The 56,192-nt window shown below is 64.7% G+C and carries 53 protein-coding genes and 2 pseudogenes (1 of these 55 running past the window's edge); 18 read left to right on the forward strand and 37 right to left on the reverse strand.

The window, feature by feature from the left end; genetic code table 11:
- Positions 1-287: 287 nt before the first annotated feature.
- Both QYS36_RS17295 and QYS36_RS17300 read right to left on the reverse strand, forming a co-directional pair.
- Positions 288-1,409 (reverse strand): branched-chain amino acid ABC transporter substrate-binding protein, encoded by a 1,122-nt coding sequence (locus QYS36_RS17295; protein WP_308840660.1) that lies wholly within the window; start codon positions 1,407-1,409, stop codon positions 288-290.
- A 419-nt stretch (positions 1,410-1,828) separates the two neighbouring features.
- A complete protein-coding gene (locus QYS36_RS17300; RefSeq protein ID WP_308840661.1) occupies positions 1,829-2,719 on the reverse strand; it encodes an MBL fold metallo-hydrolase in 891 nt (296 codons plus the stop codon).
- A 246-nt stretch (positions 2,720-2,965) separates the two neighbouring features.
- On the opposite strand from QYS36_RS17300, the gene QYS36_RS17305 reads away from it, so the two are divergent.
- Positions 2,966-4,336: an amidohydrolase family protein gene (locus QYS36_RS17305; RefSeq protein WP_308840662.1), complete on the forward strand. Its 1,371-nt coding sequence runs from the start codon at positions 2,966-2,968 to the stop codon at positions 4,334-4,336.
- Positions 4,337-4,830: 494 nt separating this feature from the next.
- On the opposite strand, the gene QYS36_RS17310 is transcribed toward QYS36_RS17305, so the two are convergent.
- The 3 genes from QYS36_RS17310 to QYS36_RS17320 all read right to left on the reverse strand — a co-directional run bounded on the left by QYS36_RS17310 (position 4,831) and on the right by QYS36_RS17320 (position 8,031).
- A complete protein-coding gene (locus tag QYS36_RS17310) occupies positions 4,831-6,330 on the reverse strand; it encodes a CoA-acylating methylmalonate-semialdehyde dehydrogenase (protein ID WP_308840663.1) in 1,500 nt (499 codons plus the stop codon).
- Positions 6,331-6,397: 67 nt separating this feature from the next.
- Positions 6,398-6,685, reverse strand: coding sequence for a cupin domain-containing protein (locus tag QYS36_RS17315; RefSeq protein ID WP_308840664.1), 288 nt, complete (start codon positions 6,683-6,685; stop codon positions 6,398-6,400).
- Positions 6,685-8,031, reverse strand: coding sequence for an aspartate aminotransferase family protein (locus QYS36_RS17320; RefSeq protein ID WP_308840665.1), 1,347 nt, complete (start codon positions 8,029-8,031; stop codon positions 6,685-6,687). Before QYS36_RS17320 ends, QYS36_RS17315 begins: the two co-directional genes overlap by 1 nt.
- Positions 8,032-8,219: 188 nt before the next feature.
- Here QYS36_RS17320 and QYS36_RS17325 point away from each other — a divergent pair, with 188 nt between their 5' ends.
- Entirely contained in the window at positions 8,220-9,140 is a 921-nt protein-coding gene (locus QYS36_RS17325) for a LysR family transcriptional regulator (protein WP_308840666.1), read from the forward strand.
- Between the two features lie 474 nt (positions 9,141-9,614).
- Here QYS36_RS17325 and QYS36_RS17330 read toward each other — a convergent pair whose 3' ends face one another.
- Positions 9,615-9,971: a hypothetical protein gene (locus tag QYS36_RS17330; RefSeq protein WP_308840667.1), complete on the reverse strand. Its 357-nt coding sequence runs from the start codon at positions 9,969-9,971 to the stop codon at positions 9,615-9,617.
- 221 nt (positions 9,972-10,192) lie between these two features.
- Here QYS36_RS17330 and QYS36_RS17335 point away from each other — a divergent pair, with 221 nt between their 5' ends.
- The 4 genes from QYS36_RS17335 (at position 10,193) to QYS36_RS17350 (ending at position 13,437) form a co-directional block, all read left to right on the forward strand.
- Positions 10,193-11,116: an aldo/keto reductase gene (locus QYS36_RS17335; RefSeq protein WP_308840668.1), complete on the forward strand. Its 924-nt coding sequence runs from the start codon at positions 10,193-10,195 to the stop codon at positions 11,114-11,116.
- Positions 11,117-11,227: 111 nt separating this feature from the next.
- Positions 11,228-11,887: a TetR/AcrR family transcriptional regulator gene (locus QYS36_RS17340; protein WP_308840669.1), complete on the forward strand. Its 660-nt coding sequence runs from the start codon at positions 11,228-11,230 to the stop codon at positions 11,885-11,887.
- Entirely contained in the window at positions 11,887-12,474 is a 588-nt protein-coding gene (locus QYS36_RS17345) for a YigZ family protein (RefSeq protein WP_308840670.1), read from the forward strand. The genes QYS36_RS17340 and QYS36_RS17345 overlap by 1 nt, the downstream gene beginning before the upstream one ends.
- Before the next feature lie 30 nt (positions 12,475-12,504).
- Positions 12,505-13,437 (forward strand): 2-hydroxyacid dehydrogenase, encoded by a 933-nt coding sequence (locus tag QYS36_RS17350; protein ID WP_308840671.1) that lies wholly within the window; start codon positions 12,505-12,507, stop codon positions 13,435-13,437.
- 428 nt (positions 13,438-13,865) lie between these two features.
- Here the strand turns inward: QYS36_RS17350 and QYS36_RS17355 are convergent, their stop codons facing one another.
- Genes QYS36_RS17355 through mpl form a run of 3 tightly spaced genes read right to left on the reverse strand, consistent with a single transcriptional unit; the run spans position 13,866 to position 16,139 of the window.
- On the reverse strand, positions 13,866-14,159 hold the full coding sequence (locus QYS36_RS17355; protein WP_308840672.1) for a YceK/YidQ family lipoprotein: 294 nt from the start codon (positions 14,157-14,159) through the stop codon (positions 13,866-13,868).
- Positions 14,152-14,784 carry a flavin prenyltransferase UbiX gene (gene ubiX / locus QYS36_RS17360; RefSeq protein ID WP_308840673.1) on the reverse strand — a complete coding sequence of 211 codons (633 nt, stop codon included), beginning with the start codon at positions 14,782-14,784 and terminating at the stop codon, positions 14,152-14,154. Before ubiX ends, QYS36_RS17355 begins: the two co-directional genes overlap by 8 nt.
- A 2-nt stretch (positions 14,785-14,786) precedes the next feature.
- Positions 14,787-16,139, reverse strand: a complete 1,353-nt coding sequence (mpl, locus tag QYS36_RS17365; RefSeq protein ID WP_308840674.1) for a UDP-N-acetylmuramate:L-alanyl-gamma-D-glutamyl-meso-diaminopimelate ligase — start codon at positions 16,137-16,139, stop codon at positions 14,787-14,789.
- 267 nt (positions 16,140-16,406) lie between these two features.
- On the opposite strand from mpl, the gene QYS36_RS17370 reads away from it, so the two are divergent.
- A complete protein-coding gene (locus QYS36_RS17370) occupies positions 16,407-17,276 on the forward strand; it encodes a zinc-dependent peptidase (protein WP_308840675.1) in 870 nt (289 codons plus the stop codon).
- A 38-nt stretch (positions 17,277-17,314) separates the two neighbouring features.
- Entirely contained in the window at positions 17,315-17,842 is a 528-nt protein-coding gene (gene ppa / locus QYS36_RS17375) for an inorganic diphosphatase (protein ID WP_308840676.1), read from the forward strand.
- A gap of 148 nt (positions 17,843-17,990) precedes the next feature.
- Here ppa and QYS36_RS17380 read toward each other — a convergent pair whose 3' ends face one another.
- Together QYS36_RS17380 and QYS36_RS17385 are read right to left on the reverse strand one after the other, a co-directional pair.
- Positions 17,991-18,800 carry a TlpA disulfide reductase family protein gene (locus QYS36_RS17380; protein WP_308840677.1) on the reverse strand — a complete coding sequence of 270 codons (810 nt, stop codon included), beginning with the start codon at positions 18,798-18,800 and terminating at the stop codon, positions 17,991-17,993.
- Entirely contained in the window at positions 18,800-20,098 is a 1,299-nt protein-coding gene (locus QYS36_RS17385; RefSeq protein WP_308840678.1) for a sigma 54-interacting transcriptional regulator, read from the reverse strand. Before QYS36_RS17385 ends, QYS36_RS17380 begins: the two co-directional genes overlap by 1 nt.
- 263 nt (positions 20,099-20,361) lie before the next feature.
- Between QYS36_RS17385 and QYS36_RS17390 the strand changes: the two genes are divergently transcribed.
- Genes QYS36_RS17390 through QYS36_RS17400 form a run of 3 tightly spaced genes read left to right on the forward strand, consistent with a single transcriptional unit; the run spans position 20,362 to position 23,786 of the window.
- A complete protein-coding gene (locus QYS36_RS17390; protein ID WP_308840679.1) occupies positions 20,362-21,240 on the forward strand; it encodes an MBL fold metallo-hydrolase in 879 nt (292 codons plus the stop codon).
- Between the two features lie 46 nt (positions 21,241-21,286).
- On the forward strand, positions 21,287-22,957 hold the full coding sequence (locus QYS36_RS17395; RefSeq protein WP_308840680.1) for a TIGR01244 family sulfur transferase: 1,671 nt from the start codon (positions 21,287-21,289) through the stop codon (positions 22,955-22,957).
- 28 nt (positions 22,958-22,985) lie between these two features.
- Positions 22,986-23,786, forward strand: a complete 801-nt coding sequence (locus QYS36_RS17400) for a sulfite exporter TauE/SafE family protein (RefSeq protein ID WP_308840681.1) — start codon at positions 22,986-22,988, stop codon at positions 23,784-23,786.
- A gap of 20 nt (positions 23,787-23,806) precedes the next feature.
- Here QYS36_RS17400 and QYS36_RS17405 read toward each other — a convergent pair whose 3' ends face one another.
- From QYS36_RS17405 to murJ, 10 genes are all read right to left on the reverse strand, one after another.
- A complete protein-coding gene (locus QYS36_RS17405; RefSeq protein WP_308840682.1) occupies positions 23,807-24,547 on the reverse strand; it encodes a dienelactone hydrolase family protein in 741 nt (246 codons plus the stop codon).
- Between the two features lie 163 nt (positions 24,548-24,710).
- Positions 24,711-25,589, reverse strand: a complete 879-nt coding sequence (locus tag QYS36_RS17410; protein WP_308840683.1) for a sensor domain-containing diguanylate cyclase — start codon at positions 25,587-25,589, stop codon at positions 24,711-24,713.
- Between the two features lie 182 nt (positions 25,590-25,771).
- A complete protein-coding gene (gene ispH, locus QYS36_RS17415) occupies positions 25,772-26,716 on the reverse strand; it encodes a 4-hydroxy-3-methylbut-2-enyl diphosphate reductase (RefSeq protein ID WP_308840684.1) in 945 nt (314 codons plus the stop codon).
- A gap of 36 nt (positions 26,717-26,752) precedes the next feature.
- Entirely contained in the window at positions 26,753-27,028 is a 276-nt protein-coding gene (locus QYS36_RS17420) for a type II toxin-antitoxin system RelE/ParE family toxin (RefSeq protein WP_308840685.1), read from the reverse strand.
- Positions 27,028-27,222, reverse strand: a complete 195-nt coding sequence (locus QYS36_RS17425) for a stability determinant (protein ID WP_308840686.1) — start codon at positions 27,220-27,222, stop codon at positions 27,028-27,030. The genes QYS36_RS17420 and QYS36_RS17425 overlap by 1 nt, the downstream gene beginning before the upstream one ends.
- 48 nt (positions 27,223-27,270) lie before the next feature.
- Entirely contained in the window at positions 27,271-27,708 is a 438-nt protein-coding gene (gene fkpB / locus QYS36_RS17430) for an FKBP-type peptidyl-prolyl cis-trans isomerase (protein ID WP_111463889.1), read from the reverse strand.
- Complete coding sequence (gene lspA / locus QYS36_RS17435; protein WP_308840687.1) at positions 27,701-28,207, reverse strand: signal peptidase II; 507 nt, start codon at positions 28,205-28,207, stop codon at positions 27,701-27,703. The genes fkpB and lspA overlap by 8 nt, the downstream gene beginning before the upstream one ends.
- Positions 28,208-28,237: 30 nt before the next feature.
- Entirely contained in the window at positions 28,238-31,072 is a 2,835-nt protein-coding gene (gene ileS, locus QYS36_RS17440; protein WP_308840688.1) for an isoleucine--tRNA ligase, read from the reverse strand.
- The gene (ribF, locus tag QYS36_RS17445) at positions 31,069-32,019 is read right to left on the reverse strand and encodes a bifunctional riboflavin kinase/FAD synthetase (RefSeq protein ID WP_308840689.1); all 951 of its coding nucleotides are present in this window, start codon (positions 32,017-32,019) and stop codon (positions 31,069-31,071) included. The genes ileS and ribF overlap by 4 nt, the downstream gene beginning before the upstream one ends.
- Before the next feature lie 97 nt (positions 32,020-32,116).
- Entirely contained in the window at positions 32,117-33,661 is a 1,545-nt protein-coding gene (murJ, locus tag QYS36_RS17450) for a murein biosynthesis integral membrane protein MurJ (RefSeq protein ID WP_308840690.1), read from the reverse strand.
- A 260-nt stretch (positions 33,662-33,921) separates the two neighbouring features.
- On the opposite strand from murJ, the gene rpsT reads away from it, so the two are divergent.
- The 3 genes and pseudogenes from rpsT (at position 33,922) to QYS36_RS24040 (ending at position 35,976) form a co-directional block, all read left to right on the forward strand.
- Entirely contained in the window at positions 33,922-34,197 is a 276-nt protein-coding gene (rpsT, locus tag QYS36_RS17455; RefSeq protein WP_042556309.1) for a 30S ribosomal protein S20, read from the forward strand.
- 153 nt (positions 34,198-34,350) lie between these two features.
- Positions 34,351-34,890 (forward strand): annotated as a pseudogene (locus tag QYS36_RS24035) (MCP four helix bundle domain-containing protein); the annotation flags it as partial.
- Between the two features lie 30 nt (positions 34,891-34,920).
- Positions 34,921-35,976 carry a methyl-accepting chemotaxis protein gene (locus QYS36_RS24040; RefSeq protein ID WP_374990469.1) on the forward strand — a complete coding sequence of 352 codons (1,056 nt, stop codon included), beginning with the start codon at positions 34,921-34,923 and terminating at the stop codon, positions 35,974-35,976.
- Positions 35,977-36,000: 24 nt separating this feature from the next.
- Here QYS36_RS24040 and QYS36_RS17465 read toward each other — a convergent pair whose 3' ends face one another.
- From QYS36_RS17465 to rplU, 5 genes are all read right to left on the reverse strand, one after another.
- Positions 36,001-36,465 carry a CreA family protein gene (locus QYS36_RS17465; protein WP_308840692.1) on the reverse strand — a complete coding sequence of 155 codons (465 nt, stop codon included), beginning with the start codon at positions 36,463-36,465 and terminating at the stop codon, positions 36,001-36,003.
- A gap of 13 nt (positions 36,466-36,478) precedes the next feature.
- Positions 36,479-37,597 (reverse strand): glutamate 5-kinase, encoded by a 1,119-nt coding sequence (proB, locus tag QYS36_RS17470; protein ID WP_308840693.1) that lies wholly within the window; start codon positions 37,595-37,597, stop codon positions 36,479-36,481.
- Positions 37,598-37,697: 100 nt separating this feature from the next.
- Positions 37,698-38,921, reverse strand: a complete 1,224-nt coding sequence (cgtA, locus tag QYS36_RS17475) for an Obg family GTPase CgtA (RefSeq protein WP_308840694.1) — start codon at positions 38,919-38,921, stop codon at positions 37,698-37,700.
- 221 nt (positions 38,922-39,142) lie between these two features.
- The gene (gene rpmA, locus QYS36_RS17480; protein ID WP_074889631.1) at positions 39,143-39,400 is read right to left on the reverse strand and encodes a 50S ribosomal protein L27; all 258 of its coding nucleotides are present in this window, start codon (positions 39,398-39,400) and stop codon (positions 39,143-39,145) included.
- Positions 39,401-39,438: 38 nt separating this feature from the next.
- The gene (rplU, locus tag QYS36_RS17485) at positions 39,439-39,750 is read right to left on the reverse strand and encodes a 50S ribosomal protein L21 (protein WP_013789840.1); all 312 of its coding nucleotides are present in this window, start codon (positions 39,748-39,750) and stop codon (positions 39,439-39,441) included.
- 273 nt (positions 39,751-40,023) lie between these two features.
- Here rplU and QYS36_RS17490 point away from each other — a divergent pair, with 273 nt between their 5' ends.
- Together QYS36_RS17490 and QYS36_RS17495 are read left to right on the forward strand one after the other, a co-directional pair.
- On the forward strand, positions 40,024-40,992 hold the full coding sequence (locus QYS36_RS17490; protein ID WP_308840757.1) for a polyprenyl synthetase family protein: 969 nt from the start codon (positions 40,024-40,026) through the stop codon (positions 40,990-40,992).
- 172 nt (positions 40,993-41,164) lie between these two features.
- Positions 41,165-41,392, forward strand: a complete 228-nt coding sequence (locus QYS36_RS17495; protein ID WP_027909437.1) for a hypothetical protein — start codon at positions 41,165-41,167, stop codon at positions 41,390-41,392.
- An 898-nt stretch (positions 41,393-42,290) separates the two neighbouring features.
- Here QYS36_RS17495 and QYS36_RS17500 read toward each other — a convergent pair.
- The 10 genes and pseudogenes from QYS36_RS17500 to QYS36_RS17540 all read right to left on the reverse strand — a co-directional run bounded on the left by QYS36_RS17500 (position 42,291) and on the right by QYS36_RS17540 (position 51,994).
- On the reverse strand, positions 42,291-42,908 hold the full coding sequence (locus QYS36_RS17500) for an FKBP-type peptidyl-prolyl cis-trans isomerase (RefSeq protein WP_308840695.1): 618 nt from the start codon (positions 42,906-42,908) through the stop codon (positions 42,291-42,293).
- Positions 42,909-42,973: 65 nt separating this feature from the next.
- Positions 42,974-43,279: a DUF6482 family protein gene (locus QYS36_RS17505; protein WP_308840696.1), complete on the reverse strand. Its 306-nt coding sequence runs from the start codon at positions 43,277-43,279 to the stop codon at positions 42,974-42,976.
- A gap of 108 nt (positions 43,280-43,387) precedes the next feature.
- On the reverse strand, positions 43,388-43,876 hold the full coding sequence (locus QYS36_RS17510) for a TIGR00645 family protein (protein WP_308840697.1): 489 nt from the start codon (positions 43,874-43,876) through the stop codon (positions 43,388-43,390).
- Between the two features lie 187 nt (positions 43,877-44,063).
- On the reverse strand, positions 44,064-44,405 hold the full coding sequence (locus QYS36_RS17515; protein ID WP_308840698.1) for a hypothetical protein: 342 nt from the start codon (positions 44,403-44,405) through the stop codon (positions 44,064-44,066).
- Positions 44,406-44,586: 181 nt separating this feature from the next.
- Complete coding sequence (locus tag QYS36_RS17520; protein ID WP_308840699.1) at positions 44,587-47,055, reverse strand: AAA family ATPase; 2,469 nt, start codon at positions 47,053-47,055, stop codon at positions 44,587-44,589.
- A 149-nt stretch (positions 47,056-47,204) separates the two neighbouring features.
- Positions 47,205-48,368 (reverse strand): type III PLP-dependent enzyme, encoded by a 1,164-nt coding sequence (locus QYS36_RS17525; RefSeq protein ID WP_308840700.1) that lies wholly within the window; start codon positions 48,366-48,368, stop codon positions 47,205-47,207.
- 299 nt (positions 48,369-48,667) lie between these two features.
- The gene (locus QYS36_RS17530; RefSeq protein WP_308840701.1) at positions 48,668-48,805 is read right to left on the reverse strand and encodes a hypothetical protein; all 138 of its coding nucleotides are present in this window, start codon (positions 48,803-48,805) and stop codon (positions 48,668-48,670) included.
- Between the two features lie 105 nt (positions 48,806-48,910).
- Positions 48,911-49,771 carry a methyl-accepting chemotaxis protein gene (locus tag QYS36_RS24045; protein WP_374990470.1) on the reverse strand — a complete coding sequence of 287 codons (861 nt, stop codon included), beginning with the start codon at positions 49,769-49,771 and terminating at the stop codon, positions 48,911-48,913.
- Positions 49,766-50,908, reverse strand: a pseudogene (locus QYS36_RS24050) (Cache 3/Cache 2 fusion domain-containing protein); the annotation flags it as partial. The pseudogene QYS36_RS24050 and the gene QYS36_RS24045, both read right to left, overlap by 6 nt.
- A gap of 165 nt (positions 50,909-51,073) precedes the next feature.
- Entirely contained in the window at positions 51,074-51,994 is a 921-nt protein-coding gene (locus tag QYS36_RS17540) for a LysR substrate-binding domain-containing protein (protein WP_308840703.1), read from the reverse strand.
- A 139-nt stretch (positions 51,995-52,133) separates the two neighbouring features.
- On the opposite strand from QYS36_RS17540, the gene QYS36_RS17545 reads away from it, so the two are divergent.
- On the forward strand, positions 52,134-53,537 hold the full coding sequence (locus tag QYS36_RS17545; RefSeq protein WP_308840704.1) for a NorM family multidrug efflux MATE transporter: 1,404 nt from the start codon (positions 52,134-52,136) through the stop codon (positions 53,535-53,537).
- On the opposite strand, the gene QYS36_RS17550 is transcribed toward QYS36_RS17545, so the two are convergent.
- Positions 53,534-55,204: an EAL domain-containing protein gene (locus QYS36_RS17550; RefSeq protein ID WP_308840705.1), complete on the reverse strand. Its 1,671-nt coding sequence runs from the start codon at positions 55,202-55,204 to the stop codon at positions 53,534-53,536. The two genes, QYS36_RS17545 and QYS36_RS17550, sit on opposite strands and share 4 nt — an antisense overlap.
- A gap of 256 nt (positions 55,205-55,460) precedes the next feature.
- Here QYS36_RS17550 and rep point away from each other — a divergent pair, with 256 nt between their 5' ends.
- Positions 55,461-56,192, forward strand: partial view of a DNA helicase Rep gene (rep, locus tag QYS36_RS17555; RefSeq protein ID WP_308840706.1) — the start only. The gene runs 1,278 nt beyond the window's last position; only the first 732 of its 2,010 coding nucleotides appear in the window; the start codon lies at positions 55,461-55,463; its stop codon lies off the right edge, out of view.

Raw genomic sequence — 56,192 nt, forward strand, 5'->3', positions numbered from 1 at the left:
AAAGAAGCGCGTAGTCGCCAGGCGACCGCAGCAGCCCCGGCAGGTCATGGCCCGCCGGGTTTGGAGGTGTGTTCACGAGAGGCAGGGCAAGGGAGATGGCGCGGTCATTTGTGGCAGCGGGCCATGCCCGCGATTCGCGCGCACAGCGCGCGACATCAGCTGTAGGGTGGACAATGCTCTTCTTGTCCACCATTGCGGTTAAAGCACGGTGGACGAATAAAGCGTCGTCCACCCTACAAACTGAAGCCACTCCCACGCTCACCCTGCCGCTCGAGAGAACCCTTCTCTTAAAGCTGCTTGTACTTGCCGTCAGCGCCCCACTGGTACATCACGTAGTCGGAGACTTTCAGGTCGCCCTTGTCGTCGAACTCCTTCTTGCCCATCACCGTCTGCACCGGGTTGGCCTTCAGCCAGGCAGCGGCCTCGGCGCCATCGGTGCCCTTGATGCCGGCAAAGGCCGCGGCCACCACCTGCATCGAAGCGTAGGAGTAAAGGGTATAGCCTTCCGGCTCGTAGCCATTGGCGCGGAATTTCTCGATCACCGCCTTGCCGTCGGCGATCTGCCGCGGGTCGGCGCCAAAGGTCATAAGCACGCCGTCGACGTACTGCGGGCCGCCGGCGGTGCCGACCATCTCGTCGGTGACGATGCCGTCGCCGGAGATGAACTTGGCGGTCACGCCCTGCTCGCGCATCTGCCGTACCAGCGGGCCGGCCTCGGCATGCAGGCCACCGAAGTACACCACCTCGGCGCCGCTGGCGCGGATCTTGGTGACCAGGGCGTTGAAGTCCTTCTCGCCGCGGGTCAGGCCCTCGTACATCACCTCCTTCACGCCGCGCTTGTTGAGTTGCGCACGGGTGGCGTCGGCCAGGCCCTGGCCGTAGGTGTCCTTGTCGTGCACCACGGCGATCTTCTTGGCCTTGAGTACATCGACGATGTAGTCGCCGGCAACGATGCCCTGCTGGTCGTCACGGCCGCACATGCGGAACATCGCGGTCAGGCCGCGCTCGGTCACCTGCGGGTTGGTGGACGCCGGGGTTACCGCCAGGATGCCTGCCTCGTCATACACCTCGGACGCCGGCATGGTCGACGAGGAACAGAAGTGCCCGATCACCGCCACCACCTTGTCGGCATCGACCATCCGGTTGGCCACCGACACCGCCTGCTTCGGCTCGCAGGCGTCATCGCCTTTCACCAGCTTGATCTTCTCGCCGTTGATACCGCCCGCCGCATTGATATCCGCTGCCGCCTGCTCGGCACCGCGCCACAACTGGTCACCGAACGCCGCGTTGCCGCCAGTCATCGGCGCACCGACACCAATGGTGATGTCCGCGTGGGTCAGCGAGGAAAAACCCAGTGCGCCAGTGATCGCGAGCGCCAAGAAACCTTTCTTGAAAGACGTATGAGGCATGGACGTGCTCCTGAGGAGTTTTTAGGATTGGCCCGCCTGTTGGAGCAAGCGCTATGCCATTCGCACGACCGTTTGAAACTTCTAGACGAAAGTCGCAGTTGACGCCGATGTAACCGCCAATGTCTGGAGCAATGCGTCACTTTCGATTGAAAAGGCGCCACGTTCACGACAAACCGCTGCCAGTTGCGCACCTTGGTCGCGCAATGCCTCGTCCATGCTGGTGCAACCATGGGAAACACTGCCCAACCTTGGGCAGCCCCCTTGGCCGACATCCAAAGTGACCTGTTTGCCTGCCAAGGCTTATTCCAGAGCGGTCTATTCACCTTTCGGATCGACCTAACCAGCCATTCCTGCCGTTGTAACCGGTAACAGCGTTGCCCCTGCCCTTGCCGAGCCGCGGGCGATGCCGATACGCAGCCCTATTGCGGCCACTTCACCTCGCCCTTGATCACCTGGGCACTGAGCGCCAGCGAGGACTCATCGGCCAGGCTGGGGAAGCGCTTGCGCATGGCCACGATCAGCTGCGCCGAGTCCCTGGCCTGCTTCGCCTCTTGCTCGAAGGCCAACAGATACTCGCGGGTCGCGGTAACCGTTTGCGGCGAATCCGGCAGGCTGCCATCGGCATTGGCCAGGTAATGCCCGGGTACCACGCGGCTAGGCTTCAGCGCGTCGATGGCATCCAGCGTGCCCAGCCAGTCACGGCGCGATTGCACGGTCTGGGTATCAGCCATCCACACATGGATATTCGCCGACACCGGGATGCCGCCGACCACGGTCTTCAGCGACGGAATCCACACGAAGGTACGCTTGGGCTCCGGCCCGCGAATCTCCAGCACCTGGCCATCCACGGTCAGTTTCGGCTCGCTCAGCGCCTGCGGTACCACCAGCGTCTGCGGCGCGTTGCCCGCCATGATCGGCCCCCAGTGGGCCAGCTTGCCGTCCTTGCTCGCTTCGATGGCGGCCACCGTCTCGGCAGTGGCGACGATCTTCGCGTCCGGGAAGGCGCGCTGGATCACATCCAGCCCGAAGTAATAATCCGGGTCGCTGTGGCTGATGTACACGGTGGTCAGCTTCTTGCCGGTCGCGCGCACCTTCTCGACCAGCGCCTGGGCATCGTCACGCTGGAACTGCGCATCGATCAGCACCGCCTCGGTCGGCCCGGAGACGATCTGCGCCGACACCGGGAAAATCGACTTGGCACCGGGGTTGTAAATATCCAGCTTCAACGGCTCAGCCGCCAGCACCTGGCCGGCCCCGGCCAGCACGGCACCGCCTAACAACAAAGGGCGCAACAGACGTAAAGCATTCATGGCATGGCCTCACAAGGGAAAGTGCGGGCCATCATAGAGAAGCAGATAGGTTCGAAATACGGCCTGATGCGCAATGCTTTGTTGCGTGTTTCAGCCCAATCGAGCATCCATTTAGCGGTTTGCTGGCGCCACCGGTGATGACTGCAACCTGCGCAAAGCAAACACATCCAGCAACGGTCTGCTTATGGCAGCCGCCAATCCAGCCCCTTTACTGAGGCGATTGTCGCCATCGAATGGAACCTAACCATGCGCAGCCCACTGCATTGTCTTCTTCCTGCCCTGCTGCTCTCGATCGCCCCCACTATCCATGGGCAAACCCACGATCTGCTGATCGAAAATGCTCAGGTGATGACCCTCGACCCGACGCTGGGTGACTTGCGTGAGACAGACGTGCTGCTGCGTGACGGCCGCATCGCCGAGATCGGGCAGCGGCTGACAGTCACTGACGTCGAGCGCATCGACGCGCGGGGTATGCTGCTATTGCCCGGCCTGGTCGACACCCATACTCACCTCTGGCTCAGCGCCGCGCGCGGGCAGTTTCGCAATACCCCGCAAACCGACTACTTCCTGTTGAAAAAACACCTGGCGCGCCACTACAGCCCCGAAGACATCCGCATCGGCACCTATTTTGGCGCGGTGGAAACCCTGGCTTCGGGCGTAACCACAACGGTCGACTTCTTTCATAACCTGCGTGGCCCGGAGCACTGGGAGGCAGCCAGGCAGGCACTGCTGGAAAGTGGCATTCGAGCGCGCCTGCTGTACGGCGCGCACGATGACCTGAAGGCTGAGCAATCCATTGATCTCGAACATCTGGCCGAGGTCGCCGCACAACCGGCCCAGGGCAACCTGACGCTCGGTCTCGGCTGGCGAGGCGTAGGTGAGGGTGCTCCGGCAACGCTACAAACGGGCCGTCGCGAAATCGAGGCCGCGCGATCACTCGGCCTGCCAATAGCGGTTCATTCAGGCGGTGCTCGCAACGCCGCGCTTATCGACAGCGGCCTGCTTGGCGAGGACGTGCAGATCATCCACGCCACCGCAGCCACGAACGCTCAGGTGGCGTCCTTTCGCGCGGCCGGCAGCTCGCTGTCACTGACCCCGATCACCGAACACCGGGTCGGCTACGGCCTGACCCTATTGAGCGATTACGCGGCGGTCGGGCGCCTTGGCCTTGGTATAGACGGCCCGGCGCTCGCGGGTAGTGCCGACCTCTTCGCCAACATGCGGCTGCTGGCATTGACCGAGTCCGCCGCCAACAAGGCCGAGACGGCCATCGAGCCGCGGCGCATCCTTGAACTGGCGACTCTGGAGGCCGCCCGCTCGATCGGCATGGACAAGGAAATCGGCTCGATAACCCCCGGCAAACGCGCCGACCTGATCCTGCTGGACCTCAACGCCCTCAACATGGCCTCCCCCGGCACCAACGACCCCGCTGCCCTGGTGGTCTATTCGGCCACCACCGCCAACGTCGACACGGTGATCGTCAATGGCGTACCGCTCAAACGAGGCGGCCAGCTGATCGGCGTGGACGTGCCGCAGGTACTCGAACGAGCCCAAACCTCTATCAGCGCCATCCTGAACCGTGCCGGTGGACTGCCGGAGGTCAAGCCAAAGCTCTAGCAGGTAGCACGTAGGGTGGACAACGCGAAGCTTGTCCACCATTAGGCTCGACGCAATACCTCAGGCATACGCCAATCGCCCCTTCAGGAGGCCGAACGGAATCGTTGTGTAGAGGACCGGGCGGGCAGCCTTGAGCGGCATGGATGCCGCGAGGGCCCTTGGAGCAATGATGGAGCGAGACCCGGATGCAGGGGCACAGCGGTTTTGCTTAATTTTTTGCGGGGCCGGCCATCCGGCGTTTGAAAAAAGTGAGTCGCCGTAAGGGCGAAACCGGTTTGTAAGTCGATAGAGAGGCGGCGTCGGAGTGCGATATTCGGCCGCAAAATATGCGTCGCTGCCGATAAAGATTCGCGGGCATGGCCCGCTCCCACAGGTGGTGCTCTCACAACTTCCGTTCCTAGAGCTTGACTCCAGGCCGGAGTGCAACCCCGGTTTCGGGGCACCAATAAAAAGGCCGATCATCTGATCGGCCCTTTCATTTACCTCACCCCACCTCAGCTATTGCTGGGAAACGCAAACTGCGCCGCCTCGTGGGTCTTGCGCTGGGGCCAGCGCTGGGTGATCGACTTGCGGCGGGTGTAGAAGCGCACGCCGTCGGGGCCGTAGGCGTGCAGGTCGCCGAACAGCGAGCGTTTCCAGCCGCCGAAGCTGTGATAGGCCACCGGCACGGGCAGCGGCACGTTGACGCCGACCATGCCCACTTCGATCTCGTCGCAGAACAGCCGCGCGGCTTCGCCGTCACGGGTGAAGATGCAGGTGCCGTTGCCGTATTCGTGGTCGTTGATCAACTGCATGGCGGTCTCCAGGCTGTCGACGCGGACGATGCACAGCACCGGACCGAAGATCTCGTCGGTGTAGATGCTCATGTCCGCGGTTACCCGGTCGAACAGGCTGCCGCCGAGGAAGAAGCCATTATCAAAGCCGGCCACGCTCAGGCCACGGCCGTCGACCACCAGCTGGGCGCCAGCGGCCACACCCGCTTCGATATAGCCGGTGACCTTGTCCTTCGCCGCCGCGGTGACCAGCGGGCCCATGTCGAGGCCGCACTGGGTGCCGGCACCGATCTTCAGGGCCTTGATCTGCGGGACGATGCGCTCGACCAGGGCATCGGCGATCTGGTCGCCCACGCACACGGCCACCGAGATGGCCATGCAGCGCTCGCCGCAGGAGCCGTAGGCAGCGCCCATCAGCGCGCTGACGGCGTTGTCCAGGTCAGCGTCGGGCATCAGCACCGCGTGGTTCTTGGCACCGCCGAGGGCCTGCACGCGCTTGCCGCGCTTGGTGCCTTCGGCGTAGATGTATTCGGCAATCGGCGTGGAGCCGACGAAGCTCAGGGCCTTGACCTCCGGCGCCTGGATCAGCGCATCCACGGCGGTCTTGTCGCCATGCACGACGTTGAGCACGCCTGCGGGCAGGCCGGCTTCATGGAGCAGCTGGGCGATGTACAGGGTGGAGCTGGGGTCGCGCTCGGACGGTTTGAGGATGAAGCAGTTGCCGCAGACGATGGCCAGCGGGTACATCCACAGCGGCACCATGGCCGGGAAGTTGAACGGGGTGATGCCGGCGACCACGCCCACCGGCTGGAAGTCGCTCCAGGCGTCGATGTTGGGGCCGACGTTGCGGGTGTACTCACCCTTGAGAATTTCCGGCGCGGCGCAGGCGTACTCGACGTTCTCGATACCGCGCTTGAGCTCACCGGCGGCGTCTTCGAGGGTCTTGCCGTGCTCTTCGGCGATCAGCTTGGCGATCGCCTCTTCGTGCTGTTCGAGCAGTTGCTTGAAGCGGAACATCACCTGGGCGCGCTTGGCCGGCGGGGTGTTGCGCCAGGCCGGGAAGGCCTGCTTGGCGGAGTCGATGGCCTGCTGCACGGTGGCCACATCGGCCAGGGCGACGCGGCGCACCGCCTCACCAGTGGCCGGGTTGAACACGTCGGCGCTGCGGCCGCCCTGGCCGTCGCTGAGCTGGCCGTGGATCAGGTGCTGGATGGTGGTCATTGAGTCCTCCGAATGTTGCTCGCTTGGCCGACAGCGACGCACGCGGCTGCCGCCGGGGATGGGTTTGTCACTTGAGTTCGGTTTCGACGAAGACCACTTCGTGGTCGCTGGCGTTGACCACGTTGTGCTCGACGCCCGCCTTGCGGAAGTAGCTCTGCCCGGCGACCAGCGCCGCGCGCTTGTCGCCTTCCGGGGTTTCCAGCAGCAGGGTGCCGTCGGTCATCGGCACCACCACGTAGTCATGAGCATGGCGGTGGCGCCCGGTTTCGGCGCCTGGCGCGAAGCGCCATTCGGTGACGATCACCTCGTCGTTATCCACCTGCACGGTGGCCACCGCCTGCTGCCGGCCGGCCATCAGGCGATGCCTTGCAGGGCGTCGCCGACGGCGCTGAACACGCGGTCGAGGTCTTCGATCTTGGCGTTGAACATCGGCCCGAACTGCAGGCCGTCGCCGCCGAAGCGCACGTAGAAGCCGGCCTTCCACAACGCCACACCGGCTTCGAACGGACGGATCGTCGGGTCGCCGTCACGGGGCGCCAGCTGGATCGCGCCAGCCAGGCCACAGTTGCGGATGTCGACCACGTGCTTGGCGCCCTTGAGCCCGTGGATGGCGTTCTCGAACTTGGGCGCCAGCTCGGCGGCCTGCTGGATCAGGTTCTCGCGCTTGAGCAGCTCCAGCGAGGCCAGGCCAGCGGCGCAGGCTACCGGGTGGGCCGAGTAGGTATAGCCGTGGGTGAACTCGATCATGTGCTCGGGCGTCGGCTGGCCCATGAAGGTCTGGTAGATCTCGCGGCTGGCGATCACCGCGCCCAGGGGAATGGCGCCGTTGGTGATCTGCTTGGCAACATTGAGGATGTCCGGCGTGACGCCGAAATACTCGGCGCCGGTCCACTTGCCCATGCGCCCGAACGCGGTGATCACTTCATCGAAGATCAGCAGGATGTTGTGCTGGGTGCAGATCTCGCGCAGGCGCTCCAGGTAACCGGCCGGCGGCACGATGACGCCGGCCGAGCCGGACATCGGCTCGACGATCACCGCGGCGATGTTCGAGGCGTCATGCAGCTCGATCAGCTTGAGCAGCTCGTTGGCCAGCTCGACGCCACCGGTTGCCGCTGCGCCTTTGGTGAACGCCATGCCCGGCTGCAGGGTATGCGGCAGGTGGTCGACGTCCATCAGCTGGCCGTACATCTTGCGGTTGCCGGCGATGCCGCCGAGGCTGGTGCCAGCGATGTTCACGCCGTGGTAGCCGCGAGCGCGACCGATGAACTTGGTCTTGCTGGCCTGGCCCTTGAGGCGCCAGTAGGCCTTGGCCATCTTCACCGCGGTGTCGGCGCACTCGGAGCCCGAACCGGTGAAGAACACGTGGTTGAGCTCGCCCGGCATCAGGTCGGCCATTTGCTCGGCCAGCTTGAACGACAGCGGGTGGGCATACTGGAAGCCCGGCGAGTAATCGAGGGTGCCGAGCTGCTTGGCCACCGCCTCCTGAATCTCCTTGCGGCAATGGCCGGCGCCGCAGGTCCACAGGCCGGACAGGCTGTCGTAGACCTTGCGACCGGAGTCGTCGGTCAGCCAGGCGTCTTCCCCGGCAACGATGATCCGCGGGTCGCGCTGGAAGCTGCGGTTGGCGGAAAACGGCATCCAGTGGGCGTCCAGCTTGAGCTGGCTGGCCAGGGGCGGCGTGGCGGTCTGCGGCATGTTCATGGCGATGGCCTCGGCAGTGGCGGCGTGATCGGAACTAACGTGGGAGCGGCTTTAGCCGCGAGAATCGACAGCAATCGCGGCTGAAGCCGCTCCCACAAGTAGGTGCATCAGTTGCCAGCAAAGGTGCCACGGGCATAGAGTCAGTAAAACAGCACTCTTCTTATCTTCAGTTCAAGGCTTACTAAACAATGAGCGCCCGCCGCCCCGAACCCCTCGCCCAGGTCAGTGACTTCGATATCCGCCTGCTCAAGCTGTTTCGCAGCGTGGTCGAGTGCGGCGGGTTTTCTGCCGCAGAGAGCGTGCTGGGCATTGGCCGCTCGGCGATCAGCCAGCAGATGAGCGACCTGGAACAGCGCCTCGGCCTGCGCCTGTGCCAACGCGGCCGCGCCGGCTTTGCGCTGACCGAGGAGGGCCGCGAGGTGTACCAGTCGACCCAGCAGTTATTGGCGGCACTGGAGAGCTTTCGCACCGAGGTCAATGGCCTGCACCAGCACCTGCGCGGCGAGCTGAACATCGGCCTGACCGACAACCTGGTGACGGTGCCGCACATGCGTATCACCGCCGCCCTCGCCCGCCTCAAGGAACGCGGGCCGGACGTGCGGGTGAACATCCGCATGACGCCGCCCAGCGAAGTCGAACAGGGTGTGCTCGACGGCCGCCTGCACGTGGGCGTGGTGCCGGTGGTCGGCGGGCTTTCCGGCCTGGATTACCAGCCGCTGTACGACGAGCGCTCGCGGCTGTACTGCGCGGTCGGCCACCCGCTGTTCTATGTCGATGACAAGGAGTTGCCGGATGAACGTCTCAACGCCCAGGACGCCATCGCCCCGACCTTTCGCCTGCCGCCGGAAATCCAGAGCCACTACGGGGCGCTCAACTGCACGGCCAGTGCTTCGGACCGCGAAGGCATGGCGTTTCTGATCCTCACCGGGCGCTATATCGGCTACCTGCCGGACCACTACGCCGAGGCATGGATCAAGGAAGGCCGCCTGCGCGCGCTCAAGGCCGATAAGCGCTTCTACGACATCAGCCTGGCCTCGGTGACCCGCAAGGGCCGCCGGCCACACCTGGTGCTGGAGAGCTTTCTCGAGGAACTGGCGACGAGCGCCTGAGCGGTCGTTTTTGATCAGTTAGATGTGCGTTTGAATTGGCAGCTATAAGGAAAAATCGGCCGTTCGCGTAACTCGTAGGAGGGGCTTTAGCCGCGAGCTCTTTACGTTCCACACGCTATGCGTGAGCTGTGGTTTGCCAGCGTTATCGCGTTGCTCATACGTCCGGTTCCGCTCTGACGAGCGGGTTTCTTTTGGCATCGCCCCAAAAGAAACCAAAAGGTCTAGCCCCGGCATCCGGCCCCAGCTTCGCTGGGGTTCCCTCGCTCCATCATTGTTCCGAGGGCCCGCCGCGAAGGGCCGTCCCTGGCCCATCGCGGCTCTCGCGACATCCATGTCGCTCAACCCTCTCCACAAAGATTCCGCTCGGCCTCCTGAAGGGGCGATTGGTGTCGTCTGATAATTCTGTGGCACGAGGAGCACCATAAGGGCAAAGCGACCGACCGGCCGCTTTCGCCACCCCCTGCCATGCAGCGCTTACTCGACCTTCTCGTAGCGGCCGCCACATTTGACGAAGCAGTTCTTGTAGACCTCCGCGCAGATTCGGTAGTCAGGCCCGTCGATTGCCGTGGGCTTCGGGCACAGCGTCTTGAGATTGGGGTCTTCGGTGGCATGCAGGCAGTTCTGGTAGCCCTGGTTCTGGCTGTCATAAATGACTTTGAAGCCCTGGTAGGACTCATCCTCTTGCCGCTCGCAGGCCCGCTGCGTTTGGTTGCACTGCTGGACGCAGGCCTGGCCTTCGGCCGTTTGCGGGGGCACTTCGCGGTACTGGGTACAACCGCCCAGCAGTGTCAGCAGAGCAACTACGGGTGAGCACAGAGAACGAGATAACACGGCTTGCAGGATCCTTCGGTAACGGCCCAGGCAGGCAACCTGAACATTCCAGACCTGTCCGCGACGCTGACAGGCTCTGCTGTGATGGTCAGGGGGAAGGTTGGTTCCCCCTTCGCCGGCCAACCGATAGCGACATACCCGGTAACAGGCTGTCTAGAAGCCCTGAGGCTGGGCGTCTAGTCTCAAGCCATTGTCTCTTCGATCAGCCAGCGGAGCACGCCATGCCCAATCGTCGCCATTTCCTGCAGGGCAGCGCTGCCCTGATGACCCTCGCGGCCACCAGCCAGTTGCTGCCCGGTTTCGCCTTCGCCGCCAACCCGGCCGCCGTGCTGCAGCGCAAGATCCCGTCCAGCGGCGAGAGCCTGCCGGTGATCGGCCTCGGCACCTCGCAAACCTTCAACGTGAGCCTCGACGAATCCAGCCTGGAAGATCTCGACGAAGTGATGCGCGCCTTTATCAATGGCGGCGGCACGCTGATCGACACGGCGCCCAGCTATGGCAGCGCCGAGGCGGTGACCGGCGAGTTGCTCAAGCGCACCAAAACCCAGGGCAAGGCCTTCCTTGCCTCCAAGCTGTCGAGCACCGGGCGCGAGCGTGGCCTGGCGCAGTTCGAGGCCAGCCTCAAGGCCCTGCAGGCCAACAGGATGGACCTTTTGCAGGTGCACAACCTGCAGGACACCACCACCCAGCTGGCCCTGGCCCGTGAGCTGCGCGAGCAGGGCAAGGTGCGTTACATCGGCATCACCCATTACATCGAATCGGCCCATGACGACCTGCTGGCGGTGCTCGCCAAGGAGAAGGTCGACTTCGTGCAGCTCAATTATTCGGTGGGCGAGCGCAACGCCGAGAAGCGCCTGCTGCCCTACTGCCGCGACAACGGTATCGCCACCCTGATCAACCGGCCGTTCCAGCGCGCGCAGTTGCTCAGCCGGGTCAAGGGCAAGCCGCTGCCGGAGTGGGCCAACGAGATCGACGCCACCTCCTGGGCGCAGTTGCTGCTCAAGTTCATCCTCGCCAACGAGGCGGTGACCGCGGTGATTCCGGCCACCTCCAACCCGCGTTACGTGGTCGACAACCTCAAGGCCGGCCAGGGTCGCCTGCCGAATGCCGCGCAGCGCGAGCGCATCGTCCAGGCCTTCAGCTGACCGCGCCTCGGGGCCTTGAGTGGATAATTGCAGCGCCAGCGCTTGTCACGCCCGCTACGGTGGAGTATCTGTTCTCCCGCTGAGCCCTCAGATCACCACGGAAGCTCCCTGATGCCCCTCGACGCCACCGCTAAACGCGCCACCACCGGCAAGCCGACTGGCCGCATCCGGCAGAAGAACGAAGAAGCGATCATCGCGGCGGCCGAGGAAGAGTTCGCCCGCCACGGCTTCAAGGGCACCAGCATGAACACCATCGCCCAGGCGGTGGGCCTTCCCAAGGCTAACCTGCATTACTACTTCAGCAGCAAGCAGGGCCTGTACCTGGCCGTGCTGAGCAATATCCTGGCCCTGTGGGACAGCGCCTTCGACAACCTGAGCGCCGACGACGACCCCGCCGAGGCGCTGGAGCGCTACATCCGCGCCAAGATGGAATATTCGCGGCGCTACCCCAAGGCCTCGCGCATCTTCGCCATGGAAGTGATCAGCGGCGGCGCCTTCCTGTCCCAGCACTTCGGCAAGGACCACCAGAGCTGGTTTCGCGAGCGCGCGGCGATCTTCGAACAGTGGATCGCCGCCGGCAAGATGGAGCCGGTCGACCCCACGAACCTGATCTTCCTGATCTGGAGCAGCACCCAGTACCACGCCGACTTCGCCTCGGAAATCTGCCGGGTCAGCGGCCGCTCGCGCCTGACCAAGCCCGACTACCAGGCCGCCGCGGACAACATGGTGCGCATCATCCTCAGGGGCTGCGGGCTGAAGCCGAGCGTCTGATGCCTTACCTGCTACTCGCCCCTTGCGACTACCGCGAGGAAATCCGCAAAAGCCGCTTTCTCGCCCAGGCCCGCGCCATCGCCAGCGCGGCGGATGCCCAGGCCTTCATCGAGCAGGTCAGCGACCCGGGCGCCTCGCACAACTGCTGGGCCTGGAAGCTTGGCCAGCAGTATCGCTTCAGCGACGATGGCGAACCCAGCGGCACCGCTGGCAGGCCGATTCTCGCCGCCATCGAAGCGCAGGGGTTCGATGGCGTGGCCGTGGTGGTGACGCGCTGGTATGGCGGCATCCAGCTCGGCACCGGCGGCCTGGCCCGCGCCTACGGCGGCAGCGCCAACAAATGCCTGCAGCACGCCGAGCGTCAGGAACAGGTGCCGCGCACCGCCTGCGCCTGCCATTGCGGCTTCGCCGAATTGGCCCTGCTCAAATCACGCCTGGCCGAATTCGACGCCGTGCTGGAACAGGAAAGCTTCGATGCCGAAGGCGCCGAACTGCAGCTGGCCGTACCACGATCGCAGCTCGAAGGCCTGCAACGCCTGCTGGCCGATATCAGTCGGGGGCGCAGCACCTTGCGCGTCATCGAGTAACCATCCACGCCTACTCGCCATGGAGACCCCATGAAACCCCATCTGCTGATTCTCAACCCGCTTGGCGAAGCCAGTCTGGCGCGTATCGCCGAGCGATACCAGGTGACCCATGCCGCCAACGCGGCGGCACGCGAGGCGGCGATTGCCGAGCACGGGGCCAGCATTCAGGCAGTGCTGACCATCGGCACCATCGGCCTGACCGGTGAGGAAATCGCCCGCCTGCCAAAGCTCGGCTTCATCGGTACCCTGGGGGTTGGCTACGAGAAGGTCGATATCGAAACGGCCCGCGCTCGCGGCATCGCCCTGAGCAACGGTGCTGGCAGCAACGCGGTGTGCGTCGCCGACCACGCCATGGCGTTGCTGCTGGCAGCGATTCGCGATGTGCGCCGTTTGGACAACGCCTGCCGCGCCGGCATCTGGCGCGACGCCCTGCCGATGACCGATGGCGTCAGCGGCAAACGCCTGGGCATCCTCGGCCTCGGCGCCATCGGCGAACAACTGGCCCGCCGTGCCGCGGCCTTCGCTATGCCGGTGGGCTATCACAATCGCTCAGCCAAACCAGGCAGCCCGCACCAGTACTTCGCCAGCCTGCTGGAACTGGCGCAGTGGTGCGACTGCCTGGTGATCGCCATTCCCGGCGGCGCCGCGACCCATCACCTGGTGAACGCCGAGGTGCTCGAAGCGCTGGGGCCCCAGGGTTATCTGGTCAACGTGGCGCGCGGCAGCGTGGTGGACACCGCGGCGCTGGGCAGCGCGCTGCGCGAGAAGCGCATCCGCGCCGCGGCACTGGACGTGTACGAAAGCGAGCCGCTACCGCCCAGCGAGCTGCTCGACCTCGACAACCTGACCATCACCCCACACGTCGGCGGCCACTCACCTCAGGCGCTGGAACAGTCGCTGAGCCAGTTTCTCGACAATATCGACCGGCACTTTCGCGGTGAGGCGCTGCTGACGCCGATTTGAAAGAGTTATGGCTTGGAAAGGTAAGCAAGGCGGACATCGGCCTACTGTGGGAACGGGCCATGCCCGTGACTTTTCGCGGGCATGGCCCACTCCCACAGGTAATACGCTCCAGACCGTAGGGTGGATGACGCTTCACCCATCCACCGTTCCCGTTACCGCAATGGTGGACAAAAAGAGCGTTGTCCACCCTACGGAATGAAGCCAAGCCGAAAGACCGTAGGGTGGATGACGCTTCACCCATCCACCGTTCCCGTACCGCAATGGTGGACAAAAAGAGCGTTGTCCACCCTACGGGTTGTGGAAACGGGCCATGCCCGTGACTTTTCGCGGGCATGGCCCGCTCCCACGGGTAATACGCTCCAGATGGCAGATGGGGCGGGCCGCGTAGGCGCTAGCCTCAAACATCACCCGCGCCCGGTCAAACTACCCTACCCACCGCCACTCACCTGCAAGCCGATCCCCAGCGCCTTGGCCAGCGACAGCGGCAACAACAGGGTATCGAGCAGCGCGCTGGCGGGTAGATCCACAGCGGCGTATCGCGGCGCCTCGGCACCGAAGCGCTCGCGCGAGCAGCAACCGCCCTGCAGCGCGTACCAGTCCAGCCGCGTGCCGGCGTACACCACCGGCGCGCCGGGTTTGGCGGCGTCGAGGGTGCGAGCGGTGGCGCAGCCGCCCAGTTGCAGGCAGGCCAGCACCAGCAGCCAGCTCGTGCGCCTAGTCATCGCCACTGTTGAGGTGATGCTCGCCCCAGCGCGGCAGCATGTCCTGGGGGATGTTCAGGCAGTTGAGGATGCGCGCGACCACGAAGTCGACCAGGTCATCCAGGGTCTGGGGCTGGTGATAGAAGCCCGGCGAGGCCGGCAGGATGGTCACGCCCAGGTTGGACAGCTTGAGCATGTGCTCCAGGTGAATGCTCGAATACGGAGCCTCGCGCGGCACCAGGATCAGTTGGCGGCGCTCCTTGAGGGCGACGTCGGCGGCACGCTCGATCAGATTGTTGCAGGCACCGGTGGCAATCGATGACAGCGTGCCAGTGCTGCACGGCACTACCACCATGGCCGACGGCGCGCCGGAGCCGGACGCCACCGGCGCCATCCAGTCTTCCTTGCCGTACACGCGAATCTGCCCGTCGGTGGCGCCGGTGTATTCGGTGAGAAAGGCCTGCATGGCCTGGGGCTTGGCCGGCAGGCTGACGTCGGTCTCGGTGGCCATCACCAGTTGCGCGGCCTTGGAGATCAGGAAGTGCACCTCCCGATCCTCGCGCACCAGGCAGTCGAGCAGGCGCAGGCCGTACTGGGCGCCCGAGGCGCCAGTCATGGCGAGAGTAATCCGTTCTGGCCCTGCCATGCTCATGCCTCCAGCGCCTTGGCCAGCTTGCCGTGCAAGCCGCCGAAGCCGCCATTGCTCATGATCACCACCTGGGTGCCGGGGCGCACCCGCGCCTTCACGCCGTCGATGATGGCCTCAAGCGAGTCGCATACCTGGGTCGGATTGGTCGCCCCGGCAACGGTGGCTGCCAGATCCCAGCCGAGGTTCGCCGGCGCGTACCAGAACACCGCATCGGCCTGCACGGCGGACTCGGCCAGGCCGTCGCGGTGGGCGCCAAGCTTCATGGAATTGGAGCGCGGCTCGATCACCGCGATGATCTGCTCGTCGCCCATCCGCTTGCGCAGGCCGTCGAGGGTGGTGGCGATGGCCGTCGGGTGGTGGGCGAAGTCGTCATAGACGGTCACGCCGTTCACCTCGGCGACCTTTTCCATGCGCCGCTTGGCGTTGATGAATTGGCCCAGCGCCTCGATGCCCAGCGCCGGCAGCACGCCAACGTGACGTGCCGCCGCTAGCACCGCCAGGGCGTTGGCGACGTTGTGCTGGCCGGTCAGTTGCCAGTCCACCACACCCTCGACCTTGCCGTCGAAACTCACCTCGAAGCGCGAACCGTCGGCACTGAGCAGACGTGCCTGCCATTGGCCGCCTGCGCCGGTGGTCTGCACGGGCGTCCAGCAGCCCATCTGGATCACCCGCGCCAGCGCGCTTTCGCTGGCCGGATGGATGACCAGGCCTTCGCCGGGAATGATCCGCACCAGGTGATGGAACTGCCGCTCGATGGCGGCCAGGTCGGGGAAGATGTCCGCGTGGTCGAATTCGAGATTATTGAGGATGGCGGTGCGCGGGCGGTAGTGGACGAACTTGCTGCGCTTGTCGAAGAACGCACTGTCGTACTCGTCGGCCTCGACCACGAAGAATGGCGTATCGCCCAGCCGCGCGGAAATCCCGAAGTTCTGCGGTACGCCGCCGATCAGGAAGCCCGGCGCCATGCCGGCGTGCTCCAGTACCCAGGCGAGCATGCTCGAGCTGCTGGTCTTGCCGTGGGTGCCGGCCACCGCCATCACCCAGCGGCCCTGCAGCACATGGTCGGCCAGCCACTGCGGGCCGGACACATAGGGCAGGCCCTTGTTGAGCACGTATTCCACCGCCGGGTTGCCACGGCTCATGGCGTTGCCGACCACCACCAGATCCGGCGCCGGCTGCAGGTGCGCGGGGTCGTAGCCCTGCAGCAGCTCGATGCCCTGGGCTTCGAGCTGGGTGCTCATCGGCGGGTAGACGTTGGCATCGGAGCCGGTGACGCGGTGGCCCAGTTCCTTGGCCAGCACGGCGAGCGAGCCCATGAAGGTGCCGCAAATGCCGAGAATGTGGATATGCATGAAAACCTCGAAAACAGGCGCGCCACAGGCCGTGCGAGCCGGGTGAAAACATGGCCGCAGATTAGCACAGCGGCGCCCGGCACCCAGCGGCGATAATCAGGTGGCGCCGATGCTCCGGGAGTCGCTGCTCCGGGAGTCGATCAGCCTCGTCGAGGACAGACAGCTCAACAACCAGGTGCTGCCCATCAACGCCGAGTAACGCCTGGGCGCTTGCGGTCGGCGGGCGGCCTGTTAAGGTGACCGCCACTCCCCCACCGAGCCGTTTCCATGTGGTCGTTTAGCGCCTGGCGCCGTCGGCGCGTCCTCTCCCGTAACCCTGTCAGCGCCAGCAGCTGGGCCACCGTGCGCGGGCGCCTGCCGATTCTCGATGGCCTCAGCAGCGAAGAAGAGCAACGGCTGCGTGAACGCGCCGTGCTGTTTCTGCACAGCAAACACCTGACCACCCTGCCCGGCCTCGAACTGGACAACGACGATCGCCTGGCCCTGGCGGTGCTCGCCGAATTGCCGCTGCTCGGCCTGGCCGAGCTGAACTGGTACCAGGGTTTCCACGAGGTGATTCTCTACCCGGACGACTTCGTCAGCCCCCAGCGCCACCGCGACTCCGGCGGCATCGAGCACGAATGGGACGGCGAACACAGCGGCGAAGCCTGGCAGCAGGGCCCGGTGATTCTTGCCTGGCCCGGCGTACAGGCCAGTGGCAACTGGGAAGGCTACAACCTGGTGATCCACGAACTGGCCCACAAGCTGGACATGCTCGGTGGCGACGCCAACGGCCTGCCGCCACTGCACAGCAACATGGACGTCAAGCAATGGGCCAGCGCCATGCAGCAGGCCTTCGACAGCCTGAACGCCGAGCTGGATGCGGATGACGAAGCGCAGACCGCCATCGACCCCTACGCCGCGGAAAACCCCGCCGAATTCTTCGCGGTGACCAGCGAATATTTCTTCAATGCGCCCGACCTGCTCGACCAGGCCTTCCCGGCGGTCTACGAGCAACTGCGCCTGTTCTATCGGCAAGACCCATTGGCACGTTTGCGCCGCCTGCAGGTCGAACACCCGGACTATCAGCACGCCACGCCCGCGCCCACCGATACGCCAGATGGCCGTAATGGCAACGACGCGGGAATCCACCTATAATCGCGCCACTTTTTTTGGCGCACATCAGGGAGTCACCCATGAGCTACAGCAAGGTTCCGGCTGGTAAAGACCTGCCGAACGACATCTACGTCGCTATCGAAATCCCGGCCAACCACGCGCCGATCAAATACGAAATCGATCACGACACCGACTGCCTGTTCGTTGACCGGTTCATGGCCACCCCGATGTTCTACCCGGCCAACTACGGTTTCATCCCGCACACCCTGGCCGACGACGGTGACCCCCTCGACGTGCTGGTCGTGACCCCGTACCCGGTCGCCCCAGGCTCGGTGATCCGCGCTCGCCCGGTTGGCGTGCTGCACATGACCGACGAAGCCGGTGGCGACGCCAAGCTGATCGCGGTTCCCCACGACAAGCTGAGCAGCATCTACAAAGACGTTCAGGAATACACCGACCTGCCTCCGCTGCTGATCGAGCAGATCAAGCACTTCTTCGAGAACTACAAGGATCTCGAGAAGGGCAAGTGGGTCAAGGTCGAAGGCTGGGGCAACGCTGACGCGGCCCGCGCCGAGATCACCAAGGCGGCTGCTGCTTATCAAAAGTAAGCACAACCTGCCTTACGAAAGCCGGCCACAAGCCGGCTTTTTATTGCCCGAAAAAGCTGATGCCGCTGCCCCCATGGGGCGTTATGGGCCGACGCACCCAGCGTAATACGCAGCAGATCCCCGTCACCTCACTGGATGGACTTGAAGGTCATGGCGGCGTATTCAGGGCTTCCAGCGCCCGCGCCAGGCTGGCCCGGGACAGTTCGCCGAGGTGGCTGCCCAACAGGCGGCCCTCGGCGTCGTAGAACAGGGTGGTGGGCAAGGCCCGCGAGCCGACCAGTTGCCCCAGGCCGCCGTCGCTGTCGAGCAGCACGTTGTCCAGTTGCAGCGCCTGGCTGGCGAGATAGGCACTGACTTCGCCTGCGCCCTCGCCCTGGTTGGCGAACACGAAGGTCACCCCGGGATGCTCACGCTGCGCCTCGGCCAGCACCGGCATTTCGCGCCGACAGGGCGGGCACCAGGTGGCCCAGAGGTTGATCACCATGGGTTGGCCGAGCTTCTCGCGCAGTTCCACCGGTTGCCCCCGGACATCGCGCAGGGCCAGTTCCGGCAGGCGCTTGCCCTGCTCCAGGTTATCCAGCAGCAGGCTACCCAGCCCCCACACCAGCAGGCCCACCGCCATGCCTGCGGCCAGGGCGCGGCGCATCGCCGCCTGACGCCACAGGTACCAGGCGCCCAGCAAGCCTGCCGCCAGTAAACCACCCCAGGCGATGAAGCCGCCGTCACGAATGTCGATCACCCGCCAGGGCGCATCCTGGTAATGCTCGAAGTAGCGCACGACGAAGGCCAGCCGCGCGCCCAGCAGCGCCGTCAGCAGCAGGCGGAAGATCAGCCTCTCCGGATTGACCTGGCGGCTGCGCCCCAGCCACCAGCCGACCAGGGTGGCCAGCAACAGGCTCACCAGCAGCAACACATGGCCAACGCCAAGCGCCAGCGGCCCTATATCTATCGTCAACATCAGCCCTCCTCCCGGAGGCGGCGATACAGCGTCCGCTCACTGAGCCCCAGGTACTTCGCCAACTCGCTACGGGTGCCCTTGAAGGTCGCCACTATCTGCGCCAGGGATCGTTGATCGCCTGCCGCAACCGGCAGCCCGGCTCCGTGCGCGGTGATGGCGGGCGGCAGATGCTGGAGGCGGATGATCCCGTCGTCGGCGAACAGGCTGGCCCGGTCCAGGGCATTGCGCAACTCGCGGATATTGCCCGGCCACTCATAACGCTCCAGGCTGGCCAGGGCCTCGGTATCGATGACCAGCCGCCGCTCACCACGCTGCAGGAACGAATTCGCCAGCAGGCCGATATCCTCCACCCGCTCGCGCAACGGCGGCAGCTGAATGGGAAAGGTACTGAGGCGGTAGTAAAGATCCGCTCTGAATGCACCGCTGGCCATCATCGCTGCCAGCGGCTTGTGGGTAGCGGCAACCAGCCTGAAGTTGGCGTGGAGGGTTTCCACACTGCCGACGCGGCGGTAGGTTCCCGATTCGATCAAGCGCAGCAGTTTTACCTGCATGGCCAGGGGCACATCGCCGATTTCGTCGAGGAACAGGGTGCCGCCCTGGGCGATGTCCACCAGGCCCGGCTTGCGCGCCACCGCGCCGGTGAAGGCGCCCTTTTCGTGGCCGAACAATTCGCTTTCGAACAGGGTTTCGGTCAACCCCGAGCAGTCGACCACCACGAACGGCCCATCGGCCCGCTCGCTGTTCTCGTGAACGGCGCGGGCGAACAATTCCTTGCCGGTACCCGACTCGCCCAGCAGCAGCACTGGCAGCATGGTGCCGGCCACGCGCTTGAGCTCCGCCAAGGCGATATTGAACGCCGCAGAACAGCCCACCAAGCCCTCGTCATTGGGCTGCGCCGAGGCGCTGCGCACCAGGGTCAGGCGCTCCACGTAGGCCCTGATGGCGCCCCCCTCGGCAAAGATCGGCCGCAGTTCCACATCGACGTGCTCGGGCCCACGGGGGGTGTGATGGATATGCAGCACCCGATCCGGGCCATTGAGCTCACGCGCCTTGCGCATTGGGCAGTGCTCGCCGGCCTGATCGCAAGGGACCGCATAGTGGTGCGAGACCTCGTAGCATTTGCGCCCCACAACAGGCGAGTCAGGGCTGGCAAACTGGCGCTGATAGGCGGCGTTCGCGGCGAGGATCTGGTAATCGGTATCGAGCACGATCATCGGCTGCGGTTCGTGTTCGAGATACGAAACCAGTGGCCGTAGCTGATCCGTCTTGACGCTTGAACCGCCTGCTTTGGCTGACATGGGCTTGGTCACGAATTCCGGGGGTGTCCGCATCCTGCGGCGCACTGCCAAGACTGTCAATTGGCAGCGCCAACTCTGCCAGATGGCATGAGCAACGGCAGCTCATCCCGGCGAGTCCATTCGAACGCGTTAAATACAGGATAAAACCCTTTAAAAATCAAACGACTAGCGCAACACCACAAGAGCAGACGGATTGGCACAGCAGTTGCTGCCCTGCTGGTCACCATGAGCGGCCCAGCAAAGGCCCCATCAGGAGACAGAACATGCGCAACAAACTCCACGTCGAAGCGTTCCACGACAGTATCACCGGCACCATCAGCTATATCGCCCTCGATCTCGAGACCAACCGCTGCGCCCTGATCGACAGCGTGCTCGATTACGACGCCAAGGCCGGCCGTACCGCCACGGCGTCGGCAGACAGGCTGATTGCCCGGGTGGCCGAACTCGAGGCGCGCGTGGAGTGGATTCTGGAAACCCATGTGCACGCCGATCACCTGACGGCCGCGCCCTACCTGCAGGCGCAGGTGGGCGGCAAGATCGGTATCGGCAATCATATTGCCAAGGTCCAGGACGTGTTCGGCAGCCTGTACAACGCCGGTGCCGACATGCCCCGCGACGGCAGTCAGTTCGATCACCTGTTCGTCGACGACGAGCCGTTCAGCATCGGCTCCCTGGCCTGCCATGCGCTTCACACCCCCGGGCATACCCCCGCCTGCATGGCTTATGTGCTGCGTGACGGGCACAGCACCGCCGCGTTCGTGGGCGACACCCTGTTCATGCCCGACTACGGCACTGCACGCTGCGACTTCCCCGGTGGCGACGCACACAGCCTGTTCAGGTCGATCCGCAAGGTGCTGAGCCTGCCTGCCGACACCCTGCTCTACGTCTGCCACGACTACCCGCCGGAAGGGCGAGAGGTGCAGTACGTCAGCACGGTGGCCGAGCAGCGCGAACTCAACATTCACGTCCGCGATGGCATCAGCGAGGAACAGTTCGTGGCCATGCGCACCGCCCGCGATGCCACCCTGGAAATGCCCACCCTGATCCTGCCCGCGGTGCAGGTCAACATGCGCGCCGGGCACCTGCCAGCCCCCGAAACCAACGGCGTGCGCTACCTGAAGATACCGCTCAACCTGATTTGACGCCCCCATAACAACTATTCGTGCCTGCCTTCCTACCGAGGTTCCTATGGACATTCGCAGCCTTGCGCCTGGCCTTGGCGTATCCGAACAGCTTCGCCCCGATGACGTGGCGGCCCTTAAAGAGGCCGGTTACCGCGCCATCATCTGTAACCGCCCCGATGGCGAAAGTAGCGACCAGGCATTGTTTGCCGACATCCAACGGGCCGCCCGGCAACACGGCCTGGAAGCGCATTACCTGCCTGCCGAAACGGGCAAGGTCAGCGACCAGCAGGCCGAGCTTTTCGGCAAGCTGCTGGAAACCCTGCCCAGGCCGATCCTGGCCTATTGCCGTTCCGGCATGCGCTCGACCACCCTGTGGGCGCTGTGGCAGGCACGTACGCAACCGCTGCACGAGATAGTGGGTACCGCCAGCAAAGCTGGTTTCGACATGCAGTCGGTAATCCGCAGGATTGCCAATGGCGGGCGAATGCCCCTCGAGGTGGCGGAGGCCAGCCATGCGGTGGTCATCGTCGGCGGCGGCGCGGCGGGCATCGCCACGGCATCGAGCCTGCTGGCCCGGGAGCCCGGGTTGGATATCGCCATCATCGATCCCGCCGAGGTGCACTACTACCAACCCGGCTGGACGCTGGTCGGCGGTGGCATCTTCGAGGCAGCGCAAACCGCCCACAGCATGGGCGCGACCCTGCCTCGCGGCGTGCACTGGATACAGTCGGCGGTGGCCGCCTTCGAGCCGGAGCGCAACGCCGTGATCCTCGATGGCTGCCGGGTGGTCAGCTACCAACAGCTTATCGTCTGCCCCGGCCTCAAGCTCGACTGGCACGCCGTCGAGGGCCTGGCCGACACCCTGGGCCGCAACGGCGTGACCTCCAACTACCTGTATCACCTGGCGCCCTATACCTGGGAGCTGGTGCAGCAGCTGCGCAGTGGGCGGGCGATCTTCACCCAGCCAGCGATGCCGATCAAATGCGCCGGGGCGCCCCAGAAGGCCATGTACCTGTCGGCCGATCACTGGCGCCGCAGCGGTGTTCTGCAGAACATGGAGATCGAGTTCTGCAGCGCCGGCGCGGTGTTGTTCGGCGTTGCCGACTATGTACCGGCGCTGATGGAATATGTGGCGGCCTACGGCATCGACCTGAACTTCGGCCATACGCTCACCGGGGTCGATGGTGCGGCACGGACGGCCACCTTCGCCAGGGTGAATGCCGATGGCAGCAAGCAAAGCGTTACCCGCCCGTTCGACATGCTGCACGTGGTGCCCCCGCAGGTCGCCCCCGACTTCGTGCGCGTCAGCCCGCTGAGCGACGCGGCCGGCTGGATCGATGTCGACCCGACCACCCTGCGCCACAAGGCCTGGGCGAACATCCACGCCCTCGGCGATGCCGCCAATACCAGCAACGCGAAAACCGCGGCCGCCGCACGCAAGCAGGCGCCAGTGGTTGCCCACAACGTGCTGGCTGCCCTGGGCAAAGCCAAGGGCACGGCGCTGTACCACGGCTATGGGTCCTGCCCGCTGACGGTCGAGCGCGGCAAGATCGTGCTCGCCGAGTTCAGCTACGGCGGCAAGGTCACCCCCAGCTTCCCTTCCTGGCTCATCGACGGCACCAGACCCTCCAGGCTGGCCTGGCTGCTCAAGGAGCGGATTCTGCCGCCGCTGTACTGGAAAGGCATGCTCAAGGGCCGCGAATGGCTGGCCAAGCCGGAGCTGGCGGACGTATGAGGCGCCCCTGGTGCGCAAGGGCGCGGCGATGATCACGCTCATCCTGCTTGGCCTGCTGGTCGGCGTGATCCTCGCCCTGACCGGTGCGGGCGGCGGCATACTGGCGGTGCCCTTGCTGGTCTTCGTGATGGGCCTGGAGGTTGCCGAGGCGGGCCCGGTCGGCTTGCTGGCGGTTGGCCTGGCGGCCAGCCTCGGGGCAGTGATGGGCCTGAGGGACGGCATCGTTCGCTACAAGGCCGCACTGCTGGTGGCCGCTGCCGGAATGCTCTGCTCGCCCATCGGCCTGTGGGCAGCGCAGCGCCTGCCCAACCGCCCGCTGATGGGGATATTCGCGCTGGTGCTCATGTACGTCGCCTGGCTGACCTGGCGCCGCACCCTGGCCTCGCCAACCGGCCGCCCAGCCTTTATGGCCAAGCCAGCGCCCTGCCAACTGGACGTCAACCGCGGCAAGTTGAACTGGACGGGGCCGTGCGCCTGGGCACTCACGTTATCGGGCCTGGTAGCCGGCGGCTTGTCCGGCTTGCTCGGCGTAGGCGGCGGCTTCGTGCTGGTACCGGCCCTGCAACGCTACACCAACGTGACGGCGCAATCGGTACTGGCCACTTCCCTGGCCGTCATCGCGCTGATTTCCGCGGCGGGCGTGGCAACCAGCTCGGCCACTGGCCACCTGGACTGGCTGATCGCCACGCCATTTTGCCTGGGCGCCCTGGCAGGCATGCTGCTCGGCCGGGCGGCCGCTGGCAGGCTGTCCGGGCCGAACCTGCAACGGGGCTTTGCCCTGGTGTCTGCCGTGGTCGCCGTGGCAATGTTGCTAAGGGCCGTGCTGTAAGCCAGGCCTGTGGCCGTGGGTCAGTTGCGCGTCAGGGTGCGCGCGAAGAACGCCAGCATCTGCTTCCAGCCGTGCTCGGCGGCCTTTTCGTCGTACACCGGAAAGTCCGGCTTCATCCAGCCGTGCTTGGCCGGGTAGGTTTCCGAGCTGTAGGTCACACCGGCGTCGCTCAAGGCCTTCTCGAAGCGTTCGGCCATTTCCGGCGGGTAGCTGCCGTCGTTCTCGGCGGCGGCGATGTAGAGCTCGGCCTGCAGCACCGAGGCGGCGCGGTGCGGGCTGTCGGCCGCATCGGTGGCCAGGTTGCCGCCATGGAAGCTGGCGACGGCGGCGAAGCGCTCCGGGCGGGCGCCCGCAGAGGCGATGGCCATGCCGCCGCCCATGCAGAAGCCCACCGCGCCGATGCGCTGGCCGTGCACCTCGCTGCGCTGGTCGAGGTAGCCGATATAGGCATCGATATCCGCTGCCGCCTTGGCGTTGCCGGTGGTGGCCATCAGCGGGCCGAGGATGGCGCGGAAATCGCCCTTGAAGACTTCCTTGGGGTCGAACGGCCCATAGGCGCCATAGCGGTAATACATGTCCGGCAGCAGCACCACGTAGCCGGCATTGGCCAGGCGTTCGGCCATGGCCAGCACGGTGGGGCGAATGCCGCCGGCATCCATGTAGAAGATGATCGCCGGGCCGCCCTGCCCGTCAGCCGGCGTGAACAGGTGGGCCGGGCAGTGGCCGTCTGGCGTGGTGATGACGATTTGCTCGTGAGCCATGGTGATCCTCCGGTTGGATGTGCCTGCCAGCACCAGCCGATGCGGGCAAAAATGGGTCAAGTCAGGTATTGGTCAACAGAAAGGCAATCGAGTGCCCGAGGACTCAAGGAGCACCGACTCTTCGCAGGCCGACGACGCTGGCGGTCGGGAGGCCTCGCAGCAGCTAGCCGAGCGGGCTGCCACCCGGCGCCTGGCGCGCACGCTTTACCCGGTACATGTGTCCGTCGGCATGCCCGAGCAATGCATCGGCATCCTCTCCGTCAGCGGGGTAGCAGGCCACGCCGATGCTGCAGCTCGGCATGCGCAGCGCCCCGAACTCGGCGCCCAGCGGCTCGCCCAGCGCGGCGAGAATCTGCGCCACTTTCTCGGCGACGGCCTGGGGCGTATCGACATCGCTCAGCAGCACGGTGAATTCGTCGCCGCCCACCCGCGCCACGGTGTCGGTTTCCCGCACACAGGCCTTCAGGCGCCGGGCTATCTCGCACAGCACCTGATCACCCGCCGTGTGCCCATGGGTATCGTTGATCGCCTTGAAATCGTTGATATCCAGAAACAGCAGGGCCAACGTGCTGGTGTGCCGATGGGCGCCGCGCAGCGCCGTTTCCAGGCGGTCGCGAAACAGCGCGCGGTTGGTCAGTTTGGTCAGGGGGTCGTGGTGGGCGAGGAAGCGTAACTCTTCCTCGGCATGCGCCAGGGCCGTCACGTCCCGGGCGACGCCGATGCGTGCACCGACCTCCTCGGACCAGAAGGCCGCCCAGAGGATGTAGACCACGCTGCCGTCCTTGCGGATGTAGCGGTTGCGAAAGTCGAAGTGCGGCTGACCATTCATGACGCGGACGATCGACTCCCGGGTGGCGGCCAGATCATCGGGGTGCATGTAGTCGGTGATCAGCGTGCCGGTCAGCTCGGCGGCGCGGTAGCCGAGCAGGCTTTCGCAGGCATCACTGACGAAGGCGATGCGGTTGTCCGCATCGACCACGAAAACCGTGTCCAGCATCAGGTGGATCAGTTTGGGATAGAGCGCTTGCAGGTCGACGGGCATAGATCGGCAGTCCGGTTCTGGTCGCTGATCATAGCCTGCCCCCAGCGGCCGACGGCAAGCAAATCATGGGCATCCCAGACGTTTCGCTCGCGCCAAGACCGCCCGGCCTGTAGCCCCGTCGCCACACCACGCCCATGAAAAAGCCAGGGCAACTGCCCTGGCTTCGTGTGCAACGGCAAACCCTACACCGCTTTGAGCCGCAGCTCCTTGGGCATGGAGAAGGTCACGTTCTCCGGGCGGCCGTCGAGCTCCTGGACGTTGCTCGCGCCCCACTCGCCGAGCTGATCGATCACCCCGCGTACCAGCACTTCCGGGGCCGAAGCGCCGGCGGTGATGCCGATGCCCTTGGCGCCGTCGAACCACTCGCGCTTGAGATCCTCGGCGCCGTCGATCAGGTAGGCCGGGGTGCCCATGCGCTCGGCCAGCTCGCGCAGGCGGTTGGAGTTGGAGCTGTTGGGGCTGCCGACCACCAGCAGCACGTCGCACTCGTCGGCCAGTTGCTTGACCGCATCCTGGCGGTTCTGGGTGGCGTAGCAGATATCGTCCTTGCGCGGCCCGCCGATGTTGGGGAAGCGTGCGCGCAGGGCATCGATGACCTTGCTGGTGTCGTCCATCGACAACGTGGTCTGGGTCACGAAGGCCAGGTTGTCGGGGTCGCGCACCTGCAGCCTGGCGACATCCTCTTCGTCTTCGACCAGGTAGATGGCGCCGCCATTGCTGGCGTCGTACTGGCCCATGGTGCCTTCGACTTCCGGGTGGCCTGCATGGCCAATAAGGATGCACTCGCGGCCATCGCGGCTGTAGCGCACCACTTCCAGGTGCACCTTGGTGACCAGCGGGCAGGTGGCGTCGAATACCTTCAGGCCACGATTGGTGGCCTCGTTGCGCACCGCCTGGGACACGCCGTGGGCGCTGAAGATGACGATCACGTCATCGGGCACCTGGTCGAGTTCTTCGACGAAGATCGCCCCGCGCGAGCGCAGGTCCTCGACCACGAACTTGTTGTGCACCACTTCATGGCGCACGTAGATCGGCGGGCCGAACACCTCGAGGGCGCGGTTGACGATCTCGATGGCGCGGTCGACACCGGCGCAGAAACCGCGGGGATTGGCGAGTTTGATATGCATGATGGTTGTCTCGATTACGCGGCGCCGAACAGGGCCTCAAGGGTACTGTTGGCGAGCATGAAGAACATTCACCACTTCCACAGCGTCAGCGGCTACTCGGTAAACCAGAATGTAGTTTGGATGAGCAATGAGTTCACGTGTTCCGGGCACCCGACCAAAGCGGTATAGGTAGGGATGCTCGGCCAATGGCAGCACTGCCGACTCCAGACGTTCCTTCAATTGCCTGGCAGCCAGGGGGTCTTCATTGGCGATGTAGCGAATGATCTGCAAGAGATCGTCCCTGGCAGTGGCGCGCCAGACGATGGGCAGCATCAATCGTCACTCCGCCGCCGTGCCTCTGCTTCGCTAATGATGGCTTCGACATCGGCCATCACCTGATCATGAGCAACCACACCGCGAGCGTCTGCAAGAGACTCCTCGACCTTGCGGCGGAACCAACCGTCGTGGCTGTCCGCCAATGCCTGGGTCTCGAACTCCGACACGATGGGGGAACGCTTTACGCTCATGGTGCGGCCTCCGTGTTAGCGGGCGACAAGGCATTCATCCTACACTGCCTAGACGGCTTTGACCTCAATGATCTCGACGTCGAAGGTCAGCGTCTTGCCGGCCAGCGGGTGATTGAAGTCGATGGTCACCTGGGCGTCATCGAACGCTTTGACCACACCCGGCAGCTCGGTATTGGCGGCGTCGTTGAAGATCACCAGCAGCCCTTCCGACAGCTCCATGTCCTGAAACTGCGAGCGCGGCATCACCTGCACGTTCTGCGGGTTGTGCTGGCCGAAGCCCTGCTCGGGCTGCACGCTCAGGCTGCGCTTGTCGCCGGCCTTGAAGCCGTAGAGCGCGGCCTCGAAGCCCGGCAGCAGGTTGCCGTCGCCGACCTTGAAGGTCGCCGGCTGCTTGTCGAAAGTGCTGTCGACCACATCGCCGTTATCCAGCTTCAGCGCGAAGTGCAGGGTCACCTGCCGATCCGGGCCGATACGTACATCAGTCACGTGCCACCTCTTCTTCGGGCTTCTTGCTCTTGAACATGTCCAGCGCCAGCAGTATTGCGCCGACGGTGATCGCGCTGTCGGCGATATTGAAGGCCGGGAAATACCAGCTGCTCTGCCAGTGCACCAGGATGAAATCGACCACGTGGCCGAAGATCACCCGGTCCACCAGGTTGCCCAGGGCGCCGCCGAGCACCAGGGCCAGGCCAACGGCCAGCCAGGTTTCGTCGGGTTTGAGGCGCTTGAGCCAGACCACCAGCACCACACTGACCACCACGGCGATCAGGGTGAACAGCCAGCGCTGCCAGCCGGACGCACCGGCCAGAAAGCTGAAGGCCGCGCCGGTGTTGTAGGCCAGGGTCCAGTCCAGCACCTGGGGGATGACGGTGATGCGCTCGTACATCTGCAGGTTGTTGTCGAACCAGAACTTGGTGATCTGATCGATCACGAACACCACGACGCTGAGCCATACCCAGCCGAGTTTGCCGAAACGTGCGCTCATGAATGCATCCCCGCGCAGCGGGCGAAAGCCTTACGCATGGTGGCGTACCTCGCCCGAGCCTTCGATGTTGCTGATGCAGCGGCTGCACAGCTCCGGATGCTCGGCATGAGTGCCGACATCGGCACGCAGGTGCCAGCAACGGCCGCACTTGGCGTGGGCGGACTTGACTATCTTCAGCTTCAGGCCTTCGACCTCGGTGACCACCGCATCGGCTGGCGCGTCGGCCAGCGGTGCAGTGGCAGCGGCCGAGGTGATCAGCGCGAAGCGCAGTTCGTCGCCGAGCCTGGCCAGGTCGCTGCGCAGGGCGTCGTCACCGAACAGGGTGACTTCGGCCTGCAGGCTGGCACCAATGGCCTTGGTTGCGCGCAGGTTTTCCAGCTCCTTGTTGACCGCGCCCTTGACCGCCATGACGCGCTGCCAATAGGCGTTGTCCAGCTCGGCGCCTTGCGGCAGGCGGGCCAGGTTCTCGTACCAGGTGGCCAGCATCACCGACTCGGCGCGCTCGCCCGGCAGGAACTGCCAGATTTCCTCGGCGGTGAACGACAGGATCGGCGCGACCCAGCGCACCAGCGCCTCGCAGATGTGGAACAACGCGCTCTGGCAGGAACGACGGGCGATGCTGTCCGGCGCGGTGGTGTACTGGCGGTCCTTGATGATGTCCAGGTAGAAGCCGCCCAGCTCCTGCACGCAGAAGTTGTGCACCTTGGAATACACGTTCCAGAAGCGGTATTCGCCGTAGGCCTCGGTCAGCTCGTCCTGCAGGCGCGCGGTGGCGTCGACCGCCCAGCGGTCCAGATCGAGCATCTGCTCGGCCGGCAACAGGTCGGTGGCCGGGTTGAAGCCATTGAGGTTGGCCAGCATGAAACGCGCGGTGTTGCGGATGCGCCGGTAGGCGTCGGCACTGCGCTGCAGGATCTGGTCGGAAACCGCCATCTCGCCGGAATAGTCGGTGGAGGCCACCCACAGGCGCAGGATGTCGGCGCCCATGCTGTCGATGACCTTCTGCGGTGCGACCACGTTGCCGAGGGACTTGGACTGCTTGCGGCCCTGCTCGTCGACGGTGAAACCGTGGGTCAGCAGTTCCTTGTACGGCGCGTGGCCGTCGATGGCGCAGCCGGTCAGCAACGAGGAGTGGAACCAGCCGCGGTGCTGGTCGGAGCCTTCCAGGTAGAGGTCGGCAGCCGGACCCTTGGCATGCGCCAGTTCGGCGTGGGAGCCGCGCAGCACGTGCCAGTGGGTGGTGCCGGAGTCGAACCACACGTCCAGGGTGTCGCGGCTCTTGTCGTACTGCTCGGCCTCTGCACCCAGCAGCTCGGCGGCGTCCAGCTTGAACCAGGCTTCGATGCCTTGCTGCTCGACGCGCTTGGCGACCTCTTCCATCAGCTCGACGGTGCGCGGGTGCAGCTCGCCACTCTCTTTATGGGTAAAGAACGGGATCGGCACGCCCCAGTTGCGCTGACGCGAGATGCACCAGTCCGGGCGCCCGGCGATCATGCTGTGCAGGCGCGCCTGGCCCCAGGCCGGGACGAACTTGGTGTCTTCGATGGCGGCCAGGGAGCGCTCACGCAGGGTGCCGCCCTCCTTCGGCTTGGTATCCATGCCGACGAACCACTGTGCGGTGGCGCGGTAGATCAGCGGGGTCTTGTGGCGCCAGCAGTGCATGTAGCTGTGGCTGATGGTGACGTGCTTGAGCAGCGCACCCACTTCTTCGAGCTTGGCGATGATCGCCGACGTGGCCTTCCAGATGAACTGGCCGCCGAACAGCGGCAGAGAGTCGGCATACACGCCATTGCTCTGCACCGGGTTGAGAATCTCGTCGTTGCTCATGCCGTACGCCTTGCAGGTACGGAAGTCGTCCTCACCGTAGGCCGGCGCGGAGTGGACGATACCGGTGCCGGCACCCAGCTCGACGTACTCGGCCAAGTAGATCGGCGACAGACGCTCGTACAGCGGGTGGCGGAAGTTGATCAGCTCCAGCGCCGAGCCTTCGGCGCTGGCAACCACCTGGCCTTCGAGGCCGAAGCGCTGCAGGCAGCTCTCGACCATTTCCTCGGCGAGCAGCAGCAGGCGGTCGCCCACGTCCACCAGGGCGTAGGTGAATTCCGGGTGCACGTTCAGTGCCTGGTTGGCCGGGATGGTCCAGGGCGTGGTGGTCCAGATGACGATGGCGGCTGGCTTGCCCAGGCTGGCCAGGCCAAAGGCGGCGGCCAGCTTGTCGGCGTCCGCCACCGGGAAAGCCACGTCGATGGCTTCGGATTTCTTGTCCTGGTACTCGACCTCGGCCTCGGCCAGGGCCGAGCCGCAGTCGAAGCAGAAGTTGACCGGCTTGAGGCCTTTGAACACGAAGCCGTTCTTGACCATTTCCGCCAGGGCGCGGATCTCGCCGGCCTCGTTGGCGAAGTTCATCGTCAGGTAGGGGTTGTTCCAGTCGCCCAGCACACCGAGGCGGATGAAATTGGCCTTCTGTTCCTCGACCTGCTCGGCCGCATAGGTGCGGCAGCGCTCGCGGGTCAGGTCGGCCGGCTGGTTCTTGCCGAAGGTGGTCTCGACCTTGTGCTCGATCGGCAGGCCGTGGCAGTCCCAACCCGGCACGTACGGCGCGTCATAGCCGGCCAGGGTCTTGGAACGGGTGATGATGTCCTTGAGGATCTTGTTCAGCGCGTGACCGATGTGGATGCTGCCGTTGGCATAGGGCGGGCCGTCGTGCAGCACGAACTTCGGGCGGCCTTCGCCAGCCTTGCGCAGTTTTTCGTACAGACCAATATCAATCCAGCGCTGCAGGGTCTGCGGCTCGCGTTGCGGCAGGCCAGCCTTCATCGGGAAGGGAGTATCGGGCAGGTTCAGCGTGGCTTTGTAATCGGTCATGTCGGGCTCTTCATCAGCGGTTGGCGCTGCCAGTGGTCGCGGGCAGCGGCAATGTCGGCCGCAATGGCCGTCTTCAATGCCTCGAGCGAGGCGAAACGCTGCTCATCACGCAGCTTGTGGTGGAAAGCCACCGTCAAACGCCGGCCATACAGGTCACCGGCAAAATCCAGCAGGTGCACCTCGAGGTGGGCGCTGCCGTCACCAGCCACGCTGGGGCGCACGCCGATATTGGCGACCCCGGGCCATGGCTGGCCGTCTATTTCGACGCTGACCAGGTACACCCCGGTCAGCGGTACACGTTTGCGCTTGAGCTGCACGTTGGCGGTTGGCGCATTCAGCTGACGCCCGAGCTTCTGGCCATGCAGCACCCGCCCGACGATACCAAACGGGCGGCCCAGCATGCGCTCGGCGCCGGCAAAATCACCGTTGGCCAGGGCCTCACGGACCCGCGTGCTGCTGACCCGCTGCCCGTCGATCTCCACGGTCTTGGCCGCTTCGACGCTGAAGCCTTCACGCTGCGCGGCCTGGGCCAGAAAGGCGAAGTCGCCGGCGCGGTCGCAACCGAAGCGGAAATCGTCGCCTACTTCCAGATGCCGAACACCCAGGCCGTCGATCAGCGCACGCTGCACGAACTCGGCAGCGCTGAGTTCACGCAGGCGTGGGTTGAAGGGCAGGCACAGCACCCGGTCAACGCCCTCGGCGGCCAGCAGGGCGAGCTTGTCACGCAGCCGGCTCAGACGCGCCGGTGCGCCCTTGGGATCGAAATATTCACGCGGCTGCGGCTCGAACAGCACCACGCAGCTCGGCACACCCAGCTCTGCCGCGCGCTCACGCAAACGCGCCAGAATTGCCTGGTGGCCACGGTGAACGCCGTCGAAATTACCGATGGTGGCGACACAGCCCCGATGCTGGGGCCGCAGATTATGAAGGCCTCGAACCAGCTGCATAACGCGCTTCTTGCTCACAAAGTGGCCAATTATACGCACAGCGGCTGGTACCGGGTAGCGGATACGGCGCGCTCATTTGGCCGGTGCCATACCGCTGTCAGGCAATCGAGCGCCGGGAGAAGTCGCGCAGACGAAAACCGAGGATGCCCAGCACGGCGAAATAGCTCAACGCACCGGCGGCCACCAGCGCCCCCAGGCGCAGCAGGCGGGCCAGCATGTTGCCGTCGCTCCAGGCCGGCATCAGCCAGAGCATGCCGACCAGCACCACCACCATCACCAGCACCGCCGCCAGCAGCTTGCTGGCGAACATCGCCCAGCCCGGCTGCGGCTGATAGAAGCCGCGCTGGCGCAATTTCCAGAACAGCAGGCCGGCATTCAGGCACGCCGCCAGGCCGATGGCCAAGGCCAGGCCGGCATGGGCCAGGGGGATGACGAAGATGAACAGCACGTTCATCAGCTGGGTCATGAGCAGCGTGAACATGGCGATGCGCACCGGCGTGCGGATGTCCTGCCGCGCATAGAAGGCAGGTGCCAGCACCTTGATCAAGAGCATGCCCAGCAGCCCCAGCGAGTAGGCCAGCAAGGCGCGCTGGGTCATCTCGGCGTCATGGGCGGTGAAGTTGCCGTACTGGAACAGCGCCACCACCAGCGGCTCGGACAGCAGCGCCAGCGCCAGCGCACAGGGCAGCGCCAGCAGGATACACAGGCGCAGGCCCCAATCGAGCAGCTTCGAGTAGGCCGCGGGATCCTCGGCGGCGTGGGTCTTGGCCAGCGACGGCAGCAGGATGGTGCCCAGGGCTACGCCCAGCACGCCGGACGGCAACTCCATCAGGCGGTCGGCGTAATACATCCACGACACCGAGCCGGCGACCAGGAAGGAGGCGAAGATGGTGTTGATGATCAGCGATATCTGCGCCACCGACACGCCGAGGATCGCCGGGCCCATCTGCCGCAGCACGCGCCATACGCCACTGTCGCGCAGGTTGAGGCGCGGCAGCACCAGCAGGCCGATCTTGCGCAGGTGCGGCAGCTGGTAGAGCAACTGCAGCAGGCCGCCGACCAGCACCGCCCAGCCCATGGCCATGATCGGCGGGTCGAAGTACGGGGTCAGGAACAGCGCGAAGATGATCATGCTGACGTTGAGCAGCGTCGGCACGAACGCCGGCACCGCAAAGCGGTTCCAGGTATTGAGCAGCGCGCTGGCGAAGGACGACAGGGAGATCAGCAGAATATAAGGAAAGGTCACCCGCAACAGATCGCTGGTCAGCTCGAAGCGCTCGGGGTTGTCACTGAAACCCGGCGCCGAGGCCCAGACGATCCAGGGCGCAGCGAGCACGCCGAGCAGGGTCACCAGGGCGAGGATCAGCGTCAGTTGGCCAGCCACATAGGCGACGAAGGTGCGGGTCGCCTCCTCACCCTTCTGCGTCTTGTACTCCGCCAGGATCGGTACGAAGGCCTGGGAGAACGCCCCCTCGGCAAAGATGCGGCGCAGCAGGTTGGGCAGTTTGAAGGCCACCACGAAGGCATCCGAGGCGATACCCGCACCGAAGATCCGGGCCATGATGGTGTCGCGCACGAAGCCCAGAACCCGCGACAACATGGTGATGGAGCTGACCGCAGCCAGCGACTTGAGAAGATTCATTCGGCAGAGATGCTCAATCGGCGATTACATGACCAGGCGCGGCGCGCGTCACGCGCCAGCAACAGACCCCGACATTGCACGAAGGTGCGGTGTCGCAAGTGCGGGCCGGAAGTGTAGAATCGCCGGCTCGATAAAGCATCCTTTCTTGCAGGACGCCCCGCGACGACTGACAGAGGTTCGACCTTGACAAGTGCTTCGCTCGCCTGCATGATTCGCGGCCTTATTTGTCTGTAACCCCTTAGTTTTCGAGGAGCTTGACGGTGGCCAATACACCTTCTGCCAAAAAACGCGCAAAACAGGCTGAGAAGCGTCGTAGCCATAACGCCAGCCTGCGCTCCATGGTTCGTACCTACATCAAGAACGTAGTCAAGGCGATCGACGCCAAAGACCACGAGAAAGCACAAGCTGCTTACGTTCTGGCTGTGCCTGTTATCGACCGCATGGCCGACAAAGGCATCATCCACAAGAACAAGGCCGCTCGTCACAAGAGCCGCCTGAACGGTCACGTCAAAGCACTCAGCCAAGCTGCTGCTTAAGCGTCCCGCTTCATGAAAAACCGACCTTAGGGTCGGTTTTTTATTGCCTGCTAGAAAGTGCCATGCCCGTCGAGCGATTCAAGCGCCAAGCGAAGCGGCCGATATCCCGACTGATCCGCCGCACTCGCGCGGAATAAAGAGAGGAATTCCGTCATGTGGCTGAGAGGATTGGACATTGGCAAACGCGCCAGCCTGGCATTCGCGCTGCTGGCAGCGATCATCCTCGGGCTCGGGGGTTTCTCACTGTCGCAGATGAATCGCATGGACGACGCATCGGGCGAATTGAGCGACAACTGGCTGCCCTCGCTGCTTGCCGCAGAGGGACTCACCAACAGCACCGCCCGCCTACGCGCACTCACGCTGCGCACGGTGCTGCTGACCGATGACAGCGACCGACAGAGCACGATGACCGCCATCGACGGCATCACCCAGGCCTTGCCCGGCCAATTCGAGGCCTATGCCCGGCTGATCAGCGGCCAGGCCGAGCAGAAACTGTTCGACCATTTGCGCGTTGTCTATGACAAGTATTCCGCCGTGCAACAACAGGTGATGAGCGCGGTCCGCAACAACAAAACCGACGACGCCGAACGCCTGGTCAACGGACCGCTGGTCGACCTTGCCGACGACCTGGAAAACGCCGTCATTCAGATCGCGAACTTCAACAACGCTGGCGCCAAGCAATCGACCGATGTCAGCCAGACCACCTTCAACAGCGCCGTGACAATGGTCATCGTCACCCTGGCCATCAGCCTGGCGATCACCATCGTGCTCGCCCTGCTGCTGACACGCAGCATCGTGCGACCGCTGGGCGAAGCCCTGAATGTTGCCGACGTCATCGCCTCCGGCGACCTGACCCAACGCATTCAGGTCAGCGGTAGCGACGAGCCCGCACGGCTGATGAGCGCCCTGCAGACCATGCAGAAGAACCTGCACGGGGCGATCCAGAGCATCGCCGACTCCTCCAGCCAGCTCGCCTCTGCCTCCGAAGAACTGCATGCCGTCACCGAGGACTCCACTCGCGGCCTGCACCAGCAGAACAACGAGATCGAACAGGCCGCCACAGCCGTGAACCAGATGACCGCCGCCGTGGAAGAAGTGGCGCGCAACGCGGTAAGCACCTCGCAAGCCTCCAGGGAATCCAACAACACCGCCCTGCGCGGCCGCGAACAGGTACGCGAAACGGTCGAGTCGATCAGCCAGCTGACCCGCGACGTGACCGACACATCGGGCGAAGTGGAAAAACTGGCCGAACAGATCCACGAGATCAGCAAGGTACTCGACGTGATCCGCTCGATTGCCGACCAGACCAACCTGCTCGCACTCAACGCCGCCATCGAAGCGGCGCGTGCCGGGGAAGCCGGCCGCGGCTTTGCCGTGGTGGCCGATGAAGTGCGTGCACTGGCACACCGCACCCAGCAGTCGACCCAGGAAATCGAGGGGATGATTGGCGGCATTCAGAGCGGTACCGAGAAAACCGTTACCGCCATGCAGAACAGCAACCAGCGCGCGCGCTCGACACTCGAGGTCGCCAAGGCCGCTGGCCAGGCGCTGGAGCAGATCACCGAAGCCATCGCGATGATCAACGAACGCAACCAGGTGATCGCCAGTGCTTCGGAAGAGCAGGCTCAGGTGGCCAGAGAGGTCGACCGCAACCTGGTGAACATCCGCGACCTGTCCATGCAGACCTCCGCCGGTGCCAACCAGACCAGCTCCTCCAGCCAGGAGCTGTCGCGCCTGGCGGTGGACCTCAACGCACTGGTGACGCGCTTCAAGATCTGAGCAAAGGCGGCGAACGTCGCCGGCTCAGTTAGTGTGCGGCCATGGCAGGATCGGGATGGCAGTCACCGCATTCTGCGGGCTGCCTTCGATGATGCGGTCGCTGTAGACCAGGTACACCAGGGTGTTGCGCTTCTGATCGAAGAAGCGCACCACCTGCATGGTCTTGAACACCAGCGAGGTGCGCTCGCGGAAGACTTCATCGCCATCCTTGAGCTCGCCGGAAAAACTGATCGGCCCCACCTGACGGCAGGCGATCGAGGCTTCGGCGCGATCCTCGGCCAGGCCCAGGCCGCCTTTCACGCCACCGGTCTTGGCCCGTGACAGGTAGCAGGTCACGCCCGCCACCTTCGGATCGTCGAAGGCCTCGACGACGATCTTGTCGTTCGGCCCCAGCCATTTGAATACCGTGGAGACCTGGCCGACCTCCTCGGCCACGGCGCCAAGCGGCAGCGCCATCAACGCCGCCGCCACCAACAGAAGCTTACGCATCGCCACCTCCCAACTAGACCAGAATCAGATTGTCGCGGTGCACCAGCTCCGGCTCATCGACATAGCCGAGCAGGCGCTCGATCTCGTCCGACGGGCGACCGATGATCTTCTGCGCTTCCAGGGCACTGTAGTTGACCAGGCCGCGGGCGATTTCCCGACCATCCGGCGCCACGCAGACCACCATCTCGCCACGGCGGAAGCTGCCCTGCACGGCCTTGACGCCGACCGGCAACAGGCTCTTGCGGTCGGAGACCAGGGCCTTGACCGCGCCGTCGTCCAGCACCAGGGTGCCGCGAGTCTGCAGGTGCCCGGCCAGCCACTGCTTGCGCGCCGCCAGCATGCCGCGCTCGGGCACCAGCAGGGTGCCGAGCAGCTCGCCGGCCTTGAGACGCGCCAGCACCTGCTCGATGGCGCCACCGACGATCACCGTGTGCGCCCCGGAACGGGCGGCCAGGCGCGCGGCGCGCAGCTTGGTCTGCATGCCGCCACGGCCCAGCGCACCACCGACGCCACCGGCCACGGCGTCCAGGGCCGGATCGTCGGCACGCGCCTCGTGGATCAGCTGAGCATCCGGATTGTTGCGCGGGTCGGCATCGAACATGCCGTCGCGGTCGGTGAGGATCACCAGCAGATCGGCTTCCACCAGGTTGGCCACCAGCGCGGCCAGGGTGTCGTTGTCACCGAAACGGATGCCGTCGGTGACCACGGTGTCGTTCTCGTTGATCACCGGCACCACGTCCAGCTCGATCAGGGTGCGCAGGGTGCTGCGCGCATTGAGGTAGCGCTTGCGGTCGGACAGGTCGTCATGGGTCAGCAGGATCTGCGCAGTGCGTCGACCATGCTCGCCGAAACTCGACTCCCAGGCCTGCACCAGACCCATCTGACCGATCGCGGCGGCGGCCTGCAGCTCGTGGATGGCGCTCGGCCGCGCCGTCCAGCCGAGGCGACTCATCCCCGCCGCCACCGCACCGGAGGACACCAGCACCAGCTCGACGCCCTGCGCCCGCAGCGCCACCATCTGCTCGACCCACACCGCCATGGCGCCGCGATCCAGGCCCTTGCCATCGGCGGTCAGCAAGGCACTGCCGATCTTCACCACCCAGCGCTGCGCACCACTTACCTTGTCACGCATGTTTTCCAACCCCAGCCAGAAGCACATTTTCGCAAGCCGCTACCGGCGGCAACGGCCAAACCTACAAAAACGCCGCTAAAAAGCGGCGTCTGTCGTCCCATCAATCCCGGACGTAAATGATCTCCGGGCCGTCCTCGTCATCTTCCTCGTCCCAGAAGCTGTCGTCCTCGTCGACCTCACCGACAGCCCGCACCCCGGAACGACGCAGCGCACGCTTGTCGTCCAGCGCCTGCAGCTGGGCACGCGCCTCATCTTCGATGCGCTGGTCGAGTTCGGCAAGCTCGGCGGCGTACTCAGGGTTCTCCTGAATGCGCTCGGCACGTGCCTCGAGGAAGTCCATGATGTCGTAGCACAGCTGCTCGGTACCTTCGCGCGCCAGGGCGGAGACCACGTAGACCGGGCCTTCCCACTCCAGCCGCGCGACGATCTCGGCGACCCGCTGCTCCTTCTCCTCATCGAGGATCTGGTCGGCCTTGTTGAGCACCAGCCAGCGCTCACGCTCGGCCAGCGCCGGGCTGAACTTGGTCAGCTCGGCGACGATGGTGGCCGCGGCTTCGGCCGGATCGGTCAGGTCCAGCGGCGCCATGTCGACCAGGTGCAACAGCAGGCGCGTACGCGCCAGGTGCTTGAGGAAGCGAATCCCCAGCCCGGCGCCCTCGGAGGCACCTTCGATCAAGCCGGGAATGTCGGCGACCACGAAACTCTTGTAGCGGTCGACGCTGACCACGCCCAGGTTCGGCACCAGGGTGGTGAACGGGTAATCGGCGACCTTCGGCTTGGCCGCCGACACCGAGCGAATGAAGGTGCTCTTGCCCGCGTTCGGCAGGCCGAGCAAGCCGACATCCGCCAGCACCTTCAACTCCAGCTTGAGGTCACGCGCCTCACCCGGCTTGCCCGGCGTGGTCTGGCGCGGCGCCCGGTTGGTGCTGGACTTGAAGCGGGTGTTACCCAACCCATGCCAGCCGCCCTGGGCCACCATCAGGCGCTGCCCGGCCTTGGTCAGGTCGCCAATCACTTCCTGGGTACCGGCATCGATCACCGTGGTGCCGATCGGCACCGGCAGGATCAGGTCTTCACCCTTGGCGCCGGTGCAGTCGGTGCTGCCGCCCTTTTCACCATTGGGCGCCTGGAAGCGGCGGGTGTAGCGGTAGTCCACCAGGGTATTGAGGTTGGCCATGGCCTCGATATAGATCGAGCCGCCATCGCCACCATCGCCACCGTTGGGGCCACCGTTCTCGATGAACTTCTCACGACGGAAGCTCATCATGCCGTTGCCACCATCGCCGGCCTTTACAGAAATCGATACTTCATCGACGAATTTCATGGGTACACCTCCCGCCATAATCGCGGGTTACTGAAACAAAAAAAACCGGGTGCTTGCGAAATTGCCCTGAAACCACCCGCATCAACCAGGGCAGTTTGGCAAGAACCCACAGGATACGCGCCCGCTGCAATCCAAGCGGACCAGGCAGCAACCCGAACGCAACAGGATACAGAAACAAAAAAGCCCCGTCGCAGGACGGGGCTTTTCCAGCAACTTCGCGATTAGGCCGCGACGACGCTTACGTAACGGCGGTTGAACGCGCCTTTTACTTCGAACTTGATCACGCCTTCGATTTTCGCGAACAGGGTGTGATCCTTACCCATGCCAACGCCGTAACCAGCGTGGAACTGGGTGCCGCGCTGACGCACGATGATGTTGCCAGGAACGATTTTCTGGCCGCCATACATCTTCACGCCAAGGCGTTTGGCTTCTGAGTCGCGACCGTTGCGGGTACTACCGCCAGCTTTTTTGTGTGCCATGAGTTCAATACTCCTATAAAGGGCTCAGACGAGACGAATCAGGCCTGAATACCGGTGATTTTGATCTCAGTGAACCACTGACGGTGGCCCTGACGCTTCATGTGGTGCTTACGACGACGGAACTTGATGATGGTGACTTTATCGTGACGACCCTGCGAAACGACTTCAGCCGAGACCTTGGCGCCTTCGACGACAGGAGCGCCGATGGTCACGTCATCACCGTTGCCAACCAGCAACACGCGGTCGAAAGTCAGCGCTTCGCCAGCGGCCAGCTCCAGTTTCTCGACCTTGAGGAATTCGCCTTCGGTGACTTTGTATTGCTTGCCACCAGTAACAATTACTGCGTACATGGTAAATCTCCGTTGATCCTGCTCACCCAGCGCTTTATAGGAATAACTGTTGGCTGGCATGGCTGCTCGGGGCCGGATGGACACCCGTGCAATTGCGTAAGGCAGGGAAATACCCAGGGGGAAGTTCAGGGTGCGCGATTGTACGCAAGCCATTGACCCAGCGCAAGCGCCCCTTGCCGTTGCCTTGACAGCCCCCACCCTGCCCCATAGCATGCCGCGCAAACTAGGGCCTATTAACGTCAATAGACCCTATTGAAGGAGCATATGTCGCTGATGCAACCCCAGGCTTTTTACAGTGTGGTAGCGGATGATTTCACCGCTGTTGACGGCATTATCCGTCAGCAACTGGTGTCCCGCGTCCCGCTGGTCGAGAAGATCGGCGACTACATCATCTCCGCCGGCGGCAAACGCCTGCGCCCGCTGCTGGTGCTGCTCAGCGGCAAGGCCCTGGGCCTGAACGACGAGCGCCTGCGCCTGTTGGCCGCGACCATCGAATTCCTGCACACCGCCACCCTGCTGCACGACGACGTGGTCGACATGTCCGACATGCGCCGTGGCCGCAGCACCGCCAATGCCCAGTGGGGCAATGCGCCCAGCGTACTGGTCGGCGACTTCCTTTATTCGCGCTCGTTCGAAATGCTGGTCGAGCTCGGCTCGATGCCGGTGATGAAGATCCTCTCCAAGGCCACCCGGGTGATCGCCGAAGGCGAGGTGCTGCAGCTGTCGAAGATCCGCGACGCCAGCACCAGCGAAGAAACCTACATGGAGGTCATCCGCGGCAAGACCGCCATGCTGTTCGAGGCCTCGACCCAGAGCGCCGCTGCGCTGGCCGAAGCCACGCCAGAACAGAACGAAGCGCTGCGCCTGTTCGGCGACCACCTGGGTGTCGCCTTCCAACTGGTCGATGACCTGCTCGACTACAAGGGCGATGCCGCCACCCTGGGCAAGAACGTCGGCGACGACCTGGCCGAGGGCAAGCCGACCCTGCCACTGATCTACACCATGCGCGAAGGCAACGCCGAGCAGGCCGCCCTGGTGCGCAAGGCAATCCAGAAAGGCGGCCTGGAAGACCTGGAAAGCATCCGCGAAGCCGTGCAGGCCGCCGGCGCCCTGGACTACACCGCCAACATGGCACGCGACTACGCAGAACGCGCCATCGCCTGCCTGGAAGTACTGCCCGCCAGCGCCTACCGCGACGCCCTGGTCGAGCTGAGCCACTTCGCCGTGGCCCGCACGCACTGATCGCCAGCCAGAGCCTGATCAGAAGCCCGTCCCAGTGACGGGCTTTTTCATGCCCGCCCTCCCCGCTCGACAACCAGACATCAGCAGATCGACGAAAGGGGGCGATTAAGGCTTGCTATTAACGTAATAAGAATTATTCTCATATCTACCACTCACTCAGGGAGATGCGAGCATGACTTATCTAATAGACGCCTGGCTGGACCGCCCTCATCCCTACCTGCGCATCCTGCACCGGGAAACAGGCGAGGTCTGCGCGGTTCTCGAGGAAGAGGCGCTGGATGAACTGCGTAAACAGGGTGACCTGGATCTGCACGAGCTGAACTCGAGCGAGCCACTGATCCTCAAGGAACTGGTGCGTAGCCTGTTCCTGTACTGCTATGCCCGGGCCTTGCGCCCGTGACATTTGAGCTGCATCCGAAGGCTCTCGAGTTAGAGCCCTGCAAGACCTGAGCGGCAAAAAATAGGTTCTTCGCGTAGCTTGGGGAAAGTACGGGTTGCCACCGGACTGGCAAGTTTATGTGCGCATCGCTATTGGTTTAGCACGATCCATTACCGCGTCTACTGAACCTTTGTGTTTCGCCCCTTACGGGCGCCACACCTTTCTTGCTTGCCCAAGAAAGGTGTGCCAAAGAAGGGCACCCCGACATCCGGGTTTCGCTGCGCGAAACTCCCCTCGCTCCGGCGCCGCTCCGGGGGCCGGCTTACATGGGCCATCCCTGGCCCATTAAGCCTCTCGCCGCATCCATGCGGCTCGCTCCCCTACGCACCACCTCCACTCGGCCTCCTGACGGGACCGGAGCGCGAGCTTGCAAGATCTCCACGGGCTCAAGCTCGGCGGCGTCTGTTTTTGCTTTTGAGCTGCGATCGTACAGACGACACCCAAGTCCCCTTCAGGAGGCCGAGTGGAATCGCCACGTAAGGGGTTGAGCGACATGGATGTCGCGAGAGCTGCGATGGGCCAGGGATGGCCCTTCGCAGCGTGCCCCTGGAGTGGTGATGGAACGAGGGAACCCCGGCGCAGCCGGGGCCGTATGTAGGGGTGTGTTTCTTTGCTTACTTTCTTTGCACAAGCAAAGAAAGTGAGGCGCCCGTAAGGGGCGAAACCTATTAGGCCAGGCGGCGGGCCAATGGAGAGTGCCAAGCCATCGGCAGCTAACGTTTTATTGCCAGTCCGGTGTCAAGCCTATCCTCCCCGAAAAATGCGAAGAACCAAAAAATAGCCGAGGAAACGGCCAACTGCACGCATTCCTCGGCGACTTTTTAACGCCGCAGGGCCGACGCGCAGCAGCCTTTTACGCTTACAGGATGTCGAGCAGCTCGACATCGAATACCAGCACGCTATGCGGCGGGATGCTGCCAACGCCCTGGGCGCCGTAAGCCAGCTCGCTCGGCACGTACAGGCGCCATTTGCTGCCGGTGCCCATCAGTTGCAGGGCTTCGGTCCAGCCGGCGATCACCCCACCGACCGGGAATTCGGCCGGCTGGCCACGCTCGTAGGAGCTGTCGAACACACTGCCGTCGATCAACGTGCCGTGGTAGTGAGTGCGCACGCTGTCGTCGCGCGAAGGCTTGGCGCCCTCGCCAGCAGTCAGTACTTCGTACTGCAGACCGGAGGTCAGCACGGTGACGCCGTCACGCTTGGCGTTCTCGGCCAGGAAGGCCAGGCCGGCACCAGCGGCAGCCTCGGCCTTGGCCTTGGCTTCGGCCTGCATGACATCACGGATCACCTTGAAACTGGCCGACAGCTCGGCTTCGCTGACGCGGCTCTGCTGGCCGGCGAAGGCATCGGCCAGGCCGGCCAGGACGGCATCCAGGCTCACGCCCGGCGGCGGGTTGTCACGCAGTTGGCCGCCCAGTTGACGGCCAATGCCGTAGCTGACGCGCGCTTCGTCGGTGGAAAGATCGAGTTCGGACATGTCGCCGCTCCGCTAGCAGGAAAAAAGGCCGGCTAGCCTATCACGGTTCCAGCCAGGCTCTGCGCCTACCAGCGGCTGCGCAGGCCAACCGGCACGCGCAGTGCCTCGCGGCTGCCGCTCGGCAGCCCGCACATCTCGTCGTAGGCCGAGGCATGCACCAGGAACAGCGGCACGTCCGGCAGCGTTTCGAGCAGGTCGCGGGCATGCTCCACCGAGCGCAGATGCAGGTTGCGCCCCGCGTCGTCGTGCAGGTAAGCACGCCGTTCGGCGCCGAGAATCTGCAACAGGTAGATGCCGCCTTCCAGGGAAATCAGTTCGAGTTCGCTCACCGCGCCAGCGCGAGCCGCTTGCAGCAATTCAGGCAGGGTCATGGCATGTCCTCGCAGGCAAGAAGCGCCACTATACGATTGTCGGGCTGCAGATAACAAAACGCCCGGCGCGCCATCTGCGGGCCGGGCGTCTGCTTCTGGCAGCGCTGGTCAGTGTTTGGTCAGCTTGTCCAGATAACCCATGGCGAACGCCGAGATCACGAAGGTCATGTGGATGATCACGTACCACTTCAGGTGCTCGGGATCATGATTGCGCGCATCCATGAATACCCGCAGCAGGTGGATCGAGGAAATCGCCACGATGGAAGCCGCCACCTTCATCTTCAGCGAGCTGGAATCCATCTTGCCGAGCCAGGCGAGCTTTTCCTTGTGGTCGTCGATATCCAGCTGGGAGACGAAGTTCTCGTAGCCGGACATCATCACCATCACCAGCAGGCCACCGACCAGCGCCATGTCGACCAGCGACAGCAGCACCAGAATCAGCTCCGCCTCGGCCATGGCGAAGATGTTGGGCAGGATATGGAAGATTTCCTGGAAGAACTTCAGGGCCAGCGCCAGCAGGCCCAGCGACAGACCGAAATAGATAGGGGCCAGCAGCCAGCGCGATGCGTACATCGCGTTTTCGACAAAACGTTCCATGGACTCTCACAGGTAATCGACAGCGGGCGAGTATACCCAGCGTCCGACCACAGGCAAGCCACGCGGGTTCGCCAGCGCCCCGAAAAAGCCGCCAACGCCGGCGCCTGGGCGCTTGTGGATAAGATTTGCGGCCTGGCGTCGCCGCCTGACCGATCGGTCGCGCCACGAACGTGGCAAAGCCGATCGCTCAGCTATCGGGCAACGACAGGGATACGCCGCGAGCGCCGCTGCGCGCGCCGTTCAGGCGGCGCAGCTGGGCCTGGGCGTGCAAGCGCCAGATCGGCGCTTCATGACAGGCAACATAGCCCTGCTCGGCCAGGCTCTCGGCGATGTCCTCGAGCAGTTGCTCGACGACCAGAGGCCCGTGGAATGGGCCTTGCGCCTTGACGGCGGAGGGTTGCCGGGCAGCCAGGCCGGCGACGCAGATCAGCGTCCACAAGCCCTGCTCCCCCGCTAGGGGCAGCACCGTGAATTCGATGCGGGTGGTCACGCCGAGAAAATCATGGGTCAGGCAGAGGCTACGCGACATGGCGGCAATCCTCGCAGAGACAGACCTGCAGCCTACACCCGTAGCGCCTGCCGGCAAAGCCAGGTTTATACACAGAAGCTGTGGATAACCTTGTGCACGACAGGTGCGCAAGCACCTGCATGCTGCCGGCCCAACGGCGGCAGGCGAGCCGATCAGCGATTGATCAGCCCGCCCTGGCGGCCTATTCCGGCGTCGGCTTGTTCGCCCGCGGCTTCTTGGGCTTTTCCGGCAGTGCCGCGGTGAGTGCTTCCTTGGCTTGCTCGGGCTTGTCTTCCTCGCCCATGCCGATCTCGGCGATCTCGCGCAGGCGCTCGACCACCCGGGCGTTGACGCTGCCTTTGGGGAAATGGCCCTTGTCGTTCGGCGTACCGGCATCCTCGCCGACCAGCAGGCTCAGCGCCTCGTCGACATGGCGTACCGAGTAGACGTGGAATTGCCCGGCGCGCACGGCCTGCAGCACACGCTCGTCGAGCATCAGGGTGGCGACGTTGGAGTGCGGGATGATCGCCCCCTGCTCGCCGGTCAGCCCGCGGGCTTCGCAGAGGCGGAAGAAGCCTTCGATCTTCTCGTTGACGCCGCCGACCGCCTGCACCTCGCCGAACTGGTTGATCGAACCGGTGATGGCGAAGCACTGCTTGAGCGGCGTGCGCGATAGCGCCGAGATCAGCGTGCAGACCTCGCCAAGCGAGGCGCTGTCACCGTCCACGTAACCGTAGGACTGCTCGAGGGCAATGCTCGCGGAAATCTCCAGGGGGAATTCCTGGGCATAACGGCTGCCGAGGAAACCGGTGAGGATCATCACTCCCTTGGAGTGGATCGGCTGGCCGAGGTTGACCTCGCGCTCGATGTCGACGATGCCCGAGCCGCCCGGGTAGACGGTGGCGGAAATCCGCGCCGGCACGCCAAAGGCCGAATCGCCGACTTCCAGCACGGTCAGGCCGTTGCACTTGCCGATGGCCGCCCCGGCGGTGTCGATCAGGATGATGCCGGCCAGCATGTCGTCAATGATGCGCGCCGAGACGCGCCCGGTACGCGTCGCCTTGGCCTTGAGGGCACGCTCGATGTGATCGGCGTCGGTGACCGCTTCACCGGCCAGGTTGCGAATGAAGTCCGCCTCGCTGACCAGCTGGAACAGGTCGCCGATGCGCGCCGACAAACGCCCCTGGTGCTCGGCCAGGCGCGCGCTGTAGGTGGCCAGGCGTGCCACTGCGGCGGCGCTCAGCGGCGCCATGCCTTCCTCGGTGGTACGGGTCTTCATCAGCTGGGCGAACTGCTCCAGGCTGTCGTCGGCCAGGGGGATGTCCTCGTCGAAGTCGACCAGCACGCGGAACATCTCCTGGAAGTCCGGATCGGCGTCCTGCAGCGCGTAGTACAGCTGGCGCGAGCCGATGATCACCACCTTGAGCTGCAGCGGGATGGTTTCCGGATTGAGGGTCACGGTGGCGATACGGCCCAGGTCGGCCAGCGGCGATTCCATCTTCAGCTTGCGCGACTGCAGGGCGCGCTTGAGCGCTTCCCACACGAACGGCTCGCTGAGAAACTTCTCCGCCTCGAGGATCAGGAAGCCGCCGTTGGCACGGTGCAGCGCGCCGGGGCGCAGTTGCCGGTAGCTGGTGTAGAGCGCGCCCTGGTCGGTGTTGTACTCGATGCGGCCGAACAGGTTGTCGTAGGTCGGGTGGGGCTCGAACACCACCGGCGCGCCGCCATCGACGTGGTGGCCGACGATCAGGCTCGGGCAATACAGCTCCTCGAGCAGCTTGCGGGTCTGGGCGTCGGGCTTTTCCACCTCGATGAGCAGGTCGATCACGCTTTTCAGCAGGTCCACCTGCATGGCCTGCAGGTAGGCACACACCCCGGCGTTCTCGGCGTACTTTTCCGAGAGCGGTGCCAGCAGCGGCTGCAGGGCGACGGTGATGGTTTCTTCGTTGAGCTGGCGCAGCGCGTTGCTGGATTCGCGCTTCCACTGCGGCAGGCTGGCCAGCTCCTCGTTGAGACGCTCCTCCAGGGCGGCGATGTCGGCGTGGAAGCGCTCGCGGTCGGCTTCCGGCAGCTGGGCGAACTCGGCCTCGTCCGCCGCCTTGCCGTCGAGCATGGGCGTGAAGGCGATATTGGTGCTGTCGCGGTACAGGGCGATGCCACGCTCCAGGGACAGGCGCTCGATGACGTCCAGCGCCTGGTCGTAGCGCTTGTTGAAGGCGCGGTCGATGGCGCTCTTCTTCTGCTGGAACGACGGGTGCTCGAAGACCGCCGGGAAGGTTGCCAGCAGGTTGTCGATCAGCGCATTGATGTCGGCGATGAACTCGCTGGCCGTGCCGGGCGCCAGTTCTACCGCGCGGGGCTCGCGGGGCTCGTCGAAATGGTTGACGTAGACCCGATCCGGCGGGGTTTCCAGGCGCTTGCCCTCGGCCCGCAGGTAGCGTTTGACGAACGAGAAGCGGCCGGTGCCCGGCTCGCCCATGACGAACACGTTGTAACCGGGGCGCGGCATCGCCACGCCGAACTGCAGCGCCTGCACGGCGCGCTCCTGGCCGAGCACGCCGCGAAAGGGTTCCAGGTCATCGGTGGTGGTGAAGGCGAACTGCGTGGGCGAGAAGGGACGGGTGAGTGCATCGGGCGCCAGGCGCAGGCCGGCTGCAACGGGATCGGGCATCGGGGATCCTTAAATACCGCGGAGAAGTGTCTGCATTCTCGCGCTGCCTCCTTCCCCCTGGCAAGGCGCCAATGGCGGTACACGGCAAAGCGCGACGCAGAACGTAAAACGCCCGCAACGGGTGCGGGCGTTTGGCCTTGCAGCAGGGCTTACAGGTAGAAGGACTTCAGCGGCGGGAAGCCGTTGAACTCCACCGCGCTGTAGCTGGTGGTGTAGGCCCCGGTGGACAGCCAGTACAGGCGGTCACCGCTGGCCAGGTTCAGCGGCAGGCCATACTTGTAGTGCTCGTACATGATGTCGGCGCTGTCGCAGGTCGGCCCGGCGATGACCACTTCTTCCATCTCGCCCTTCTTCTCGGTCCAGATGGGGAACTTGATGGCTTCGTCCATGGTTTCGATCAGGCCGCTGAACTTGCCCACGTCGGTGTATACCCAGCGCTCCACGGCGGTACGCGACTTGCGCGCCACCAGCACCACTTCGCTGACCAGGATGCCGGCGTTGGCGATCAGCGAGCGGCCCGGCTCGAGGATGATCTCCGGCAACTCGTCGCCGAAGTCGTCCTTGAGGAAGCGGATGATTTCCTCGGCGTAGGTTTCCAGGCTGTTGGTGCGGGTGATGTAGTTGGCCGGGAAGCCGCCGCCCATGTTGATCATTTGCAGGACGATGCCGTCTTCTTCCTTGAGGCGCTCGAAGATCACCTTGACCTTGGCGATGGCCGCATCCCACACGTCGATGTCGCGCTGCTGCGAGCCAACGTGGAAGGAAATGCCATAGGGCACCAGGCCCAGCTGCTTGGCGAGGATCAGCAGATCCATGGCCATGTCGGTCTGGCAACCGAACTTGCGGCTCAGCGGCCAGTCGGCCGAGGTCGAGCCTTCGGTGAGGATACGCACGTAGATCTTCGAACCCGGCGCGGCCTTGGCGATATTGCGCAGGTCGGCCTCGGAGTCGGTGGCGAACAGGCGCACACCCTTCTCATAGAAGTAGCGAACGTCACGGGCTTTCTTGATGGTGTTGCCGTAGCTCATGCGGTCCGGGCTGACGCCGGCGGACAGCACCTTGTCGAGCTCGTAGATCGAGGCGATGTCGAAGTTCGAGCCCTTGTCGCGCAGCAACTCGATGATTTCGATCGCCGGGTTGGCCTTGACGGCGTAGTACACCTTGGCGAAATCGAAACCGGCACGCAGGTCGTCGTAGGCCTGGCTGATGATCGCGGTGTCGATCACCACGAACGGGGTTTCCTGCTGGTCGGCGAAGGCCTTCATTTTATTGAAGGTTTCACGTGGGTAGTAATCTTCGACCTTGATCGACATGCGGCACTCCTGATGGCTGAACCATGAACACTAGGATTCGGGCAGTTGAACCGGGCACAGGTTCAACCGGGTGTCGGGGGCGGCCATCGAACAATCGGCCGGAAAGCCTGTTGCCAGGCCACGAACGTCTGATCAGTTTCCCCACTTTGGTTCGCCTACTTCCCAAGGCATGTCGCCGAGAATTGCACGCTCTGAAAACAGGCCGCACAACCTCTCGTCGTCAGTACTTGAGCCGAATGGATCGTTGCCAGCATGGACGCTCGGGCGCGGACTTTAAGACCATGACTCGCTCAGATCAATCAAAAATTGCCCACGGCGGGAACTGATTTTCCAGACGTTTCGGATTCCACACGAAGCGCGCCGAAATGCTGCACAGCCGCAGGCTGCACGCGCACGACCGGCGCCAGGGCCACAGCCTGGCACAGGATGCTTTTCATGATGATGACGTTCGCCTGGACGAGCCTCGCTACGGGGCCCGGCGAGGGGCTGGCGCAGCCGCTGTCAGCGGCGCCAGCCGGGGTGGGCCTGGGGCCTCGAGGGGCCTAGCGGAAACGCTCGACTTCGCGATGCAGGTCGGTGGCCAGGGTTTCCAGCTCCTTGGAGGTGTGCGCCAGGTTGGCGATCACTTCGCGCTGCTCGCCGTTGGCCAGAGCGATGCTCTGCAGGTTGCTGCTCAGCAAGGTGGCGGTGCTGCTCTGCTCGCTGGTGGCGGTGGTGATGGCGGCGAACTGGTCACCGGCGGCGCTGGTCTGCTCGGCGATATGGGTCAGTGCGGCGGCGACCTTGGCATTGAGTTCGAGGCCGTTCTGCATCAGCTGCCGGCCCTGCTCCATGGTGCTGATCGCGCTGCTGGTTTCGCCCTGGATGCTGCCGATCATGCTGGAGATCTCGGTGGTCGCCTCACGGGTACGACCCGCCAGGCTGCGCACCTCGTCAGCCACCACGGCAAAGCCGCGGCCCTGCTCACCGGCACGGGCAGCCTCGATGGCGGCGTTGAGCGCCAGCAGGTTGGTCTGGTCGGCGATCGAGGTGATCACGCTGAGGATGCCGCCAATTTCCTGGGAGCGCTGGCCGAGGCTGTCGATGACCTTGGCGGCGCTGTTGACCGACTGAGAAATCTGCTCCAGAGCGGCGGACGCCTCCTCCATCGAGGTGCGGCCGATGCGCGTCTGGCTGGCGTTCTCGCTGGCCATGCGTTCGGTGCTGCGCATGTTGTCGGCGATGTTCAGCGAGGTGGCGCTGAATTCTTCCACCGCACCGGCCATGCTGCTGATCTCGCCGGACTGCTGCTCGATACCTTCGTAGGCACCACGCGACAGCCCGGACAGCGCCTCGGCGCGCTGGCTGACATTGCCCGCGGCACTGCGGATGCGCGCGACCATGGTCGACAGCGCTTCGCTCATCTGGTTGAAGCTGCGCGACAGCTCGCCGATCTCGTCATGGCTGCTGACCTGCAGGCGCACGCTCAGGTCGCCGGCCCCCAGGGCCTGGGCCTGCCGCACCAGGTCGCCAAGCGGGCGCAGTTTGCGGCGCAGCAGCCAGATCACCGCCAGCACGGCCAGCACCAGGGTGACCAGGCTGCCGATGGCCAACTGGCTGCCGACCCGCCAGGTCACGGCCTGGATCTCTGCTTCCGGCATGCTCGCCACCACCGTCCACGGGCCACCGGCAAAGGGCACGGCGACGCTGTAGAAATCCTGGGTGCCATCGCTCCAGAAACCGCCCTTGCCCGGGGAGCCCAGCACATTGCTCATGTTGCCGGTCAGTTGCTCGGGACGTTGCGCGCCATAGGGCGCCACCAGCCACTTGCTCTGGTCGTCGAGCAGCGCCAGGGAGCCAGTGCTGCCGATGCGGAACTGCTGCAGATTGGCGAACTGGGCATTCTGCGCATCGGTGTAATCGAAGCCGACGAACAGCACGGCGATCACCCGGCCGGCAGCGTCACGCACCGGCGTGTACTGGGTCATGTAGAAACGGTCGAACAGCAGCGCGCGGCCCACGTAGCTGTCGCCGGCGAGCAGGCGCGCGTAGGCCGGGTGAGTGCGATCGAGCACGGTGCCGATGGCACGGCTGCCATCCTGTTTGGTCAGTGAGGTGGTCACCCGCACGAAGTCTTCGCCGTCACGCACGAAGATGGTCGCCACGCCGGCGGTCAGGTTGCGGAATTCATCGACTTCGCTGAAATCGTTGTTCAGCCGGCTATCGCCCAGGTAAAGCGCCGGTGCCTGCAGGGAGCCCACAGCCACCCGCTCGTCCGGGCTGACCCGCAGGCCGCTGCTGAAGCGTCGCTCGAACAGCCCGGCGAGGCGCTGGGTGCTTTCGCGCAGGCTCTCGTGGAAGGTGCTCAGCTGGTCGGCCAACAGGCGCGCTTCACTGCCCAGGTGTTCTTCCCGGGTCACGAGGTTGGCGCTGCTCAGCGAGCGCAGGGCGAATACGGTGCTGACGCTGATCAGCAGTACCAGCATGGCGGCCAGGGCCGTCGCCAGCTGCCAGGCGATACGCGAACGAGGTTGGTTCATGAAAATATCTCCGTGCTCCATCGTCCCTGAATGGAGTAATTGAATAAAATTTGATCAGCCTGTACGTCGGCGAGCGCGGAGAATACTTGAGAGTTTTAGTGCGTCAATGGCGAACGCGCCGTGATCACCACATTTTTCACGGGGCCTTGTGAAAAATGAGACTTTTGGGCGTTTTTCAGCGCTTTTCTAGCGCCGCAGTTGCACGTCGGGCAACTGCATGGCCGCCACCTCGGCGAGCAGGAACTCGGCCAGCCGCTCGAAGCGCTCCTGGCCACGGCGCGCCTTGGGCCACACCAGGTAATAGCTTTCGCCGCTGGAGACGGCGGTCGGCCAGGGCAGCGCCAGACGACCGAGTAGCACGTCCTCGGCGACCATCGCCAGGTCGCCGATCGACACGCCGTAACCACGGGCGGCGGCGACGATGCCCAGCTCCAGGGTGTCGAACACCTGGCCGCCCTTGAGCGACACCTGGTCGGCCAGGCCCATGGCCTGCAGCCAGCGCCGCCAGTCGCGGCGGTCGGGCGTCGGATGCACCAGCTCGGCCTGCTGCAGGCGGCTGACGTCCCACGGCTGCTCGCCAGAGGCGCTGGGCGCGTAGACCGGGATCAACCATTCTTCGAACAACCGCACGCTATGCCATTCGTTGCTGAAGGTGCCGGCACTGAGCAACACGGCGCAATCGAACGGCTCATGAAGAAAATCCACGCGGTCGAGATCCATCCAGGCGCTGGTGAGCTGCACCTCAAGGTCGGCATGCCGGGCGCGAAACAACGACAGGCGCGCCAGCAGCCAGCGCATGGTCAGGGTCGAAGGCGCCTTGAGGCGCAGGGTGCCGTCCTCCACCAGCAGGGTCGCGCAGGCCCGCTCCAGGGACTCGAAACCTTCGTGCACGCCCGGCAGCAGCAGGCTCGCCGGCTCGGTCAGGTGCAACGCCCGGCCGCGGCGCTCGAACAGCCGGCAGGCGAAGTGCTCCTCCAGGGTACGAATGTGCCGACTGACGGCGCTCTGGGTGATCGCCAGCTCATCGGCGGCACGGGTGAAAGAGCAATGCCGCGCGGCAGCCTCGAAGGCGCGCAGGGCGTAGAGCGGTGGCAGGCGCCGCGTCATTGCACTGAACCATGAGTTTTAATCATGCCTGGCATCGCTATTTTCCTTTTGTGGGAACCGGCTGCAAACCGGAGAATAGCCGCCATTACGCATCTTCCGACAGCCCGGGGATGCTTACCCTACCGAAGTTTTACTCATCATGAAAAACTCCCTTGGTCACGAACTGGGTGCGCTGTTGCGCCTGGCCGGCCCGCTGATCTCCGCACAGCTGGCCCACGCGCTGATGATCTTCACCGACACGCTGATGATGGCCATGCTCGGCCCCGAGCAGCTGGCCGGTGGCGCCCTGGGCGCGACCTGCTACTTCATCTTCTCGATCTTCTGCGCGGGGGTGATCGCCGCCGTGGGCAGCATGATCGCCATCCGCCACGGCGCCGGCGACCCGGCCGGCGTCACCCGCCTACTGCGCAACGGCCTGTGGCTGGCCTTGCTGCTGGGCGTCATCAGCGCGCTGTGCCTCAATGGCCTGGGCCCGCTGCTGCCGCACCTGGGTCAGGACCCGACCGCGGCCAGCCAGGCCATGAACTTCCTGCGCCCGCTGTCCCTGGGCCTGCCCGCCTACCTGTGCTTCATGGCCCTGCGCGGCTTCACCAGCGCCATCGGCCACCCGGGCCCGGTAATGACCATCAGCATCGTCGGCACCATTGCCAATTTCATCATCAACTATGCCTTGATCAAGGGCTGGTTGGGCGTAGACCTGGGCCTGAGCGGTATCGGCCTGACCACCGCGCTGGTCAGCAGCGCCATGGCGCTGGCCCTGGGGCTGTACATCCTGATGTCGCCGACCTACCAGCGCTACCAGCTGCGCGGCGGCCTGGGTCGCCCACAACGCGCCGAGATCCGTGCCCTGCTGCGCCTCGGCCTGCCGATTGGCGGCACCTACGCCGCCGAGCAAGGGCTGTTCACCTTCGCCACCCTGTGCATGGGCGCCCTGGGCAGCGTGCAGCTGGCGGCGCACCAGATCGCCATGCAGTCGGTCGCCCTGGCCTTTATCGTGCCCCATGGTCTTTCTTATGCGGTGACCTTCCGGGTCGGCATGCACTACGGTGCCGACCGCCTGCACCTGTCACGCCTGGCCGGCTACCTGGGCATGGCCATGGGCGCTGCGCTGATGCTGCTGTTCGCCCTGGCGTTCTGGTTGCTGCCGGAGTGGATCATCGGCCTGTATCTCGACCGCCACGACCCGGCGTTCGCCGATATCGTCGCCCTGGCGGTGAGCCTGCTGGCGATTGCCGCCTGGTTCGAGCTGTTCGACGGTCTGCAGAGCATCGCCATGGGCGCGATCCGTGGCCTCAACGACGGCCGCCTGACCCTGGTGATCGGCCTGACCGGCTACTGGTGCGTGGGCGCGCCGCTGGCCTGGCTGCTGGCCTTTCCGTTTGCCTGGGGCGCCCCTGGCGTCTGGTGGGGCTTGGCCGCAGGCCTAGCGGTGACGGCGAGCGGCCTGGTGCTGGGCTTCGGCTGGAGGATCGCGCGCCTGCAACGGCCGCAAGCCATGCCGGCCTGCCTGCCTGCCGTAAGCGGCCAGGATTGCCGCGACTAAAGCCGCTCGCCGAGTAGCGGCTGGCGCACCCCGGCCGCCAGAAAACGCGCCAGTTCGGGCAACGGCACGGCCTTGCTGATCAGGTAACCCTGCACCTGGTCGCAGCCGAACTCGCGCAGCAGCTCCAGTTGTTCCAGGGTTTCCACGCCTTCGGCGACCACCTGCAGATCGAGGTTATGGGCCAGGCTGATCATCGCCTGCACCAGCTGCTGGCTCTGCGGGCGCGTTTCCATGCCGGTGACGAAGCTGCGATCGATCTTCAGCAGTGCGATGGGCAGGTTGCTCAGGTGCTCGAACGACGAGAAGCCGGTGCCGAAGTCGTCCAGCGAGAAGCGCACGCCCAGGTGACCGAGGCGGCGCATGGTCTGCAGCACGTAATCGCTGCGGCGCATCACCGCGGTTTCGGTCAGCTCGAACTCCAGCCAGTGGCTGTCGATACCGCAGCTGTCGATCAGCCGTTCCAGGGTCGGCAGCAACTGGCTGTCCTGGAACTGCCGGAACGACAGGTTGACCGCCATGTGCAGCGGCGCATGGCCGCGCTCGCGCAGCCACTGCATGTCGCGCATGGCCCGGTCGATCACCCAGTAGCCTAGCGGCACGATCAGCCCGCACTCCTCGGCCAGCGGCACGAACTCGCCCGGCAACAGCAACCCATGCGCCTCGTGCTGCCAGCGCACCAACGCCTCCAGGCCGACGATGGCGCCGCTGTGCAGGCACAAGCGCGGCTGGTAATGCAGCTGCAACTCACCCTTGCGCAGCGCCCGGCGCAGCTCGCGCTGCAGGTCGACCTGGCTGCGCATGCCGTGGTCCAGGCGTTCGTCGTACAGGTGGTAGGTGCAGCCTTGACGGCTTTTCGCCTGCTGCATGGCGATATGGGCATGCCACATCAGCGCATCGGCGGTGCTCGCCGGCTTGGCCAGCGCCACACCGAGGCTGCAGCCGAGCAACAGGCTCTCGCCGTCCACCCAATAGGGTTCGCCCAAGGCCTCGAGCAGGTGCTGCACCCGGGCGTGCAGGCGCTCGAGGTCATCGTGGCGGTCGAGCAGCAGGGCGAATTCGTCGCCCCCCAGCCGCGCCACCTGGTCGCCGCGCTCCAGGTATTGCTTGAGCCGGGCCACCACCTGCTTGATCAGTTGGTCGCCGGCGCAATCGCCCAGGGCGTCGTTGGCCTGGCGGAAGTTGTCCAGGTCCAGTTGGATCAGCGCCAGGCCGCGGCGGCCCTGCTCGTCGAGGCGCGCCGCCAGCAGGGTGTGAAAACCCTGGCGATTGGCGATGCCGGTGAGCGCGTCCTGTTCGGCCAGGCGCTGCAGGGTCAGGCGCAGGCGGCCCTGCTCACGCACGTAGCGCAGGCTGCGGCGCAGCACATCGGCGCTCAGTTGATCGCGCACCAGCCAGTCGCAGACCTGCGGCGGCATGTCGGCGGGTTCGTGTTCCAGCAGCAGGATGATGGGCGCACTGCAGCGCCTGGAATCCGGCAGGTGCGCCGGGGTGGTCAGCAGCACCGCGTCATCGGCGGCGTCGAGCAGTTGCCGGGCATCCGCCCAGCTGGCAGCGCAGCTCAGGGGCAGCGGGCCGCCCACGGCGCCCAGACGCTCGCGCAGCAGCTCACTCCACTGCGGCGTGTCCGCCAGCAGAACCAGGCGCAACGGCTCGACGAATGCGCTCAAGAAAGATCCCCCGATGCACGAAAAAAATCAGCGCGCAGCACGCGCCTGAATGCGCCAGTTCCGGCGTCAAATCAATCACTTCCGTGTAGTCGGCGGACATCCTGCGACAAAACCCCGGCAATCGACAAGCCCGCTCGCGCAATGAGGTGGTGTGAGCCTGTTCGCGAGCACGGTTATCGGCTGTTGCAGCGAAGCCAGCAAATGCGCGATGACTTTCAGCTAAAATGCGCGGCCACTTCTCTTCGCGATAGACACGATGTCCCGACTCAACCCCCGGCAACAAGAAGCCGTGAACTACGTCGGCGGCCCTCTTTTGGTGCTCGCCGGCGCAGGCTCCGGCAAGACCAGCGTGATCACCCGCAAGATCGCCCACCTGGTACAGAACTGCGGCATCCGCGCCCAGCACATCGTCGCCATGACCTTCACCAACAAGGCTGCGCGGGAGATGAAGGAGCGTGTCGGCAGCCTGCTCAAGGGCCCCGAGGCCCGTGGCCTGACAGTGTCGACCTTCCACAACCTGGGCATGAACATCATCCGCAAGGAGTACGCGCGCCTGGGCTACAAGCCCGGCTTCTCGATCTTCGATGACGGCGACATCAAGGCACTGCTCACCGACATCATGCAGAAGGAATATGCCGGCGATGATGGCGCCGACGAGGTCAAGAACTACATCGACAGCTGGAAGAACGACCTGATCCTGCCCGACGAGGCCCTGGCCAATGCGCGCAACCCCAAGGAACAGACCGCCGCCATCGTCTACCTGCACTACCAGCGCACGCTCAAGGCGTACAACGCGGTGGACTTCAACGACCTGATCCTGCTGCCGGTGAAGCTGTTCCAGGAGCACCAGGACATCCTGGAAAAGTGGCAGAACCGCATTCGCTACCTGCTGGTCGACGAATACCAGGACACCAACTCCAGCCAGTACCTGTTGGTGAAATTGCTGGTAGGCATGCGCAACCAGATCACCGTGGTTGGCGACGACGAC

This window comes from Pseudomonas sp. G34 (assembly GCF_031119625.1).
Lineage (GTDB): Bacteria > Pseudomonadota > Gammaproteobacteria > Pseudomonadales > Pseudomonadaceae > Aquipseudomonas.

Coding starts and splice junctions, on each gene's coding strand:
- QYS36_RS17295 (WP_308840660.1), bottom strand. CDS start 1,409: ATGCCTCATACGTCTTTCAAGAAAGGTTTCTTGGCGCTCGCGATCACT.
- QYS36_RS17300 (WP_308840661.1), bottom strand. CDS start 2,719: ATGAATGCTTTACGTCTGTTGCGCCCTTTGTTGTTAGGCGGTGCCGTG.
- QYS36_RS17305 (WP_308840662.1), top strand. CDS start 2,966: ATGCGCAGCCCACTGCATTGTCTTCTTCCTGCCCTGCTGCTCTCGATC.
- QYS36_RS17310 (WP_308840663.1), bottom strand. CDS start 6,330: ATGACCACCATCCAGCACCTGATCCACGGCCAGCTCAGCGACGGCCAG.
- QYS36_RS17315 (WP_308840664.1), bottom strand. CDS start 6,685: ATGGCCGGCCGGCAGCAGGCGGTGGCCACCGTGCAGGTGGATAACGAC.
- QYS36_RS17320 (WP_308840665.1), bottom strand. CDS start 8,031: ATGAACATGCCGCAGACCGCCACGCCGCCCCTGGCCAGCCAGCTCAAG.
- QYS36_RS17325 (WP_308840666.1), top strand. CDS start 8,220: ATGAGCGCCCGCCGCCCCGAACCCCTCGCCCAGGTCAGTGACTTCGAT.
- QYS36_RS17335 (WP_308840668.1), top strand. CDS start 10,193: ATGCCCAATCGTCGCCATTTCCTGCAGGGCAGCGCTGCCCTGATGACC.
- QYS36_RS17340 (WP_308840669.1), top strand. CDS start 11,228: ATGCCCCTCGACGCCACCGCTAAACGCGCCACCACCGGCAAGCCGACT.
- QYS36_RS17345 (WP_308840670.1), top strand. CDS start 11,887: ATGCCTTACCTGCTACTCGCCCCTTGCGACTACCGCGAGGAAATCCGC.
- QYS36_RS17350 (WP_308840671.1), top strand. CDS start 12,505: ATGAAACCCCATCTGCTGATTCTCAACCCGCTTGGCGAAGCCAGTCTG.
- QYS36_RS17355 (WP_308840672.1), bottom strand. CDS start 14,159: ATGACTAGGCGCACGAGCTGGCTGCTGGTGCTGGCCTGCCTGCAACTG.
- ubiX (WP_308840673.1), bottom strand. CDS start 14,784: ATGGCAGGGCCAGAACGGATTACTCTCGCCATGACTGGCGCCTCGGGC.
- mpl (WP_308840674.1), bottom strand. CDS start 16,139: ATGCATATCCACATTCTCGGCATTTGCGGCACCTTCATGGGCTCGCTC.
- QYS36_RS17370 (WP_308840675.1), top strand. CDS start 16,407: ATGTGGTCGTTTAGCGCCTGGCGCCGTCGGCGCGTCCTCTCCCGTAAC.
- ppa (WP_308840676.1), top strand. CDS start 17,315: ATGAGCTACAGCAAGGTTCCGGCTGGTAAAGACCTGCCGAACGACATC.
- QYS36_RS17380 (WP_308840677.1), bottom strand. CDS start 18,800: ATGTTGACGATAGATATAGGGCCGCTGGCGCTTGGCGTTGGCCATGTG.
- QYS36_RS17385 (WP_308840678.1), bottom strand. CDS start 20,098: ATGTCAGCCAAAGCAGGCGGTTCAAGCGTCAAGACGGATCAGCTACGG.
- QYS36_RS17390 (WP_308840679.1), top strand. CDS start 20,362: ATGCGCAACAAACTCCACGTCGAAGCGTTCCACGACAGTATCACCGGC.
- QYS36_RS17395 (WP_308840680.1), top strand. CDS start 21,287: ATGGACATTCGCAGCCTTGCGCCTGGCCTTGGCGTATCCGAACAGCTT.
- QYS36_RS17400 (WP_308840681.1), top strand. CDS start 22,986: ATGATCACGCTCATCCTGCTTGGCCTGCTGGTCGGCGTGATCCTCGCC.
- QYS36_RS17405 (WP_308840682.1), bottom strand. CDS start 24,547: ATGGCTCACGAGCAAATCGTCATCACCACGCCAGACGGCCACTGCCCG.
- QYS36_RS17410 (WP_308840683.1), bottom strand. CDS start 25,589: ATGCCCGTCGACCTGCAAGCGCTCTATCCCAAACTGATCCACCTGATG.
- ispH (WP_308840684.1), bottom strand. CDS start 26,716: ATGCATATCAAACTCGCCAATCCCCGCGGTTTCTGCGCCGGTGTCGAC.
- QYS36_RS17420 (WP_308840685.1), bottom strand. CDS start 27,028: ATGCTGCCCATCGTCTGGCGCGCCACTGCCAGGGACGATCTCTTGCAG.
- QYS36_RS17425 (WP_308840686.1), bottom strand. CDS start 27,222: ATGAGCGTAAAGCGTTCCCCCATCGTGTCGGAGTTCGAGACCCAGGCA.
- lspA (WP_308840687.1), bottom strand. CDS start 28,207: ATGAGCGCACGTTTCGGCAAACTCGGCTGGGTATGGCTCAGCGTCGTG.
- ileS (WP_308840688.1), bottom strand. CDS start 31,072: ATGACCGATTACAAAGCCACGCTGAACCTGCCCGATACTCCCTTCCCG.
- ribF (WP_308840689.1), bottom strand. CDS start 32,019: ATGCAGCTGGTTCGAGGCCTTCATAATCTGCGGCCCCAGCATCGGGGC.
- murJ (WP_308840690.1), bottom strand. CDS start 33,661: ATGAATCTTCTCAAGTCGCTGGCTGCGGTCAGCTCCATCACCATGTTG.
- QYS36_RS24040 (WP_374990469.1), top strand. CDS start 34,921: ATGGTCATCGTCACCCTGGCCATCAGCCTGGCGATCACCATCGTGCTC.
- QYS36_RS17465 (WP_308840692.1), bottom strand. CDS start 36,465: ATGCGTAAGCTTCTGTTGGTGGCGGCGGCGTTGATGGCGCTGCCGCTT.
- proB (WP_308840693.1), bottom strand. CDS start 37,597: ATGCGTGACAAGGTAAGTGGTGCGCAGCGCTGGGTGGTGAAGATCGGC.
- cgtA (WP_308840694.1), bottom strand. CDS start 38,921: ATGAAATTCGTCGATGAAGTATCGATTTCTGTAAAGGCCGGCGATGGT.
- rpmA (WP_074889631.1), bottom strand. CDS start 39,400: ATGGCACACAAAAAAGCTGGCGGTAGTACCCGCAACGGTCGCGACTCA.
- rplU (WP_013789840.1), bottom strand. CDS start 39,750: ATGTACGCAGTAATTGTTACTGGTGGCAAGCAATACAAAGTCACCGAA.
- QYS36_RS17490 (WP_308840757.1), top strand. CDS start 40,024: ATGCAACCCCAGGCTTTTTACAGTGTGGTAGCGGATGATTTCACCGCT.
- QYS36_RS17495 (WP_027909437.1), top strand. CDS start 41,165: ATGACTTATCTAATAGACGCCTGGCTGGACCGCCCTCATCCCTACCTG.
- QYS36_RS17500 (WP_308840695.1), bottom strand. CDS start 42,908: ATGTCCGAACTCGATCTTTCCACCGACGAAGCGCGCGTCAGCTACGGC.
- QYS36_RS17505 (WP_308840696.1), bottom strand. CDS start 43,279: ATGACCCTGCCTGAATTGCTGCAAGCGGCTCGCGCTGGCGCGGTGAGC.
- QYS36_RS17510 (WP_308840697.1), bottom strand. CDS start 43,876: ATGGAACGTTTTGTCGAAAACGCGATGTACGCATCGCGCTGGCTGCTG.
- QYS36_RS17515 (WP_308840698.1), bottom strand. CDS start 44,405: ATGTCGCGTAGCCTCTGCCTGACCCATGATTTTCTCGGCGTGACCACC.
- QYS36_RS17520 (WP_308840699.1), bottom strand. CDS start 47,055: ATGCCCGATCCCGTTGCAGCCGGCCTGCGCCTGGCGCCCGATGCACTC.
- QYS36_RS17525 (WP_308840700.1), bottom strand. CDS start 48,368: ATGTCGATCAAGGTCGAAGATTACTACCCACGTGAAACCTTCAATAAA.
- QYS36_RS17530 (WP_308840701.1), bottom strand. CDS start 48,805: ATGAAAAGCATCCTGTGCCAGGCTGTGGCCCTGGCGCCGGTCGTGCGC.
- QYS36_RS24045 (WP_374990470.1), bottom strand. CDS start 49,771: ATGAGCGAAGCGCTGTCGACCATGGTCGCGCGCATCCGCAGTGCCGCG.
- QYS36_RS17540 (WP_308840703.1), bottom strand. CDS start 51,994: ATGACGCGGCGCCTGCCACCGCTCTACGCCCTGCGCGCCTTCGAGGCT.
- QYS36_RS17545 (WP_308840704.1), top strand. CDS start 52,134: ATGAAAAACTCCCTTGGTCACGAACTGGGTGCGCTGTTGCGCCTGGCC.